The sequence below is a fragment of the Microbacterium sp. PF5 genome (assembly GCF_004794315.1).
In the GTDB taxonomy this organism is placed as follows: domain Bacteria; phylum Actinomycetota; class Actinomycetes; order Actinomycetales; family Microbacteriaceae; genus Microbacterium; species Microbacterium sufflavum.
This window is the reverse complement of the sequence record NZ_SSDQ01000158.1, coordinates 1-53,601: the sequence shown is the minus strand read 5'-3', so window position 1 is coordinate 53,601 and position 53,601 is coordinate 1. Positions and strand designations below refer to the sequence as shown.

At 72.5% G+C, this 53,601-nt stretch carries 60 protein-coding genes (1 of these 60 only partly in view); 31 read left to right on the top strand and 29 right to left on the bottom strand.

Annotated elements, in window-relative coordinates:
* Both DW297_RS15835 and DW297_RS15830 read left to right on the top strand, forming a co-directional pair.
* Window positions 1–364, top strand: the 3' portion of a protein-coding gene (locus tag DW297_RS15835; protein ID WP_136034163.1) for an MFS transporter. Its footprint begins 971 nt before the window's first position; only the last 364 of its 1,335 coding nucleotides appear in the window; the start codon falls outside the window, past its left edge; the stop codon is at window positions 362–364.
* Window positions 365–424: 60 nt separating this feature from the next.
* On the top strand, window positions 425–703 hold the full coding sequence (locus DW297_RS15830) for a hypothetical protein (protein ID WP_136034150.1): 279 nt from the start codon (window positions 425–427) through the stop codon (window positions 701–703).
* A gap of 81 nt (window positions 704–784) precedes the next feature.
* Here the strand turns inward: DW297_RS15830 and rocD are convergent, their stop codons facing one another.
* The 6 genes from rocD to DW297_RS15800 form a co-directional block, all read right to left on the bottom strand.
* Entirely contained in the window at window positions 785–2,008 is a 1,224-nt protein-coding gene (gene rocD / locus DW297_RS15825; RefSeq protein WP_240744654.1) for an ornithine--oxo-acid transaminase, read from the bottom strand.
* Window positions 2,005–2,883 (bottom strand): dimethylargininase, encoded by an 879-nt coding sequence (ddaH, locus tag DW297_RS15820; protein WP_136034148.1) that lies wholly within the window; start codon window positions 2,881–2,883, stop codon window positions 2,005–2,007. Before ddaH ends, rocD begins: the two co-directional genes overlap by 4 nt.
* Window positions 2,884–3,049: 166 nt before the next feature.
* On the bottom strand, window positions 3,050–4,042 hold the full coding sequence (locus DW297_RS15815) for an NAD(P)-dependent alcohol dehydrogenase (protein ID WP_136034146.1): 993 nt from the start codon (window positions 4,040–4,042) through the stop codon (window positions 3,050–3,052).
* Window positions 4,039–4,269: a helix-turn-helix transcriptional regulator gene (locus DW297_RS15810; protein WP_136034144.1), complete on the bottom strand. Its 231-nt coding sequence runs from the start codon at window positions 4,267–4,269 to the stop codon at window positions 4,039–4,041. Before DW297_RS15810 ends, DW297_RS15815 begins: the two co-directional genes overlap by 4 nt.
* A complete protein-coding gene (locus DW297_RS15805) occupies window positions 4,269–4,703 on the bottom strand; it encodes a hypothetical protein (RefSeq protein WP_136034142.1) in 435 nt (144 codons plus the stop codon). Before DW297_RS15805 ends, DW297_RS15810 begins: the two co-directional genes overlap by 1 nt.
* 168 nt (window positions 4,704–4,871) lie before the next feature.
* Window positions 4,872–8,525 carry a proline dehydrogenase family protein gene (locus DW297_RS15800; RefSeq protein WP_136034141.1) on the bottom strand — a complete coding sequence of 1,218 codons (3,654 nt, stop codon included), beginning with the start codon at window positions 8,523–8,525 and terminating at the stop codon, window positions 4,872–4,874.
* Window positions 8,526–8,599: 74 nt separating this feature from the next.
* Here DW297_RS15800 and DW297_RS15795 point away from each other — a divergent pair, with 74 nt between their 5' ends.
* From DW297_RS15795 to DW297_RS15785, 3 genes are read left to right on the top strand one after another with little or no spacing between them, the layout of a single operon-like run.
* Window positions 8,600–9,280, top strand: a complete 681-nt coding sequence (locus DW297_RS15795; protein ID WP_168442887.1) for a hypothetical protein — start codon at window positions 8,600–8,602, stop codon at window positions 9,278–9,280.
* Window positions 9,277–9,840: a DUF4352 domain-containing protein gene (locus tag DW297_RS19120; RefSeq protein ID WP_136034136.1), complete on the top strand. Its 564-nt coding sequence runs from the start codon at window positions 9,277–9,279 to the stop codon at window positions 9,838–9,840. The genes DW297_RS15795 and DW297_RS19120 overlap by 4 nt, the downstream gene beginning before the upstream one ends.
* The gene (locus DW297_RS15785) at window positions 9,837–10,427 is read left to right on the top strand and encodes a hypothetical protein (protein ID WP_136034134.1); all 591 of its coding nucleotides are present in this window, start codon (window positions 9,837–9,839) and stop codon (window positions 10,425–10,427) included. Before DW297_RS19120 ends, DW297_RS15785 begins: the two co-directional genes overlap by 4 nt.
* On the opposite strand, the gene DW297_RS15780 is transcribed toward DW297_RS15785, so the two are convergent.
* Window positions 10,382–11,782 (bottom strand): hypothetical protein, encoded by a 1,401-nt coding sequence (locus DW297_RS15780; RefSeq protein WP_136034132.1) that lies wholly within the window; start codon window positions 11,780–11,782, stop codon window positions 10,382–10,384. The two genes, DW297_RS15785 and DW297_RS15780, sit on opposite strands and share 46 nt — an antisense overlap.
* 39 nt (window positions 11,783–11,821) lie before the next feature.
* Complete coding sequence (locus tag DW297_RS15775) at window positions 11,822–12,382, bottom strand: acyl-CoA thioesterase (protein WP_136034130.1); 561 nt, start codon at window positions 12,380–12,382, stop codon at window positions 11,822–11,824.
* Between the two features lie 130 nt (window positions 12,383–12,512).
* Here DW297_RS15775 and DW297_RS15770 point away from each other — a divergent pair, with 130 nt between their 5' ends.
* The gene (locus DW297_RS15770; RefSeq protein WP_136034128.1) at window positions 12,513–13,022 is read left to right on the top strand and encodes a GNAT family N-acetyltransferase; all 510 of its coding nucleotides are present in this window, start codon (window positions 12,513–12,515) and stop codon (window positions 13,020–13,022) included.
* A 24-nt stretch (window positions 13,023–13,046) separates the two neighbouring features.
* Complete coding sequence (coaE, locus tag DW297_RS15765) at window positions 13,047–13,679, top strand: dephospho-CoA kinase (RefSeq protein ID WP_240744653.1); 633 nt, start codon at window positions 13,047–13,049, stop codon at window positions 13,677–13,679.
* On the opposite strand, the gene DW297_RS15760 is transcribed toward coaE, so the two are convergent.
* Genes DW297_RS15760 through DW297_RS15750 form a run of 3 tightly spaced genes read right to left on the bottom strand, consistent with a single transcriptional unit; the run spans window position 13,654 to window position 16,246 of the window.
* Window positions 13,654–14,568 carry an NAD-dependent epimerase/dehydratase family protein gene (locus tag DW297_RS15760; RefSeq protein ID WP_136034126.1) on the bottom strand — a complete coding sequence of 305 codons (915 nt, stop codon included), beginning with the start codon at window positions 14,566–14,568 and terminating at the stop codon, window positions 13,654–13,656. The genes coaE and DW297_RS15760 overlap by 26 nt on opposite strands.
* A complete protein-coding gene (locus DW297_RS15755) occupies window positions 14,565–15,347 on the bottom strand; it encodes a MaoC/PaaZ C-terminal domain-containing protein (protein WP_136034123.1) in 783 nt (260 codons plus the stop codon). The genes DW297_RS15760 and DW297_RS15755 overlap by 4 nt, the downstream gene beginning before the upstream one ends.
* Complete coding sequence (locus DW297_RS15750; protein ID WP_136034121.1) at window positions 15,344–16,246, bottom strand: SDR family oxidoreductase; 903 nt, start codon at window positions 16,244–16,246, stop codon at window positions 15,344–15,346. The genes DW297_RS15755 and DW297_RS15750 overlap by 4 nt, the downstream gene beginning before the upstream one ends.
* Before the next feature lie 153 nt (window positions 16,247–16,399).
* On the opposite strand from DW297_RS15750, the gene DW297_RS15745 reads away from it, so the two are divergent.
* Genes DW297_RS15745 through DW297_RS15730 form a run of 4 tightly spaced genes read left to right on the top strand, consistent with a single transcriptional unit; the run spans window position 16,400 to window position 19,816 of the window.
* Window positions 16,400–17,158 (top strand): enoyl-CoA hydratase family protein, encoded by a 759-nt coding sequence (locus tag DW297_RS15745; RefSeq protein WP_136034119.1) that lies wholly within the window; start codon window positions 16,400–16,402, stop codon window positions 17,156–17,158.
* The gene (locus DW297_RS15740; RefSeq protein WP_136034117.1) at window positions 17,155–18,000 is read left to right on the top strand and encodes a CoA transferase subunit A; all 846 of its coding nucleotides are present in this window, start codon (window positions 17,155–17,157) and stop codon (window positions 17,998–18,000) included. Before DW297_RS15745 ends, DW297_RS15740 begins: the two co-directional genes overlap by 4 nt.
* Complete coding sequence (locus DW297_RS15735; protein ID WP_136034115.1) at window positions 17,997–18,746, top strand: CoA-transferase; 750 nt, start codon at window positions 17,997–17,999, stop codon at window positions 18,744–18,746. Before DW297_RS15740 ends, DW297_RS15735 begins: the two co-directional genes overlap by 4 nt.
* A complete protein-coding gene (locus DW297_RS15730) occupies window positions 18,743–19,816 on the top strand; it encodes an NAD(P)H-dependent flavin oxidoreductase (protein WP_136034114.1) in 1,074 nt (357 codons plus the stop codon). Before DW297_RS15735 ends, DW297_RS15730 begins: the two co-directional genes overlap by 4 nt.
* 79 nt (window positions 19,817–19,895) lie before the next feature.
* Here the strand turns inward: DW297_RS15730 and DW297_RS15725 are convergent, their stop codons facing one another.
* The 3 genes from DW297_RS15725 to DW297_RS15715 are packed head-to-tail and all read right to left on the bottom strand — an operon-like array spanning window position 19,896 to window position 23,019.
* Window positions 19,896–21,047, bottom strand: coding sequence for an acetyl-CoA C-acetyltransferase (locus DW297_RS15725; protein ID WP_136034111.1), 1,152 nt, complete (start codon window positions 21,045–21,047; stop codon window positions 19,896–19,898).
* 20 nt (window positions 21,048–21,067) lie between these two features.
* Window positions 21,068–21,856 carry an SDR family oxidoreductase gene (locus DW297_RS15720; protein WP_136034109.1) on the bottom strand — a complete coding sequence of 263 codons (789 nt, stop codon included), beginning with the start codon at window positions 21,854–21,856 and terminating at the stop codon, window positions 21,068–21,070.
* On the bottom strand, window positions 21,853–23,019 hold the full coding sequence (locus tag DW297_RS15715) for an acyl-CoA dehydrogenase family protein (RefSeq protein WP_136034106.1): 1,167 nt from the start codon (window positions 23,017–23,019) through the stop codon (window positions 21,853–21,855). Before DW297_RS15715 ends, DW297_RS15720 begins: the two co-directional genes overlap by 4 nt.
* 109 nt (window positions 23,020–23,128) lie before the next feature.
* Here DW297_RS15715 and DW297_RS15710 point away from each other — a divergent pair, with 109 nt between their 5' ends.
* From DW297_RS15710 to DW297_RS15695, 4 genes are read left to right on the top strand one after another with little or no spacing between them, the layout of a single operon-like run.
* On the top strand, window positions 23,129–23,992 hold the full coding sequence (locus tag DW297_RS15710; RefSeq protein WP_136034104.1) for an enoyl-CoA hydratase: 864 nt from the start codon (window positions 23,129–23,131) through the stop codon (window positions 23,990–23,992).
* Entirely contained in the window at window positions 23,989–25,158 is a 1,170-nt protein-coding gene (locus DW297_RS15705; RefSeq protein ID WP_136034102.1) for an acyl-CoA dehydrogenase family protein, read from the top strand. The genes DW297_RS15710 and DW297_RS15705 overlap by 4 nt, the downstream gene beginning before the upstream one ends.
* Entirely contained in the window at window positions 25,158–26,123 is a 966-nt protein-coding gene (locus DW297_RS15700; protein WP_136034100.1) for an acyl-CoA dehydrogenase family protein, read from the top strand. The genes DW297_RS15705 and DW297_RS15700 overlap by 1 nt, the downstream gene beginning before the upstream one ends.
* Window positions 26,123–27,235, top strand: a complete 1,113-nt coding sequence (locus tag DW297_RS15695; RefSeq protein WP_136034098.1) for an acyl-CoA dehydrogenase family protein — start codon at window positions 26,123–26,125, stop codon at window positions 27,233–27,235. Before DW297_RS15700 ends, DW297_RS15695 begins: the two co-directional genes overlap by 1 nt.
* 20 nt (window positions 27,236–27,255) lie before the next feature.
* On the opposite strand, the gene DW297_RS15690 is transcribed toward DW297_RS15695, so the two are convergent.
* The 3 genes from DW297_RS15690 to DW297_RS15680 are packed head-to-tail and all read right to left on the bottom strand — an operon-like array spanning window position 27,256 to window position 29,053.
* Window positions 27,256–27,699, bottom strand: coding sequence for a nuclear transport factor 2 family protein (locus DW297_RS15690; protein WP_168442886.1), 444 nt, complete (start codon window positions 27,697–27,699; stop codon window positions 27,256–27,258).
* Window positions 27,696–28,313: a gamma carbonic anhydrase family protein gene (locus DW297_RS15685; RefSeq protein ID WP_136034094.1), complete on the bottom strand. Its 618-nt coding sequence runs from the start codon at window positions 28,311–28,313 to the stop codon at window positions 27,696–27,698. Before DW297_RS15685 ends, DW297_RS15690 begins: the two co-directional genes overlap by 4 nt.
* Window positions 28,313–29,053, bottom strand: coding sequence for an SDR family NAD(P)-dependent oxidoreductase (locus DW297_RS15680; protein WP_136034092.1), 741 nt, complete (start codon window positions 29,051–29,053; stop codon window positions 28,313–28,315). Before DW297_RS15680 ends, DW297_RS15685 begins: the two co-directional genes overlap by 1 nt.
* A gap of 56 nt (window positions 29,054–29,109) precedes the next feature.
* Between DW297_RS15680 and DW297_RS15675 the strand changes: the two genes are divergently transcribed.
* On the top strand, window positions 29,110–29,559 hold the full coding sequence (locus DW297_RS15675) for a VOC family protein (RefSeq protein ID WP_168442885.1): 450 nt from the start codon (window positions 29,110–29,112) through the stop codon (window positions 29,557–29,559).
* Here the strand turns inward: DW297_RS15675 and DW297_RS15670 are convergent.
* Window positions 29,541–30,419 (bottom strand): aldo/keto reductase, encoded by an 879-nt coding sequence (locus tag DW297_RS15670; protein WP_308194334.1) that lies wholly within the window; start codon window positions 30,417–30,419, stop codon window positions 29,541–29,543. The genes DW297_RS15675 and DW297_RS15670 overlap by 19 nt on opposite strands.
* Window positions 30,416–31,150: an SDR family NAD(P)-dependent oxidoreductase gene (locus DW297_RS15665; protein ID WP_205812726.1), complete on the bottom strand. Its 735-nt coding sequence runs from the start codon at window positions 31,148–31,150 to the stop codon at window positions 30,416–30,418. The genes DW297_RS15670 and DW297_RS15665 overlap by 4 nt, the downstream gene beginning before the upstream one ends.
* A gap of 90 nt (window positions 31,151–31,240) precedes the next feature.
* Between DW297_RS15665 and DW297_RS15660 the strand changes: the two genes are divergently transcribed.
* Together DW297_RS15660 and DW297_RS15655 are read left to right on the top strand one after the other, a co-directional pair.
* Window positions 31,241–32,107: a CoA transferase subunit A gene (locus DW297_RS15660; RefSeq protein WP_136034088.1), complete on the top strand. Its 867-nt coding sequence runs from the start codon at window positions 31,241–31,243 to the stop codon at window positions 32,105–32,107.
* Window positions 32,104–32,877, top strand: a complete 774-nt coding sequence (locus tag DW297_RS15655) for a CoA-transferase subunit beta (protein ID WP_136034087.1) — start codon at window positions 32,104–32,106, stop codon at window positions 32,875–32,877. The genes DW297_RS15660 and DW297_RS15655 overlap by 4 nt, the downstream gene beginning before the upstream one ends.
* Before the next feature lie 12 nt (window positions 32,878–32,889).
* On the opposite strand, the gene DW297_RS15650 is transcribed toward DW297_RS15655, so the two are convergent.
* A complete protein-coding gene (locus DW297_RS15650) occupies window positions 32,890–33,501 on the bottom strand; it encodes a TetR/AcrR family transcriptional regulator (RefSeq protein WP_136034085.1) in 612 nt (203 codons plus the stop codon).
* A 110-nt stretch (window positions 33,502–33,611) separates the two neighbouring features.
* Here DW297_RS15650 and DW297_RS15645 point away from each other — a divergent pair, with 110 nt between their 5' ends.
* Together DW297_RS15645 and DW297_RS15640 are read left to right on the top strand one after the other, a co-directional pair.
* On the top strand, window positions 33,612–35,213 hold the full coding sequence (locus DW297_RS15645) for an AMP-binding protein (protein ID WP_136034083.1): 1,602 nt from the start codon (window positions 33,612–33,614) through the stop codon (window positions 35,211–35,213).
* Window positions 35,214–35,285: 72 nt separating this feature from the next.
* On the top strand, window positions 35,286–35,717 hold the full coding sequence (locus tag DW297_RS15640; protein WP_136034081.1) for a hypothetical protein: 432 nt from the start codon (window positions 35,286–35,288) through the stop codon (window positions 35,715–35,717).
* Between the two features lie 15 nt (window positions 35,718–35,732).
* Here the strand turns inward: DW297_RS15640 and DW297_RS15635 are convergent, their stop codons facing one another.
* Together DW297_RS15635 and DW297_RS15630 are read right to left on the bottom strand one after the other, a co-directional pair.
* A complete protein-coding gene (locus DW297_RS15635; RefSeq protein ID WP_136034079.1) occupies window positions 35,733–36,953 on the bottom strand; it encodes an acetyl-CoA C-acetyltransferase in 1,221 nt (406 codons plus the stop codon).
* Complete coding sequence (locus DW297_RS15630; protein WP_136034077.1) at window positions 36,950–37,768, bottom strand: SDR family oxidoreductase; 819 nt, start codon at window positions 37,766–37,768, stop codon at window positions 36,950–36,952. Before DW297_RS15630 ends, DW297_RS15635 begins: the two co-directional genes overlap by 4 nt.
* Before the next feature lie 72 nt (window positions 37,769–37,840).
* Here DW297_RS15630 and DW297_RS15625 point away from each other — a divergent pair, with 72 nt between their 5' ends.
* From DW297_RS15625 to DW297_RS15615, 3 genes are read left to right on the top strand one after another with little or no spacing between them, the layout of a single operon-like run.
* On the top strand, window positions 37,841–38,674 hold the full coding sequence (locus DW297_RS15625) for an SDR family NAD(P)-dependent oxidoreductase (protein WP_136034075.1): 834 nt from the start codon (window positions 37,841–37,843) through the stop codon (window positions 38,672–38,674).
* Window positions 38,671–39,204: a nuclear transport factor 2 family protein gene (locus tag DW297_RS15620; protein ID WP_136034072.1), complete on the top strand. Its 534-nt coding sequence runs from the start codon at window positions 38,671–38,673 to the stop codon at window positions 39,202–39,204. Before DW297_RS15625 ends, DW297_RS15620 begins: the two co-directional genes overlap by 4 nt.
* Window positions 39,201–39,683, top strand: coding sequence for a nuclear transport factor 2 family protein (locus tag DW297_RS15615; protein WP_136034070.1), 483 nt, complete (start codon window positions 39,201–39,203; stop codon window positions 39,681–39,683). The genes DW297_RS15620 and DW297_RS15615 overlap by 4 nt, the downstream gene beginning before the upstream one ends.
* A 44-nt stretch (window positions 39,684–39,727) precedes the next feature.
* Here the strand turns inward: DW297_RS15615 and DW297_RS15610 are convergent, their stop codons facing one another.
* From DW297_RS15610 to DW297_RS15590, 5 genes are all read right to left on the bottom strand, one after another.
* On the bottom strand, window positions 39,728–40,189 hold the full coding sequence (locus DW297_RS15610) for an ASCH domain-containing protein (protein WP_136034068.1): 462 nt from the start codon (window positions 40,187–40,189) through the stop codon (window positions 39,728–39,730).
* 41 nt (window positions 40,190–40,230) lie between these two features.
* Complete coding sequence (locus DW297_RS15605; RefSeq protein ID WP_136034066.1) at window positions 40,231–40,950, bottom strand: ABC transporter ATP-binding protein; 720 nt, start codon at window positions 40,948–40,950, stop codon at window positions 40,231–40,233.
* Window positions 40,943–42,760, bottom strand: coding sequence for a branched-chain amino acid ABC transporter ATP-binding protein/permease (locus DW297_RS15600; protein ID WP_136034064.1), 1,818 nt, complete (start codon window positions 42,758–42,760; stop codon window positions 40,943–40,945). The genes DW297_RS15605 and DW297_RS15600 overlap by 8 nt, the downstream gene beginning before the upstream one ends.
* Before the next feature lie 2 nt (window positions 42,761–42,762).
* Window positions 42,763–43,620 carry a branched-chain amino acid ABC transporter permease gene (locus tag DW297_RS15595; RefSeq protein ID WP_136034062.1) on the bottom strand — a complete coding sequence of 286 codons (858 nt, stop codon included), beginning with the start codon at window positions 43,618–43,620 and terminating at the stop codon, window positions 42,763–42,765.
* Between the two features lie 110 nt (window positions 43,621–43,730).
* Window positions 43,731–44,957: an ABC transporter substrate-binding protein gene (locus DW297_RS15590; RefSeq protein WP_136034060.1), complete on the bottom strand. Its 1,227-nt coding sequence runs from the start codon at window positions 44,955–44,957 to the stop codon at window positions 43,731–43,733.
* A gap of 132 nt (window positions 44,958–45,089) precedes the next feature.
* Here DW297_RS15590 and DW297_RS15585 point away from each other — a divergent pair, with 132 nt between their 5' ends.
* A complete protein-coding gene (locus tag DW297_RS15585; protein ID WP_136034058.1) occupies window positions 45,090–45,869 on the top strand; it encodes an SDR family NAD(P)-dependent oxidoreductase in 780 nt (259 codons plus the stop codon).
* A 30-nt stretch (window positions 45,870–45,899) separates the two neighbouring features.
* Here the strand turns inward: DW297_RS15585 and DW297_RS15580 are convergent, their stop codons facing one another.
* Window positions 45,900–46,472 (bottom strand): PadR family transcriptional regulator, encoded by a 573-nt coding sequence (locus DW297_RS15580; RefSeq protein ID WP_136034057.1) that lies wholly within the window; start codon window positions 46,470–46,472, stop codon window positions 45,900–45,902.
* An 81-nt stretch (window positions 46,473–46,553) separates the two neighbouring features.
* Between DW297_RS15580 and DW297_RS15575 the strand changes: the two genes are divergently transcribed.
* The 5 genes from DW297_RS15575 (at window position 46,554) to DW297_RS15555 (ending at window position 50,764) form a co-directional block, all read left to right on the top strand.
* Complete coding sequence (locus DW297_RS15575; RefSeq protein WP_136034055.1) at window positions 46,554–47,477, top strand: alpha/beta hydrolase; 924 nt, start codon at window positions 46,554–46,556, stop codon at window positions 47,475–47,477.
* Window positions 47,474–49,072 (top strand): flavin-containing monooxygenase, encoded by a 1,599-nt coding sequence (locus DW297_RS15570; RefSeq protein ID WP_136034053.1) that lies wholly within the window; start codon window positions 47,474–47,476, stop codon window positions 49,070–49,072. The genes DW297_RS15575 and DW297_RS15570 overlap by 4 nt, the downstream gene beginning before the upstream one ends.
* A gap of 77 nt (window positions 49,073–49,149) precedes the next feature.
* A complete protein-coding gene (locus DW297_RS15565; protein ID WP_136034051.1) occupies window positions 49,150–49,893 on the top strand; it encodes an SDR family NAD(P)-dependent oxidoreductase in 744 nt (247 codons plus the stop codon).
* The gene (locus DW297_RS19020) at window positions 49,890–50,333 is read left to right on the top strand and encodes an acyl-CoA thioesterase (RefSeq protein WP_168442884.1); all 444 of its coding nucleotides are present in this window, start codon (window positions 49,890–49,892) and stop codon (window positions 50,331–50,333) included. The genes DW297_RS15565 and DW297_RS19020 overlap by 4 nt, the downstream gene beginning before the upstream one ends.
* Window positions 50,330–50,764: a nuclear transport factor 2 family protein gene (locus tag DW297_RS15555; protein ID WP_136034047.1), complete on the top strand. Its 435-nt coding sequence runs from the start codon at window positions 50,330–50,332 to the stop codon at window positions 50,762–50,764. Before DW297_RS19020 ends, DW297_RS15555 begins: the two co-directional genes overlap by 4 nt.
* Here the strand turns inward: DW297_RS15555 and DW297_RS15550 are convergent.
* Complete coding sequence (locus DW297_RS15550) at window positions 50,751–51,785, bottom strand: MBL fold metallo-hydrolase (protein WP_136034045.1); 1,035 nt, start codon at window positions 51,783–51,785, stop codon at window positions 50,751–50,753. The genes DW297_RS15555 and DW297_RS15550 overlap by 14 nt on opposite strands.
* 120 nt (window positions 51,786–51,905) lie before the next feature.
* Between DW297_RS15550 and DW297_RS15545 the strand changes: the two genes are divergently transcribed.
* Together DW297_RS15545 and DW297_RS15540 are read left to right on the top strand one after the other, a co-directional pair.
* Complete coding sequence (locus DW297_RS15545) at window positions 51,906–53,270, top strand: MFS transporter (RefSeq protein WP_136034043.1); 1,365 nt, start codon at window positions 51,906–51,908, stop codon at window positions 53,268–53,270.
* Window positions 53,267–53,601: oxidoreductase (locus DW297_RS15540; RefSeq protein WP_446724381.1), on the top strand; the 335-nt coding region annotated here is incomplete at its 3' end. The genes DW297_RS15545 and DW297_RS15540, both read left to right, overlap by 4 nt.

The following is a 53,601-nucleotide window of genomic DNA, read 5'->3' as shown; positions in this document are numbered from 1 at the left end:
GAACGGGTACGTGCAGATCACGACCGACCCGGCGCTGCGCGGACGCGTGCTGGCGCTGTACATGGCCGTGATCATGGGTTCGACCCCGGTCGGCGCGCCGATCGCCGGGTGGGTCGCCGACACGTTCGGCCCGCGCGCCGCGATCATGCTGGGCGGCACGGCGGGCTTCGTCGCGTGCGCGATCGGCGTGCTGTGGGTGCTCACCTCCGGGCGCCTGCACCGGCACGAGACCAGCCGCTTCCTGCTCACCCTCGACGAGACGCGGCCGCTGCGGGTCGTGCAGCCCGTCGAACCGGTCGACTTCACCGAGAAGGCGACCGTGACCACGCCGATCCGCACGGTGCGCCGCGACGACGGCGAGTGACGACCGCGGCGTTTTGTCAACGCCCTCCGCGTCATCCGCCCCGCGCCGTACGGTCGGGCCATGGACGACAACATGAGCACCCCCCACCCCCAGGACCCGGCCGAGGGCGCGCCCGACGTCGACGTGCCCCAGGAGGATGGCCAGGGCGACGGCACCGGCGGCGCGATCCAGGGCGACAGCTCCCGCGGCGAGTCGACCGGCGGCGCGATCCAGGGCAGCTCCGGCCCCGGTCACGCCCCGCTCGGCGGCTCGGAGAACACGGAGGACGGCCTCGACGCGGACAACCCCGCCGAGGAGGACACCCTGAAGACGCTCGACCCGGACAACCCGCCGGCCTGAGCGCTCCCGCAGACGGAACCGCGGACGGGACGACCGGAGACCGGTGCCCGTCCGCGGATCCTTCGCGTGCGTGTGAGGGGCTCAGCCCGCCAGCACGAGCTTGAGCTGCTCGACCGCCCAGTCGAGCTCGGTCGCGCGGATCACGAGCGGCGGGGCGATGCGGATGGTCTGGCCGTGCGTGTCCTTCACGAGCACACCCCGCTCGGACAGCTTCTCCGCGACCGCCCGGCCCGTCCCGATCGCCGGGTCGATGTCGACGCCGGCCCACAGCCCCGCGATGCGCACCGCAGTCACGCCGTGGCCGATGAGCGGCTGCAGCGCGGCCTCCAGGTGCGCACCCAGAGCCCGTGCGCGCTCCTGGAACTCGCCCGTCTGCATCATCTCCACCACGCGCAGCCCGACCGCCGCCGCGAGCGGGTTTCCGCCGAACGTCGACCCGTGCTCGCCCGGGCGGATCACGCCCAGCACGTCGCGGTCGCCCACCACGGCCGACACCGGGAGGATGCCGCCGCCGAGCGCCTTGCCGAGCAGGTACAGGTCGGGCACGACGCCCTCGCGGTCGCACGCGAACGTCTCGCCCACCCGGCCCAGTCCCGCCTGGATCTCGTCGGCGATGAACAGCACGTTCTTCGCGTCGCAGATCTCGCGGATGCGGCGCAGGTAGCCCTCCGGCGGGATCACGACCCCGGCCTCGCCCTGGATCGGCTCGACCAGCACGGCCGCGGTGTTCTCCGTGATCGCGGCCTCGATGGCGTCGGCGTCGGCGAACGGCACCCGGTCGAAGCCCGGCGTGTAGGGGCCGAAGTCGTCGTGCGCGGTCTCGTCGTCGCTGAAGCTCACGATGGTGGTCGTGCGCCCGTGGAAGTTGCCGTTGGCCACCACGATGCGCGCCTCGCCCTCGGGGATGCCCTTCACGCGGTAGCCCCACGCGCGGGCGACCTTGATGCCGGTCTCCACGGCCTCGGCGCCGGTGTTCATCGGGAGCACGAGCTCCTTGCCACACAGCTCGGCGAGCGCCGCGGCGAAGGGCTCGAGCGTGTCGCTCTGGAACGCCCGGCTCACCAGGGTCACGCGGCCGAGCTGCTCCGTGAGGGCGGCGACCAGGGCGGGGTGGCGGTGACCGAAGTTCACGGCCGAGTAGGCGGCGAGCAGGTCGAGGTAGCGCTTGCCCTCCACGTCGGTGACCCACGCGCCCTCGCCCCGCGCGATCATGACCGGCAGCGGGTGGTAGTTGTGCGCGACGTGCGGCTCCGCGTGCGCCGTGGCCTCAGCGGCCGCCGCGGTCACCGGCTCGACCGCGGTCACTTCGCACCGCGCAGTTCGAGCGTGCAGCACTTGATGCCGCCGCCGCCGAGCAGCAGCTCGGACAGGTCGACCGTGATCGGGTTGTACCCGCGCTCGCGCAGCTGCTGCTCGAAGCCCTTCGCGCGCGGCGAGATGATCACGTTGTAGCCGTCGCTGGACGAGTTGAGGCCGAACACCGCGCCGTCCTCGTCGGACACCAGGATCGCGTCCGGGAAGCGCCGCTCGAGCTCGGCCCGGCTGGCGTCGTCGAAGGCACCGGGCAGGTAGGCGATGTTGGCGCGCTCCGGGCCGCCGTTCTCCACGCCCTGCACCGGGTCGAGCACCGCGATGGCGGTGTCGAGGTGGTAGAAGCGCGGGTCGACGAGGTTGAGCGACACGACCTCGCGGCCGAACACCTCACCCACCTCGCGGTGGCTGTCGCCCGTGGAGCGGAAACCGGTGCCGGCGAGGATCACGTCACCCACCAGCAGGAAGTCGCCCTCACCCTCGTTGACCTCTTCGGGCAGCACCGTGTCGTAGCCGTTGGCGCGGAACCAGTCGGCGAACGCCGGGGCCTCGCCCTGACGCTCGACGAAGCGGAACTCGGGCACGTACGCGCGGCCGTCGATCAGGAAGCCGCCGTTGGCCGTGTAGACCATGTCGGGGTATCCGGCGAGCGGCTCGATCAGCTCGACCTCGTGGCCCAGCTCGACGTACAGGTCGTACAGCTTCTGCCACTGCTCGACCGCACGGGCCGTGTCGGTCGGCTTGGCCGGCTCCATCCACGGGTTGATCGAGTAGTTCACCGTGAAGTGCTCTGGACGGCACATCAGGTAGTGGCGGCGGTGCGCGGTGCGCGCAGGGGCGGTGGTGACGGCGGTCTCCGGCGTCGACATGGATGCTCCTCGTGTGAACGGGCGCGGCGGACGCTGTCCAGGGGCCCGGCGGTCCTTCGACCCGTCGCTCGCGCGGGAGCGGGTGCGGGGAAGATGCGACTCGGGCACGCCGGTGACCATTGTGCCACCCGCGCCTGACCGCCCGCCAGATCCCGCGCCGCCGCGCTCAGGTGCCGCGCACGACCAGCTTTCCGACCACGTGCCCCTCCTGCAGCCGGGCGAGCGCGGCCCCGGCCTCGGCGAAGTCGTAGGTCTCGGCGATCACCGGCACGAGGCTGCCATCCGCCACGAGCTCGAGCAGCCGGGCGAGCACCTCGGGCCGGGGCGTCGCCGCGAGCGGGCGGATGCGCCGCGATCCGAGCGACAGCACGACCGCCCTCAGCATGCGCGGGATCGGACCCAGCACGGGCCCGCCGTCGCCGGTGACCAGCACCACGCGACCGCCGGGCACCACCAGTCGCTGCAGCTGCCGCAGCGGGATGCCGCCCGCGACGTCGATGATCGCGTCGAAGTGCCCCGCGGGCAGCTCGCGCAGGGGCGTGACCCGGTGGTCGAACGTGCGCACGGCCCCGAGGCGTTCGATCAGCGGCTGGTTGCGGTCGCGGCACGACGCCCACACCTCGGCCCCGCGCAGCGCGGCGAGCTGCACCGCGAACGTGCCGACCCCGCCCGACGCCCCGATCACCAGCACCCGCGGGGTGCCGCCGTGCAGTCCGACCCCGCCGAGGTCGAGCGCCTGCCACGCCGTGCCCCCGGCGACCGGGAGCGTGGCGGCGACCTCGGGCTCCACGCCCGGCGGCAGCGGCACGAGCCGGGCGGCCGGCACCCGCACGTACTCCGCGAGACCTCCGCCGCCCACGAGCTCGCCGACCACGTGCTCGTCGAGCTCGGCGCCCACCACGTCGGGCCCGACGCCCACGACCGTGCCGACGACCTCCATGCCGCGCACGGGATGCTTCGGCCGGGTGAGCCCGAACGCCGGTCGCACGAGCAGCGGATCGCCGAGCAGCAGCCGCACGTCGCCCGCATTGAGCGCGGTGGCCCGCACGCGGAGCAGCACCTCGCCGTGGTGCGGCTGCGGCAGGGGGAGGCGTTCGAGCGCGACTCCGTCGGCGGGGCCGTAGGTCTCGCGACGCCAGGCGGCCATGCGGGCGGTCATGCGGCACCTCCGGGGGCGCTCGGATAGGAGAACAGCTCGTCGAGCCCGACGCCGAAGGCGCGAGCGATCTGGAACGCGAGCTCGAGCGTGGGCGAGTATTTCTGCTGCTCGATCGCGATGAGCGTCTGGCGCGTCACGCCGACGGTCTTGGCGAGCTCGGCCTGGGTGAGCCCTGCCCGCTCGCGGTGGGCGCGGATGCTGTTGGAGACGAGGGTGGGCTTGACCATCACACGAGCCCCCGCCGGTAGGCGATCACCCGGGCGATGCCGCCGACCACCGCGGCCACGAAGAACCCGAGGAACATCGTGTTCGCGATCCAGAAGACGTCGGCTCCGATCCCGCACAGCACGATCACGCCGAGTCCGGCGATCGCCACGAACGCCTGCTCCACGCGGGCGCCCATGCGGCCGATGTCGCGGTCGCGGATGTCGGAGCGGCCGACGCCGTCGGGGTCGCGCATCCCGGCGAGGATGCCCCAGGCGACGCTGAGCAGGATGGTGCCGACGATGCCGCCGCCGATGCTCCAGAGCATGAGCGGGAACCAGTCGACCGCGGTGAGCGGCCCGCCCGCCGCCTGCTGCAGCACGAGCACCACGTAGGCGACGAGCACGATCGGGCTGATGATGAGCCCCGCCCAGACATTGCGTTCCTCGTAGACCATGACGCCCTCCGAATGTAAAGGATCCTTGACATGAGGCTATGCGCGGCGGATGCTCGTGTCAAGAATCTTTTACACGCCCGGCGGTGCCGGATCGAAGACGCGCCGGACACGCCCGCGGAACGCACCTTTTCGACCCCGCGCCGGTGGGCGCGGCGGGCGGGGGCGGGGTCAGATGACGGGAGCACTCCAGGGGTCGAGGTTGCCGTAGCGGTGCGCCGTGATGGAGATCGACTGCTCGTGCACGAACGGGAGCAGCTCGATGCGGGCGGCCGCGGTCACCTCCGCGTCGTACACCGCCAGGTCGGGGTCGCCCGCGGTCGCCGCCGCCAGCGACGCCCGCAGCGTCGCGACCGCCTCCCGGCCGCCCACCAGACGCACCCGGTCGTACCGCGCGCCCGCGCTCGCGCCCTCCGCCGGCTCCTCCTCCGCGGGCAGCAGGCGCTGCATCCACTCCTCGTCCGACTCCAGGAAGACCACCGCGTCGAGGTCGCCCAGCGCGTGCCGCACCCCGGCCGGGAGCCCCACCGGGGTGGAGAGTACGAAGCCCGCCCCCGCGCGGACCCCCGCGATCACGACCCGCAGCACGTCCTGCAGGCGTGCGTCCTCGGTCGCCCTGATCTCCACGTGCCCCGGGCGGTAGCGGAACAGGTTGCGCTCCACCTCCAGCCGCGACACGTCGCGCACCCGCCCGAACTCACGGTCCCAGGCCAGGGCATCCGACAGGGCCGCGCGCCGCAGCCACTCGAAGGCCTCGTACGCCAGCGACGGCTGCGCCGACTCGATGAGCGCCGTGATGCGCGAGTCGAGTCCCCGCAGGTGCAGGGTGCTCGATGCCGCGCCCCCGGGCTGCGAGCGCCACGTGCCGAGGCCGATCAGGTGGTTCGGGCCGCCCGGCTTCGCACCGGGTCCGACCGACGACCGCTTCCAGCCGCCGAAGGGCTGCCGCTGCACGATCGCCCCCGTGGTGCCGCGGTTGACGTAGAGGTTGCCCGCCTGCACCCGGTCGAGCCAGAGCGACAGGTCGTCGGGGTCCTGCGTGTGGAGCCCGGCCGTGAGGCCGTACGCGACCGCGTTCTGCAGTTCGATCGCGCGCGCGAGCGTGGGCGCGTGCATGATGCCGAGCACCGGGCCGAAGAACTCCTCGAGGTGGAAGCGCGACCCCGGCTGCACGCCCACGCGCACGCCGGGCCGCCACAGCCGTCCGCTCTCGTCGCCGTCCACGGGGGCGGGCTCGATCAGCCACCGCTCGTCGCCCTCCAGCTCGCTGAGCGCCCAGGCGAGCTTGCCCTGCGGCTGCTCGATCACGGGGCCCACCTCGGCCGACGGATCCGCCGGCCAGCCCACCCGCAGGGAGCGGACCGCGTCGGCGAGCTGCCGGGCGAAGCGCTGCGAACGGCCGACCGGGCCGACGAGGATCGCGAGGGAGGCGGCGGAGCACTTCTGCCCCGCGTGCCCGAAGGCGCTCTTGACCAGGTCGGCGACGGCCAGATCGAGGTCGGCGGACGGCGTGATGATCATGGCGTTCTTGCCGCTGGTCTCGGCGAGCAGCGGCAGGTCGGGGCGCCACGAGCGGAAGAGCGCCGCCGTCTCCCACGAGCCGGTGAGGATCACGCGGTCCACGGCCTCGTCGGTGATCAGCGCCCGTCCGAGCTCGCCCTCCTCGATGTCGACCAGGGCGAGCACCTCGCGCGGCACGCCGCCCTCCCACAGGGCCTCGGCGAGCGCGGCGGCGCAGCGTCGCGCCTGCGGGGCGGGCTTGAGCACGACCCCCGAGCCGGCGGCGAGCGCGGCGAGCACTCCTCCGGCCGGGATCGCCAGCGGGAAGTTCCAGGGCGGCGCGACCACGGTCACGCGCGCCGGCTCGAACACGGCACCGGAGATCGCGTCGAGCTCGCGGCACGTGGAGGCGTAGTAGCGGGCGAAGTCGACGGCCTCGCTGACCTCCACGTCGGCCTCGGCGAACACCTTTCCGGTCTCCGCCGCGGCCACCTCGATCAGCTCCCCACGCCGACCGTCGAGCGCGGCGGCGGCCCGCAGCAGCACCTCCGCGCGCTCCGCCGCCGGACGCGAGCCCCACGACGCGGCAGCGGATCGCACGCCCCGCACGAGGCGCCCGAGCTCGTCGGCGTCGTCGACCCTGGCGGCGGCGAGCACGGCCTCCCCCACGGTCGAATCGGCCAGGCGACCGCGGATCCCGTCGGCCCACTCCCGGTTGGCGGGCAGCGCGAGGTCGGTGTCCTGCGTGTTGGTGAAGCCCGGAGCGCCGCCCGTGTCCTCCCCGCGCTCGCGGGCCGCGTACACCGCCGTCTCCAGGAAGGCCCCGGTGTCCGCGCCGTCGGTGCCGCGGGCGATGCCCAGCACCGCCTGCGTCAGGTCGGCCTCGGGGATCGGGGGCGCGGCGGTCGGGCGGACCGACTCGTGCACGGGTGCGAGCCGGTCCTGCGTGCGGCGCGGTCCGCGGAGCAGGGTCGCGTCCGTGGAACGGTCGAGGGCGTCGAGGAACCGGTCGCGCTCCCGGGCGAACAGCCCCTCGTCCTCGTGGAGCCGGAAGGCCGCGGACAGGAAGTTGTCGGACGACGCGTTCTCCTCCAGCCGCCGCACCAGGTAGCTGATGGCCACGTCGAACTCGGCCGGGGCGACCACGGGCACGTACAGCAGCACCGGCCCGACCTCGCGCGACACGGCCCGCACCTGGCCCTGCGCCATCCCGAGCAGCATCTCGAACTCGATCGCATCGCGCACGCCGCGCTCGCCCGCGAGCAGCCAGGCGTAGGCGATGCCGAACAGGTTGTGCCCGGCGATCCCCAGCTTCACGGCGGAGGTGTGCGCGGGCGTGAGCGCCCAGTCCAGGCAGCGGAGGTAGTTCGCGTCGGTGTCGAGCTTGGTGTCGTAGGTCGCGGGGGTCCAGCCGTGCAGCCGCGCCTCGACGTGCTCCATGGCGAGGTTCGCGCCCTTCACGAGCCGCACCTTGATGCGGGCGCCCCCGTGGGCCACGCGGTCCTGCGCCCACGCGGTCAGCTCCTGCAGCGCGGGCAGCGCGTCGGGCAGGTAGGCCTGCAGCACGATGCCGGCCTCCAGCCGCGCCAGCCGCGGATCCTCCAGCAGCCGCGTGAACACCGCGATCGTGAGGTCAAGGTCGCGGTACTCCTCCATGTCGAGGTTGATGAAGGTGCCGTCGTCCGCCGCGGTCAGGTACAGCGGCAGCAGACGCTGCACCACGCGGTCGACGACGGCGTCGAACCCCCACATCGAGATGCGGCTCATGATGGCCGACACCTTGACCGACACGTAGTCCACGTCGGCGCGGCGGATGAGCTCGTGGATGCCGTCGAGCCGGCGCTGCGCCTCGGCCTCGCCCAGCACCGCCTCGCCCAGCAGGTTGAGGTTGAGCCGCGAGCCCGAGGCACGCAGCCGCTCGATCGCGGGGCCGAGCTTGGCGGGACGCGCGTCGACCACGAGGTGCCCGACCATGTCGCGCAGCGCCCGCCGCGCGATCGGCACGACCGGGGTCGGCAGCACGGGCGCGACACCCCCGCCCAGACGCACGGCCGAGCGCAGGTACCAGGGCAGGAACTCGGGCACGATCGGCGCGATGCGGTGCAGGCGGGCGGCGGCCGCGGTCAGGCTCTCCGGGCGCATCACCCCGTCGACGAAGCCGAGCGTGAAGGGCAGGCCGTTCGCGTCGCGCAGCACCCCGGCCAGGCGTGCGGCCGCGGGGTCGACGTCGGCCGCCGCGGCCTCGATCACCCAGCGGCGCGCGAGGTCGATCGCACGGTCGGAGAGGGGGGCGGACGACGCGGCATCCGGCGGGAGCTCGGCCATGATCCTCAGCCTATGACCGGGCCCCTGTTTCGGCGGGAGCCCGGGCCGCACGACCTCGCCCCTATGCTGTTGCCGTGACCACGACACCGCCGGAGGGGACGGCGCCGCAGGGCCGCAGCGACGCGTCCGCCGCCCGGGCCAGGGTGCTGGGGTGGGCGCGGCGCAGCATCGACCTGATCCCGACCCCGTGGCTGCTCACCGGCGCGGGGGCGCTGCTCCTCGCCGGCACCGCGGTGTTCGGCGGGCTGGAGGCGGCCGCGGTCGACCCGATCCCCGAGGTCGCGGTGGGTGAGACGTACGCGGGGTCCGACCTGGAGCTGACGGTCGTGGCGGTGGAGCTGCGCGACGATCGCGGGCAGACGTGGGTGTTCCCCGAGGAGGAGAAGGGCGAGCGCGTGCTGGTGGTCACGGTCGACGCGGTGAACACCTTCCACGCCCCGCGCGGCTCGACCTCGGGCGTCCCCGAGTCGGCGGTGGTCGACGGCATCCGCATCGAGGGCCTCGACGAGAAGGGGCAGGTGTCGCGGGCCGACGACGGACGCGGGGCCCCGACGCTGCAGCCCGACGTCCCCGCACGACTGCTGCTCGCCTGGCTCGTGGGGCCGGACGACTACCGGGAGGGCGAGGAGCTCACGCTCACCCTGCCGGACTCCACGCACGCGGTCGGCTCGCGGGTGATCCGCGGGGACTACTGGACCGACGTGCGGGTCGGCGCGACCCTCACGGCGCGGATCGGGGAGGAGACGGCACCGTGAAGAAGCACGTCCTCGTGTGGCTGCTCACCGCGGCGCTGCTCGCCGGCGCGTGGGTGGTGTCGAAGGTCACGCTTCCGGACGACGCCGCGACGGCCGCGTTCCCCCGGGTCACGCGGATCGGCGAGGAGGCCGCCGTGCGCAACCTCGTCGTGACGATCACCGACGTGCGCCTGGCCGACCGGGTCGAAGACGCGGACGGCTGGTCGGCCGACGGCACCTGGCTGGTGGTCGACCTGGAGGCCGCGTCCGCCGTGACGCAGGACCTCAGCACCCTCTCGCTCGCGCAGCTCACCATCGGCGACCGCACGTTCAGCGCCACCGATCGCGGGACGACGTTCGCGCAGCAGCGGCTGGTGACCGGCGTCCCCCGCGCGGGGAGTCTGGCGTTCGAGCTGCCAGACGACGTCACGGACGACCGCGCCACCCTGCGCCTCGGGGTCGCGGGCGCCGGCATCGGCGAGGTCCTGCTCGACGGGGTCGTCGACCTGCCGCTCGACCTCGCCGACCTCCCGGTCGAGGCCGCCATCCTCCTCGACGAGAACGGGTGGGCCCGCGGATGACGATCCCGCCTCCGCCGCTCCCGCCCGCGCCCACGGTCGAGCCCGCACCGGTGCCGCGTCGGCCGTCGTGGTGGCGTCGCAACGCCGTCGCGCTCGTCGCCCTCGCGGTGCTCGCCCCGGTCACCGCTGCGGCCGTCGGCTGGCAGGAGTGGTATCAGTACTTCGGGTTCGGGGCCAGGGCGGTCACCGCGATCACGGTCGACGAAGACGCCTCGGCCGACCTCGCCGGAGCCGAGTGGGGTCCGGTGCGCGGGGGCGAGATCGACGACGTGAGCGGCCTCGACGTCCCCGACGGCACGCGGCTGATCGCCGTGGCGGTGCCGGTCGACGCGAGCACCGCGGGCATCGGCTGCGAGACCCCGAAGCTGGTGGAGCGGGCGACGGGCCGCGAGTGGCGCCCCGTGCGTCTGGAGATCGGGCTGCTGTCCGACCCGGACGAGCCGGAGACGTGCCTGAGCGCAGAGGCCGGGGAGTACGAGCTGGTCGTGCCGTTCGTGGTGCCGGACGACGCGGAGGGCCCGTTCTGGGTGGACGTGCGACCCTACGACGCGGGCGGCTCGTTCCTCAGGTTCGCGTTCGAACTCTGACCCCCCACGGCATCGCGCGGCGGGGCGGCGACGACGGCCGCGGCGACCGCGTCGACCGAGGAGGGCAGCAGCCCCGCGGCATCGGCGACGGCGCGCATCTCCGCCTCGGCCGCGGAACCGGTGGTGGTGTCGGAGCGCTCCTGCTGCTTGCGTCGCAGTCGCCCGAGCGTGGCGTCGTACGCGCCGCTGATCACGGCGATGCGCACGGGCTCGATCAGCAGCATCGGGACGAGGGACACGAGGGGCGTCGCGACCGCCCAGAAGACGAAGTCGTGCGGACCGATCAGGCGGGTGAGACCGAAGGCCAGGTACGACTCGAGCGCCTTCACCACCACGTACAGCAGGGCGTAGGACGCGACCAGGAGCGGGCCGGCCCGCCACATCAGCAGCAGCGCGCGACCGATCGGGCGGAACCGGGCGCCGAGTTCGTCGCCGAGGTCTCTGAGCCGGCGCACGAGCGGGTTGGGGATGGCCTCGGCGTGCTGACGGAACCGCGACAGGAACCGGCTCTCGACGCGCAGCTTCTCGGCCACGATCGCCTGCCCGAACACGACGCCGGCGATCGTGAGCCACGCCAGCGGCGCCAGCAGCACCGGACCGGCCTCCGACAGCACCCAGCCGACCCCGTCCCACAGCCACCGCAGCGGCGCGACCGCGTCCAGCAGTCCCTCGCGCACGTCTTCCAGGACCGCCATCGCGGCTCGGCTGTCGACCCAGGCCTTGATCGCGTCGAACACGTCGCCGAGCACCATGACCGAGAAGAACACCCAGACGACCTCGAAGTACACCGCCACGGGCGAGAGCCAGGCGGCGAGTTTCGGCGACCACTTCGACCACGCCCATCGCCCGGCGAACGCGACGACGATGATCGCGATCGTCCAGACGTTGAGGGGCAGGTTGAGCACCGTGTCCTCGGAGCCGACGGCCGGTTCGCCGTTGACGCTCGCCGTCCAGATGATCCCGGAGCGCACCTCGAGGGCACGGGCCGAGTAGGTGCGCACGTCCTCGCCGAGCAGGCCCTGCGCCCAGTACACGGCGAAGAAGGGGAGGATCCCGGCGAGCAGCGCGGTGAGGAACGTCCGGCGCCGGTCGGCGGCGGACTCCGGGAGCGGGGCGACCTCCTGCAGGTTGCGCAGCCCGTCGCGCAGCACCAGGAACATGGCCACCAGGCTGACGAGCCGGGCGAGGATCGCGATGGGCAGCACCAAGAAGCCCAGCGTGGCCGAGGTGGCACCCACGAAACCGGCGATCTCGGTGATCACGTAGTGCACGAGGACCCCGGCCAGGTACCACGCCATGAGCGCGGGCCAGTGCCGCAGCAGCACGCGCCCGGCGGTCGTCAGGATGGCCAGCACAGCGTCAATATATCGGCAGTGCGCCCGCCGCGCGCCTGATCAGTTCCAGACGCTGGGGGCGGGCGTGCGCACGGGCGGGAGGGCGGACGCCGCCGCCCAGTCGTGCACCCAGGCGTCGATCTCCGGCACGCCCTCCGGCTTGCCGACCGCGGCGAACAGCTCCTCGTTGCTCACGGTGCCGCCCGTGCGCCGCAGCACGCGCGCCCGCACGATGGCCCTGGCGTACACCTCGCCGTCGACCACGGCCCGGTGCTCCAGGAACAGCGCCCTGTCGTCGTGGCCGATGAACCGCGACTGCACCTCGAAGCGCTGCCACAGCTGCAGCGACTTGCGGAACGTGATGGTCTCGCTCGAGACGACCGCGTACCAGCCGCGCTGCTTCATCACGTCGAACAGCCCGGTGCGGATCAGGTGATCCCAGCGGCCGAGGTCGAACAGCGACAGATAGCGGCCGTTGTTCATGTGCCGGAGGATGTCGAGGTCGGTGGGGAGGGTCGTGACGGTGACGCTGCTCACCGCGGTCGGGTCGAGGGTCTTCCCCTGCCGCACGCGACGCCGCGCGCCGAGGATCACGAGGAGGGTCCGCCAGATCACGTTCACGAGGGACGATCGTAGCCAGCGGCGCACGAACCGTGAATATCGTTGTGCGGTTCCTCCAGGCCGTTCACCCGCGCGTCACCCCGCTCCGCGCCGATTTCGAGTTTTCACGGGCCGCGCGTAGAGTCACCGCATGAGCGCCGAAGCCCAGCCCGAAGTCATCGTCCGTCCGGTCCGTGATGTGGATGCCGAAGCCCTCGGTCGCGTGCACGCGCAGTGCTGGCACGAGACCTACGATCACCTGATCAGCAAGGCCGCGCTGGAGAAGGTCTCGCCCCGCCGCATGGCCGAGCTGTGGACGCACTGGGCCGCCCAGGGCCCCGACTTCAAGATGAACGCGGCCCTCGTCGACGGCGAGATCGTCGGCTTCGTCGGCTCCGGCCCCGCCCGCGACAAGGACGCCCCCGCCTTCCGGGAGCTCTACTTCATCTACCTGCTCGACGCGTACCACTCCACCGGCATCGGCCAGAAGCTGTTCGACGCCGCGGTCGAGAAGGACGAGCCGCTCTACCTGTGGGTCGCGGAGGACAACCCCCGCGCGCACCGCTTCTACACGCGCAACGGCTTCCACCTCGACGGCGCCTCGCACACCGAGCCCTTCCTCGGCGAGACGCTCACCGAGGTCCGCTTCGTCCGTCCCTGACGCGTCGCGACCGGGAGAACCCTCGTGACGGCGGCGATCCTGGTCGGACTCACGGGCGGGATCGCCGCGGGGAAGAGCACGGTCGCGCGCGCCCTGGCCGCGCACGGTGCCCGCATCGTGGACGGTGACGCGGCCGCCCGTGCCATCGTCGATCCCGGCACCACGGACGGCGCGGCGCTGCTCGACCGGATCACGGCGCTGCTCGGGGCCGAGGTCCGCACGGCGGACGGGTCTCTCGACCGGGCGGCGGTCGCGGCACGCGTGTTCGACGATCCCGCCCTCCTCTCCCGCTACAACGCCCTGCTGCGCCCGGCTCTGCTGGCCGAGGTGGCTGCGCGCATCGCCGAGGCCCGCCGCGAACCGGGTGTCGTGGTGCACGAGATCCCGCTGCTCAGCCGCACCACCGCCCCCCTGCCCTGGACGTACGACCGGGTCGTGACGGTCGAGGCCGCCGAGGCCATGCGCCTGCGACGGTTGCGGGAGGAGCGGGGGCACGATGCGGCCGAGGCCGAGCGGCGGCTCCGCGCACAGGGCGCCGAGGCCGACCGGATCGCGATCGCCAACGAGGTGCTGCGCACGGACGGCACCCTCGCCGACACTCTCGCCGCGACGGCCGTGCTGTGGGAGCGGCTCAGCGCTGCGCGTCCGCCGCGGTGACGATCTCCGCCAGCGCGCGCTCGACATCGCCCCGGTCGTAGCCGAGCAGGGCGGTCTCCGCGGGGTCCGGCTCGTACGCGATCACCGCGCCGCGGCCCTGCACGATGAAGCGGTCGGGCTGGAACGGATGCTCCTCGTCGCGCTCCTCGATCGTGTGCGCGCTGCCGGCGGCGTCGGCGAGCAGCTGGAAGTAGTCGCGATACGTGAGGTTCGCGTCGCCCACCAGGTAGGCCCGCCCGCCTTCGCCCGCATCGAGCGCGCCCTGCACGGCCTGCGAGAGCGAGCGCACCGACAGGTAGTTGGTGCCGCCGGGCGGGGCGAACAGCGCGGGTTCGTCGAGCTCGCCGCGCGTCCACGCGATCATGCGGGCGAACCGCCGCAGGCCGCGCTCATCGGCGCCGACGATCGACGGCGGGTTCAGGGTGATCGCCGCGAAACCGTCGTCGCTCAGGGCGCGGGTGCGCTCGTCGGCGTCGCGCCGCGCCGCCACGTAGGGGATCCGCTCCGCCCACTCCGGGTGCAGCTGGTGGTAGTAGCTGCCGATCTGCACGAACCGGCCGACGCCCGCGGTCTTCGCGAGCGCGGCGAAGCGCGGCACCCCGACGCTCTGCGTGCGCTCCCAGAACGCGTCGTCCTCCTGCGCGGCGGGCACGTGGCGGATGTCGTTGCCCGCCGCGAACACGACCGCGTCGAAACCGTCGAGCAGCGCGGCGGACCCGGCGTCGGTGTAGTCGCCCCGGAGGCGCGGCATCCCGGCGATGGCCCGGGGGTCGCGCTCGGACGGCTCGCGCCGCGCCATCACGGTCACCGCGTCACCGCGCGCGGCGAGGTCGGCGGCGACGTGACTGCCGATCATCCCGGTCGCGCCGACCACCAGCACCCGGCTCATGCGAACACCGCCCGGCCGTCGGAGATCACGGGCGTCCCGTCGCGCCGCAACTCGAAGTCGCCGCCGTGCCACGACTCGACCTCGAGCACATCGCCCGGGATGACCGGACCGCTGAACCGGCCCCGTAGCGAGCGGAGGTCGGCCGGATGCGCGCCCTGCTCGGAAGCGAGGACGAGGGTGGTGGCGGCGAGCGTGCACAGCCCCTGGAGGATCGGCACGGTCTGCCCGATCCGCGCGGACGCCGCGGGATCGATGTGGATGTGGTGGCGGTCGCCGGTCAGCCGGTACAGGGCGGCCTGCGTCGGGAACGTCGTCACGGCGGCCGTCGCACCCACCGGTCGCTCGTCGGTGGCAGCCCGCGCCGGGCCCCGTCCCCCACCGAACCCGCCCGCACCGGGCGCGAACAGTGACCAGGTCGCGGTGAACTCGGCGCACTCCACGATCACGTCGAACACGGCCGCGGAACCCTTGTCCCACACGTCGCCAACGCGGGCGGACAGCCGCAGCTCGCCCGAGCGCGGCAGCGGCCGGTGCACCTCCAGCGTCTGCGAGCCGTGCACGGCGCGGTCGTCGAACGCCCCCGCCTCGGCGAGCACGTCGGGCGCCCACTGCGCGAGCGTCAGCCCGAACGACGGGAGCACGCGCAGACGGTCCTCGAACACGAGATCGAGGTCGGTCGCGGCGGCCCCGACCGACAGCGCGTAGAGGATCGCGTCGCGCTCGTCGTAGCCGACTGTCCGCTCGCCGAGGTCGCGCCCGGCCCAGTCGCCCGCGCTCATGCGCCGTACACCGGCTCGGGGGCAGCAGCTTCGGCGACCAGGGCCCGCACCGCCTCGCCGACCTCGGCCGCGTCCCACCGCCGATCCCGGTCACGCCGGGGCCCGTGCCGCCATCCCTCTTCCAGGCAGAGGCGGCCGCCCTCGATCTCCAGCACGCGGCCGGTGACGTCGCAGTCCGCGCTGGCGAGCCAGGCGACCACGGGCGAGACGTTCGCCGGGTCCATGCGATCGAAGCCGTCCGCGGGCGCGGCCATCGCGTCGGCGAAGGGCCCCTCGGTCATGCGCGTGCGGGCGGATGGGGCGATCGCGTTGACGTGCACGCCGTACCGCTGCAGCTCGGCGGCGGCCACGAGGGTGAGGGAGGCGATGCCGCCCTTCGCGGCGGAGTAGGCCGCCTGCCCGATGCTGCCCTGGAGCCCGGCGCCGGACGAGGTGTTCACGACGCGGGCGACCGGCTGCCGCCCGGCCTTGGCCTCGGCACGCCAGTGCGCGCTCGCGTGGCGCAGCGGCGCGAAGTGCCCCTTGAGGTGCACGCGGATCACCGCGTCCCACTCGTCCTCGCCGGCGTTGACCAGCATGCGGTCGCGCACGAACCCGGCGTTGTTCACGAGGATGTCCAGTCGTCCGAACGCCGTGAGCGCCTGCTCGACGAGGGCCCCGGCCTGCGCGAAGTCGGCGATGTCGGCGCCGTTCGCGATCGCCTCTCCCCCGGCGGCCTCGATGAGCTCGACGACCTCCTGCGCCGGACCGACCGAGACGCCGTCACCGTCGAGGGTCGTGCCGAGGTCATTCACGACCACCTTCGCCCCCTGGCGCGCGAGCTCCAGCGCGTGCTCTCGGCCGAGGCCGCGACCAGCACCGGTGACGATGGCCACGCGGCCTTCGAGTATTCCTGCCATGGTCGACTCTCCTTCGAGCGGCGTCGGCGGACGCGGGTGGGATGCGCCCGAGCATACCAACCAAGCAATTGCTAGGGCAAATGCACGGTGAGGGTTCCGTCGATAACCAAGCAACTGCTAGGGTGCTTGAGCAAACGTTAGGTTAGGTGTCCGATGACGATCACTTCCGCCCTGCACCCTCGCGGCGTCCGCACCGTCACGATGGACTACCCGCCGGTGAACGCACTCCCCGTCGCCGGGTGGTTCGACGTGGCCGCCGCGATGCGCGAGGCCACGGCCGACGCCGAGACCCGCGTCGTCATCCTCCGCGCCGAGGGCCGCGGGTTCAACGCGGGCGTCGACATCAAGGAGATGCAGCGCATCGAGGGCTTCTCCGGCATCCTCGGCGCCAACCGCGGCTGTTACGAGGCGTTCAAGGCCATCTACGAGTGCGCCGTTCCGGTCATCGCCGCCGTCAACGGTTTCTGCCTGGGCGGCGGGATCGGCCTCGTCGGCAACAGCGACGTGATCGTCGCCTCCGACGACGCGACCTTCGGCGTGCCCGAAGTGGACCGCGGCGCGCTCGGCGCCGCCACCCACCTGGCCCGCCTCGTGCCGCAGCATCTGCTGCGCTCGCTGTACTTCACGAGCCGCACGGTGACGGCGCAGCGTCTCGCGGAGTTCGGATCCGTCGACGCGGTGGTGCCACGCGCCGACCTCGACGCGACCGCGCTCGCGCTCGCGGAGGAGATCGCCGCGAAGGACCCGCGCGTCATCCGCGCCGCCAAGGAGGCGCTGAACGGCATCGACCCGATCGACGTCAACCGCAGCTACCGGTTCGAGCAGGGCTTCACGTTCGAGCTCAACCTCGCCGGCGTCGCCGACCAGCACCGCGACGCGTTCGTCGCGACCGGCGAGAACCTGACGACATGACCACCGCCGGATCCGCCGCCGATCTCGCGCCGCTGATCCGCGACGGCATGACGATCGGCGTCGGCGGCTGGGGTTCACGGCGTAAGCCGATGGCCCTCGTGCGGCAGATCGTGCTCTCCGGGGCGCGCGACCTGCGCATCGTCAGCTTCGGCGGACCGGACGTGGGCCTGCTCTGCGCCACTGGCCAGGCGTCCGAGATCGTGCACGGGTTCGTCTCGCTCGACAGCATCGCGATCGACCCTTACTTCGCGGACGCCCGGCAGTCCGGCGCGGTGCGCAGCGTGGAGTACGACGAGGCGATGCTGGTCGCCGGACTCCGCGCCGCCGCCCGGCGCCTGCCCTTCGAGGCCACCCGGGCGGGGGCGGGCTCGGACGCCGTCAGCCGCAACCCCCAGATCCGCACGATCACATCGCCCTACGCCGACGCCGAGGTGCTGGTGGCGATGCCCGCCGTGCCCCTCGACCTCGCCCTGCTCCACCTCGACCGGGCCGACGCCGCCGGCACCGCCGTGTGCCTCGGGCCGGACCTGTTCTTCGACGACCTGTTCGCGGGCGCGGCGGCGCACACCGTGGTGAGCGTGGAGGAGGTGGTGGACACCGCCGCGCTGTGGACGGGGCTCGGCCCCACGGCGCGCTTCCTCGACCGCACGCTCACCGACCGGATCGTGCATGCCCCGGGCGGAGCCGGGTTCACGGCGCATCCGCCCCATCACGACCGCGACGAGGAGGGGCAGCGCGCCTACGCCGCCGCGGCCGCCTCGCCCGCGGACCGTGAGGCGTATCTGACCCGGTTCCGGGCGGGCGAGCTCGCCCCGCGGACGAGTGAGGCGGCGACACAATGACGGCCACGCGCGCCGAGGTCGCGATCGCCGCGTGCAGCGACCTCTTCCGCGGCGCGGGCACGATCCTCGCGAGCCCCGTCGGCATCGTGCCCACCGTCGGGGTGCGGCTCGCGCGGCTCACGCACGCGCCCGGCCTGCTGCTCAGCGACGGCGAAGCCACCCTGTACGCCGACACCCCCGCCGTCGACGAGCCGTTCCGCGAGCCGGAGGCGCCGCTCCCCTACGCGCAGCTGTTCGAGCTGATCGCCCGCGGTCGCCGCCACGTGATCATGGGGGCCGCACAGCTCGACCGCCACGGCGACCAGAACCTGTCCGCGATCGGCGACCGCGACCGTCCCACCCGGCAGCTGCTCGGCGCCAGGGCCGCCGCCACGAACACCGTCAACCACGCGACCAGCTACTGGGTCGCCCGCCACAGCCCGCGCGTGTTCGTGGACCGGGTGGACGTGGTCACGGGCGTCGGGCCGGCCAGGGCGCGCACGGCCGGGGCCCACCGCTTCCACGACGTGCGCCGCATCGTCACCGACCTCGCGGTGCTCGACCTGACCGGCCCCGGCGCCACGGTCGCCCTCGTCAGCCTGCACCCCGGCGTGACCCTCGACCGGGTGGTCGCGGCCACCGGCTTCCCGCTGCACATCCCCGCCGTCGTCCCCGAGACCCGGCAGCCCACCGCCGAGGAGCTGCGCCTGGTGCGCGAGCGTCTCGACCCCCGCGGACTCCGCGACCGAGAGGTGATCGCATCATGACCACGCCCCCGCAGCTCTCCACGCCGCTCACGCGCCTGACCGGCGTCGACCATCCGATCGTGCAGACCGGCATGGGCTGGGTCGCCGGCGCCCGCCTGGTCACCGCCACCGCGCAGGCCGGAGCGCTGGGCATCCTCGCCTCCGCCACCATGACCATCGACGAGCTCGAACGGCAGATCATCGAGGTGACCGAGCGCACCGACCGGCCCTTCGGCGTGAACCTGCGCGCCGACGCCGGGGATGCCACCGAGCGCGTCGAACTGCTCATCCGGCACGGCGTGAAGGTCGCCAGCTTCGCTCTCGCCCCACGACGCGAGCTGATCGAGCGACTCAAGGACCACGGCGTGGTCGTGATCCCCTCGATCGGGGCCGTGCGGCACGCCGAGAAGGTCGCGGCGTGGGGTGCGGACGCCGTGATGGTGCAGGGCGGTGAGGGCGGCGGTCACACCGGTGCCGTGCCCACCTCGATCCTGCTGCCCTCGGTGGTCGCGGCCGTCGACATCCCCGTGATCGCGGCCGGCGGCTTCCACGACGGACGGGGTCTCGCCGCCGCGCTCGCGTACGGCGCCGCGGGGGTCGGGATGGGCACGCGGTTCCTGCTCACGAGCGACAGTTCGGTGCCCGAGGCCGTGAAGCGGCGATACCTCGACTTCGGGCTGGACGGCACGGTCGTCACCACGAAGGCCGACGGCATGCCCCACCGCCTGCTGCGCACCGAGTTCGTGGAGGGACTGGAGGGCGGAAGCGGGGTGTCCCGCCTGCTGCCGACGCTGCGCCGGTCGTGGGAGTTCAAGAAGCTGAGCGGCCTGAGCTGGCCGCAGCTGGTGCGGGATGCGGTGTCGATGAAGAAGGCGACCGGGCGCTCCTGGACGCAGATGACCCTCGCCGCGAACACTCCGATGCTGCTGAAGGCCGGGCTCGTCGACGGCGACACCTCCGCGGGCATGCTCGCCGCCGGCCAGGTGGTGGGGCTGATCGACGACCTCCCCAGCTGCGAGGAGCTCGTCGACCGCGTGGTGCGCGACGCCGTGGCCCACCTCCGCGCCGCCGCCTCCTGCGTCCTCGCCTGAGCCCCGGGGAGCCGCGCCCCCCGGGGCCCGGACGCACGCCATCCGCGGGTCGTCCGTCGTCAGGCCCGGATGCGCAGCCTCAGAGGCGCTCGATGATGGTGACGTTGGCGAGACCGCCGCCCTCGCACATGGTCTGCAGACCGTAGCGACCGCCGGTGCGTTCGAGCTCGTTCAGCAGCGTCGTCATGAGACGGGTGCCCGTCGCGCCGATCGGGTGACCGAGGGCGATGCCGCCCCCGTTCACGTTCACCTTCTCGTGCGGCACCCCGGTCTCGCGCATCCAGGCGAGAACGACCGACGCGAAGGCCTCGTTCACCTCGAACAGGTCGATGTCGTCGAGGCTCATGCCCGTGCGCTCCATCGCGTACCGCGTGGCGGGGATCGGCGCGGTGAGCATGAACACCGGGCTGTCGCCGCGCACCGACAGGTGGTGGATGCGCGCGCGGGGCGTGAGCCCGTGGTCCTTCACCGCCTGCGCGCTCGCGACGAGCACCGCGCTGGAGGCGTCGCTGATCTGCGAGGCCACGGCAGCCGTGAGCCGTCCGCCGGGGGTGAGCGTCTGCAGGCCCGCCATACGCTCGAGCGAGGTGTCGCGGCGCACGCCCTCGTCGCGGTCGAGCCCGTTCAGCGGGGCGATCTCGCCGTCGAACCGACCCTCGTCCTGCGCTCTGGCCGCCCGCTGATGGCTCTCCAGCGCGAACCGCTCCATCTCCTCGCGCGTGATGTCCCACTTCTCGGCGATCATCTCCGCGCCGACGAACTGCGAGATCTCCTGCCCGGGGTAGCGCTCCTGCCAGCCCGGCGACTCGGCGAACGGCGTGGTGAAGCCGTATGCCTCTCCGGCCACCATGGCCGAGGAGATCGGCAGCTGCGACATGTTCTGCAGACCGCCGGCAATCACCAGGTCGCTGGTCCCGCTCATCACGGCCTGCGCGGCGAAGTGCACGGCCTGCTGGCTCGAACCGCACTGCCGGTCGATCGTGACGCCGGGCACGTGCTCGGGGAAGCCAGCGACGAGCACGGCGGAGCGGCCCACGTTGCCCGCCTGTCCTCCGATCGTGTCGGTCGCGCCGATGATCACGTCGTCGAGCGCGCCAGGGTCGATGCCCGTCCGCTCCACGAGCGCCTTCAGGCTGTGCGCGCCGAGGTCGGCCGGGTGGATGCCGGACAGCGAGCCGCCCCGCTTCCCGACGGGCGAGCGGACCGCGTCGACGATGTATGCCTCTGCCATGGTGTTCCTTCTCTCCGGGTTCACGCGTGCTGACTGCTGACGGCGACGACCTCGCCGGTCATATAAGAGGAGTATGCGCTGGCGAGGAACACCATGACGTTGGCGACCTCCCAGGGTTCCGCGGCCCGGCCGAACGCCTCGCGCGCTTTCAGCTGCTCCAGCAGCTCGGGCGAGGTGACCTTCTCCAGGAACGGGTGCATCGCGAGGCTCGGTGACACGGCGTTCACGCGGATGCCGTGCGGCGCGAAATCCATCGCCGCGCTGCGGGTGAGCGCCATCACGCCGGCCTTCGCGGCGGCGTAGTGGGCCTGCTCCACCTGCGCGCGCCAGCCGATCACGGACGCGTTGTTGACGATGACGCCGGCCGTGCCCGCCGCGACCATGCGGCGGCCGACCGCGCGCAGGCACCGGAACGTGCCGGTGAGGGTCACGTCGATCACCCTGTCCCACTGCTCGTCGGTCATGTCGAGGATCGACACCGACCCGCCGAGCCCGGCGTTGTTGATCATCACGTCGATCGCGCCGCCGTCCTCCGCGAGGTCGAGGAGGGCGGCGACCTGGTCCTCGACGGTCACGTCGCACACGGCGGTGCGCACGCGGTCGGCGCCGAAACGGTCACCCAGCTCGCTCTGCGTCTCGGCGAGGCGGCCGGCGTGCGTGTCGCCGAGCACCACGAGCGCCGCGCCCTCCTCCAGGCAGCGGACCGCGGCGGCCTGACCGATGCCGGCTCCGGCGGCGGCCGTGATGACGACGCGCTTCCCGTCGAGCAGGCCGTGACCGGGGACGTAGGCGGGGGCGGAAGAGCTCATGGGCGGGCCTCTCGGGGTAGGCCGAGCACGCGCTCGGCGATGACGGTGCGCTGGATCTCGTCGGAACCGCCGTAGATCGTGTCGGCGCGGCTGAACAGGAACAGCGTCTGCAGGTCGTCAAGCGCGTAGTCCGCGCCGACCCGCAGGGCCTCGGGTCCGGCGACCTCCATCGCGAGCTCGCCGAGCGCGCGGTGCCAGTTCGACCACAGCAGCTTCGCGACGGAGGCGCCGTCGCCCTGGGCACCGCCGAGCGTGCGGAGGGCGTGCTGGCGGATCACCTCCAGGTCCATGCGGGCGCGCACGAGGCGGTCGCGGATCACGGCATCGTCGATCGCGCCGGTGCGCTGCGCCGTCTCGATCACGGCGTCGAGCTCGCGACGGAACGCGATCTGCTGCGCGAGGGTGGAGACGCCGCGCTCGAAGCCGAGGGTCGCCATCGCGACGCGGAAGCCGTTCCCCTCGCCGCCTACGACGAGGTCGGCATCGGTGCGGGCGTCGTCGAAGAACACCTCGTTGAACTCGCTGGTCGCGGTGAGCTGCAGGATCGGGCGCACCTCGACGCCGGGCTGGTCCATCGGCACGAGCAGATACGACAGACCCTGGTGGCGGCTCGATCCCGGTTCGGTGCGGGCGATCACGAAGCACCAGTCGGCGTGCTGCGCGAGGGACGTCCACACCTTCTGCCCCGTGACGGACCACTCGTCGCCCGTGCGCTGAGCCTTGGTCGCCACCGCGGCGAGGTCGGATCCGGCGCCCGGCTCCGAGTAGCCCTGGCACCACAGCTCCTCGACCGCGACGATGCGCGGCAGGAAGCGGGCCTGCTGCGCGGGCGTGCCATGCGCGATGAGGGTGGGGCCGAGCAGCTCCTCCCCCAGATGGTTCACGCGGGCGGGGGCGTCGGCGCGGGCGTACTCCTCGTGGAAGATGACCTGCTGCGCGATGCTGAGTCCGCGGCCGCCGTGCTCGACCGGCCAGCCCACGCACGTCCACCCCGCAGCGGCCAGGTGCCGGTTCCACTCCAGGCGCGCCTCGAAGTCCTCGTGCTCGCGACCGGAGCCGCCGCGGCCGCGCAGCGCGGCGAAGCGACCGGTGAGGTTCTCTTCCAGCCAGCCGCGGATCTCGGCGCGGAATCGCTCGTCCGCGTCGTGCTGCGTCGCGTCCATCTGTGCTCCTCATCGAGTCGTGGTCTTCGGCGGACCGTTCCCGTATAGTATCAAACTAAACCAAGCGATTGTTTGGTTTCGCTCCCGGGAGTTCAGAGAGGAACCCGCCATGACCGACGACTCGGACGCCGTGGTCACCTACGAGGTGCGCGGCGCGACCGCGATCATCCGGCTGAACCGCCCCCAGTATCGCAACGCCCAGAACTCGAAGGTCACCTACGCCCTCGACGCCGCGTTCACCCGCGCCGTGGACGACGACGCCGTGAAGGTCATCGTGCTCGGCGGGAACGGGAAGCACTTCTGCGCCGGGCACGACATCGGCACCCCCGAGCGCGACATCGACCAGAGCTTCGAGCGCAGGGCCGTCATCTGGTGGGACCACGTCGGAGCCCAGGGCGTCGACTCCCGCTTCGCCCGCGAGTCCGAGGTCTACCTGGGGATGTGCCGCCGCTGGCGCGAGATCCCCAAGCCCGTGATCGCGATGGTGCAGGGTGCCTGCATCGCCGGAGGGCTCATGCTCGCCTGGTCGTGCGACTTCATCGTCGCCTCCGACGACGCGTTCTTCCAGGACCCGGTCGTCGCGATGGGCATCCCCGGCGTCGAGTACTTCGCACACCCCTGGGTGACCAACCCCCGCGCGGCCAAGGAGATGCTGTACACCGGCGACCGGATGCCCGCCGCCCGCGCGCACGAACTCGGCATGGTCAACCACGTCGTCCCGTCGTCCGAGCTGGAGCAGCGCACGCTCGAGCTCGCCGAGCGCATCGGCCGCATGCCCCGACTCGGGCTCGCCCTCGCGAAGAAGGCCGTGAACCAGGCGGAGGATCTGCAGGGCCTGCGCCCCGGCATGGACTCCGTGTTCGGGCTGCACCACGCCGCCCACGCGCACAACGCCGAGGTGGGCGGCGACTCCCTCGGCGGCGTGGACGTGCGCACCATCAAGGCCGACACCGCGGACGGAGCATCCCGATGAACCTCGACCTCACCCCCGCGCAGGAGGCCTTCGCCGCGGAGGCGCGCGCCTGGCTCACCGAGCACGTGCCGTCCACACCGCTGCCCTCGATGGACACGGCCGAGGGCTTCGCGGCGCACCGCGCGTGGGAGGCCGAGCTGGCGGAGGGCCGCTGGTCCGTCGTCTCCTGGCCCGAGCAGTACGGCGGCCGCGACGCCGGAATCACGGAGTGGGTGCTGTTCGAGGAGGAGTACTACCGCGCGGGCGCCCCGACCCGGGTGGCGCAGAACGGCATCTCCCTGCTCGCGCCGATCCTGTTCGAGCACGGCACCCCGGATCAGCACGAGCGGTACCTGCGCGCCATGACCGACGGCTCGCTGATCTGGGCGCAGGCGTGGTCGGAGCCCGGAGCGGGCAGCGACCTCGCCGCGATCCGCAGCACCGCCCGCCGCGACGACGACCGCGGCGGATGGGTGCTCAACGGCCAGAAGATCTGGAGCTCGCGCGCGGTGTGGGCCGACCGCGGGTTCGGCCTGTTCCGGTCCGACCCCGAAGCGCAGCGGCACCGCGGCCTGACGTACTTCCTGTTCCCGATGGACGCCGAGGGCATCACGGTGCGGGCGATCGCCCAGCTCGACGGCACGACCGGGTTCGCCGAGATCTTCTTCGACGACGTGTTCGTGCCCGATGAGGACGTGCTGGGCGCTCCCGGCGACGGATGGCGCGTGGCCATGAGCACCGCGGGCAACGAGCGCGGACTGTCGCTGCGGGCGCCGGGACGGTTCCTCGCCGCGACCGACCGCCTGATCGCACTGCAGTCCGAGCGGGGCGCGACCGGCGAGGATGACGCCGTGGTGGACGCCTGGATCGGCGCGGAGGCCTACCGGCTGTTCACGTGGCAGACCGTGAGCACCCTGCTCGACGGTGGTGCGGTCGGCGCGGAGGGCAGCATCAACAAGGTGTTCTGGTCGGAGCTCGACGTGCACATCCACGAGACCGCGCTGCGCATCCTGGGACCGGAGTCCGAGCTGCGCGGGGAGTCGGCGGTCGACGGCGGGCGCTGGGTCGACGACTACCAGTTCGCGCTCGCCGGTCCCATCTACGCGGGCACCAACGAGGTGCAGCGGAACATCATCGCGGAGCGGATCCTCGGACTCCCCCGCGGCGGAGACGGAAGGCGCGCCTGATGCGGTTCCTGCCCACGGAAGAACAGACCGCGTTCGCGGAGGCCATCGACGAGATCGTGGAGGGCGCGGGCGGCGCCGACGTCGCACGTGCCTGGGCCGACGGCGACACCGCCCCCGGGCTCGCCCTGTGGGCGCAGTTCGCCGAGCTCGGGCTGCTGGGGCTGCGGGTGAGCGAGGAGGCGGGCGGCTTCGGCGGCACCCTCGGCGACCTGGTGGTGGTGTTCGAGCGGCTCGGCTACCACGGCGTGCCCGGCCCCTACCTGGAGACGGTCGCGCTGCTGCCCTCCCTGGTGGACGACGGGACGCGGCAGGCCCTCGCCGCGGGAGCCATCGCCACCGCGGCGGTCGACGGTGTCGCTCCCGCCGCCGTGGACGCCGCCGTGGCCACGCACCGCTACCTCGTCCGCGGTGACGCGCTGAACGAGGGCGAGCCGGGCGCAGAGCTGACCTCGGTCGCGCCCACCCGGCGTCTCGCCCGGCTCTCCCCCACGGGAGCCTCGACCCCGCTCGTGCCCGGCGCCCTCGACGCGGCCCTGAACGAAGCAGCCCTCGCCGCCGCCGCGCTGCTCGTGGGCGCGGGAGAGCGGCTGCTCGCGGAGGCCGTGTCGTACGCGAAGGTGCGCGAACAGTTCGGCCGTCCGATCGGGGAGTTCCAGGCGCTCAAGCACCAGCTGGCGGATGTGCGGATCGCGCTGAGCTTCGCGCGGCCGCTCGTGTGGAACGCGGCACTGCGCGCCGACGAGCCCGACGAGGACCGGGCGGTGTCGGCCGCCAAGGTCGCCGCGGGCGACGCCGCGCTGCGCGCCGCGCGCACCTCGCTGCAGGTGCACGGCGCGATCGGCTACACGGCCGAGCACACGCTGCGGATCTGGCTGGGCCTCGCGCCCGCGCTGTCCGCGGCGTGGGGCACGCCGGATTTCCATCGGGCGCGCATCGCCCGCGACATCCTTCCGAAGGAGCGGTGATGTCTTTCGAACCCGATGAGGATCAGCAGGAGCTCGTCGCCCTCGTGCGCGGGATCCTGAGCCAACGCGCCGACAGTGCGGCGACGCGTCGGGCCCTGGAGTCGGACCAACGGTTCGACGCCGACCTGTGGCGTCTGCTCTGCGAGGAGATCGGCATCGCCGGCATGGCCGTCCCCGAGGAGCACGGCGGCGCCGGCTTCACACTGCGGGAGGCGCAGCTGGCGCTGGAGGAGATCGGCTACGCGCTGGCGCCGTCGCCGTACCTCGGCTCGGTCGCGATCGCGGCGCAGGCGATCCTGGCCGCGGGCGATGCGGAGGCGTCCGCCCGACTGTTGCCCGGCATCGCGGAGGGATCGTCGGCGGCGGCGCTCGTGTGGGCCGACCCGTCCGGACGCTTCGCCCCCGACCACATCGACGTGCACGCCGAGGCCGACGGGGAGGCGTGGACGCTCACCGGCACGGCGGGCTTCGTGCTGGACGGGCTGCCCGCCGACGTGCTGGTCGCGGTGGCCCGCACCGCCGACGGCCCGCGCCTGTTCGAGGTGCTCGACGCCGCGGCGGTCGCGCGCGAGGACGACCCGACGATGGACCAGACCCTGCGGCTCGCCACCCTCCGGTTCGACGGGGTCCCTGCCCGTCCGCTCGGCGACGGCGATCCCGCCGTGCTCGACGACGTGCGGGCGCTCGCGCTCGCGGCGGTCGCGGCGGTGCAGGCGGGCACAGCGGCGCGGGCCCTCGACGACACCGTGGCCTACGCGCAGCAGCGGGTGCAGTTCGGGCGACCCATCGGCTCGTTCCAGGCGCTCAAGCACCGCATGGCCGACCTGCACGTGCGGGTGGAGGTGGCGCGCACCGCGTCCCGCGCGGCCGCCGACGCCCTCGCGTCCGGCGCCCCCGACCGCGCGGAGCTGGCCACGATCGCGAAGGCCGTGTGCTCGGAAGCGCTCACCCGGGTCGCGGGAGAGATGATCCAGCTGCACGGCGGGATCGCGATCACGTGGGAGCACGACGCGCACCTGGTGTTCAAGCGCGCGCACGCCCTCGGCACCCTATTCGGCACCCCGCGCGAGCTCCGCGCCGCCGCCGAGCCCTGGGCCCTCGCACGCCTCTGACCGCAGCCCTGGCGGCGGCCTCAGCGGCGGAGCGGGGTGGTCTCCGCCCAGTCGGTGTACTTGCGGCGCTCGCGGAACAGCCAGCGGCCGTCCACCCGCACGAGGTCGTCGTCGTAGCGGTCGGCGAGGGTGAAGCGGATGCGTCCCTCCGAGGTCTCGCGGATGTGGTGCGACAGGCAGGCCGTATGCACCCGGGCGGTGTCGCCTCGCACCTCCACATCGCTCGGAGACAGCGCGTGACTGGTCGCCACGAAGGCCGTGAGGGCCTCGAACGCCGCGACCAGCTCCGCCGTCCCCCGCGGCGTCTCGGCCGGGTGATCGGCACGCGGCCGATACAGGAGCATCCGCCCGTCCGGCACGAACAACGACGCCATGTCGGCGAACCTCCGCTGATCGGCGTAGCGCCCGTACCGCAGGATCGTGCGGGTGATGTCGAGCCAGTCCGCGAACTCGGCCGTGCTCACCGGGGTCCCTCCGCGCGTCGACGGTGCAGCGGTGTCGCGGCGTCCGCGGCCCAGGTGGTGCGTCGGCGGTCGGGCTCCGCAGCCGGCAGCGGCTCCACCGCCACCAGGGTCTCACGGCTGCGCCGGGCGAGCTCCTGGTAGATGCGCACGCCGTTCCGCTTCCACTCCTGCGCGTCGTCGTCGAGGAGCCCGACCACCCGCGCCGGGGCTCCAAGCGCCTTCGACCCGGGCGGGATCACGGTGCCCGCGGTGACCACGGCACCTGCGCCCAGCAGCGCGTCCGCCCCGATCTCGGCGCCGTCGAGCACGGTGGCCCCGATGCCGATCAGCGCGAACGACCCGATGCGGCAGCCGTGCAGCACCGCACCGTGGCCGACGTGGCTGTGCGGGTCGAGCACCGCGTCCGCACCGGGGAACGCGTGGATGACGCACGAGTCCTGCACGTTCGACCCCTCCCCCACGACGATGCGACCGAAGTCTCCGCGCAGGCTCGCGAAGGGTCCGATGTAGCAGCCGCGACCGATCACGACGTCACCGATCAGGCTCGCGGTCTCGTGCACGAACGCGGTCGGGTCGACCACCGGCACCACGCCGTCGAACGCGTACGACGGCATCAGGCGACCTGACCGCCGTCGATGACGAAGTCCTGTCCGGTGCAGTAGCTGCTGGCCGGGCTCGCGAGGTAGGCGACGAGTGCCGAGATCTCCTCGGGCCGGCCCGCGCGCGGGATGGGGATGCGTGAGATGAACCCGACCCCCGCCCGGGTGTCCTCGGTGATCATGGGCGTGTCGACGGCGCCGGGACACACGGTGTTCACGCGGATGCCGCTGCCCGCCAGCTCGCGGGCCAGCGCGTGGGAGACCCCCCGCAGCCCCCATTTCGACGCCGAGTAGGGCACGCGGTTGGCGTAGCCGGCGACCCCGGCCGTCGAGGCGATGTTGATGATCGAGCCGCCGTCGCCCAGGAGCGGGAGCAGCGCCTGCACGCCGAGCATGGGGCCGATGAGGTTCACGTCGAGCGTGAGACGGATGACGCGCTCGGCCGTTTCCGCGAGCGGTCCTTCGGGGCAGAACCCGGCGTTGTTCACCAGCACGTCCACGTGGCCGAACCGCTCGCGCGCAGCCTCGGCGACCGCGCCCCACGCGTCGGCGGAGGAGACGTCGTGCGCGAGGCCGATCGCGCGATCGCCGTACCCGGCCGCGACCTCCTGCACGGCCGCCCCGTCGAGGTCGGTCAGCACCAGGTCGGCGCCGAGCTCGTGGAACAGAGCGGCGTGCGAGCGGCCCTGCCCTCCGGCGGCGCCGGTGATGACGGCGACGCGTCCGGTCAGGTCGATGACGGGTGTTGCACTCATGGGGTTCCTCCGCGATAGTGATCGAACAAACGTTTGCTTGAGAGATGGGAGACGGCATGCCGCGCCTGCACCACATGGGCATCACCGTGAGCGACACGGCGGCGGCCGCCGCGTTCTACGCCGCCGCGACGGGCGGCACGGTGACCGGCCCCCTGGTCAAGAGCGGCCCCGCGGTCGAGGCCGCGACCGGACGCCCCGGTGCCGAGATCCTGCTCACGTTCGTGCGGCTCGACGACGGCGTCTTCCTGGAGCTCGCGGAGTACCGCGGGGTCGACGCTGCGCGCATCGACCCGCACAACGGCCACATCGGCGCTGCCCACCCCGCGATCACGGTGCCCGACATCGCGCAGAGCCTCGCGCGGCTGGCGGAGCTCGGCCACCACCCGCTCTCGGCGGTCATGACCGCGACGGCCGGACCGCTCGACGGCTTCCGCTACGTGTACGTGCTCGGGCCCGACGACGTGCGGGTCGAGCTGCTGCAGGAGCCTCATCCCGGCACCGCCTGACCGGCGCCGTCGAGCAGCCGCAGGTCGGCGGGGTCCAGCGTCAGCTCGACCGCCGCGACGGAATCCCGCACGCTCTCCGGCCGGCTCGCACCGGGGATCGGGATCAGCACGGGCGATCGTGCGAGCAGCCACGCCAGCACCACGCGCTGCGGGCTGACGCCGGAGCGCGCCGCCACCTCGGCCACGGGCGCCGCCGCCCCGCCGAGCGCCTTCGCCTGGCGCATGCCGCCGAGCGGACCCCACGCGAGGAACGCCAGGCCGTGCTCCTCGCAGCGCCGCAGCACGGGCTCGCTCGACCGCTCCAGGAAGCTGTACTCGTTCTGCACGCTCACGAGCGCGTCGCCGAGGACGCCCCGGGCGAGGTCGAGCTGCGCAACGTCGACGTTCGACACCCCGACCCGCACCACGACCCCGTCGTCCACCAGCTGCCGCAGGGCCCCCATCGAGTCCGCATAGGGCACGCGCACGTCGGGCCGGTGGTGCTGGTAGAGCGGGAGCGCGTCGAGTCCGAGACGCCGCGCCGAGGCACGCGCGGCGGCGGCGAGATGCGCGGGGGTGCCGTCCACCCACCACGTCGCGGCGGGCCCGCGCGTGTGGCCGCCCTTCGTGGCGACGACCACGCGGTCCCTCGCGTCGGGGTGCCGGCGCAGGGCCGCGGCGAGGGCGCGCTCGTTCACGCCCATCTCGCTCGACGGTCCGTACGAGTCGGCGGTGTCGAACAGCGTGATGCCGGCATCGACCGCGGCGTGCACGGCGCGGACGCCCCGCTCGACATCCGACTCCGGGGTCTGCGTGAGCGTCATCGCGCCCATCCCGAGCGCCGAGACCCGCAGGTCGCCGAGCGCGCGCTGCGGCATCATCGGCCCACGACCGTCCAGCCACCATCCACCGGCAGGCACTGGCCGATCACGTGCGTGGCATCGCGCAGCAGCCAGATGATCGCGGCGGCGATCTCCTCGGGATCGGCGAGACGGCCGCGCGGCGTGCGGCGCTCGACCGCGGCGAGGTCGTAGCCGCCGGCCACCAGCTCCTGCACCATCGGGGTGAGCGTGTGGCCGGGGGCGACCGCGTTCACGCGCACGCCGAGCGGCGCCCACTCGACCGCGAGGTTCTCCATCAGCTGCCGCTCCGCCGCCTTCGCCGGACCGTAGTCGGCCTGGTTCGCCCAGCCGCGATAGGCCGTGGTCGACGACACCATCACGATCGACCCTGGTTCTCCATCGAGACGCCGCACGAGGGCCCGCGACACGGCGAGCGCCCCGACGACGTGCACGTCGTACAGCAGCCGCAGCCGGTCGAGGCCGATCTCCAGCGCGGGCATGTACGCCCCACGGATTCCGTGGCACACGACCACGCCGCCCACGGGCGCGCGTTGCCAGGCGCGTTCCATCGCGGCCTCGACCGCCGCCTCGTCACGCAGGTCGACCGCCTCGGAGCTCACGTCGTCGTGGGCGCTCGGGCTCAGGTCGAACACCGTCACGGTGAGTCCGCGCTCGCGGAGCAGCCGCACCACCGCGTCGCCGATCCCGCTCGCTCCCCCGGTGACCACGACGTGGTCGGCGGGTCGATCCTGCGCCTGCTCCGGCATCATCCAGCTCCCTCGCTGCTCGCCCTCCCGGGCATGCTACTGTGATTCCCAAACAAGCGCTAGGTTTAGCGTCGGTCGCGCGAAGGAGCGGGAATGGCGGACAAGCAGGTCAGCATCGAGGAGGCGATCGGCACCCTCGAGAGCGGGATGACGGTCGGCATCGGCGGGTGGGGGTCGCGGCGCAAGCCCATGGCCCTGGTGCGCGAGATCCTGCGCCGCGACATCACCGACCTCACCGTGGTGGCCTTCGGCGGCCCCGACGTGGGGTTGCTTGCCGAGGCCGGGCGCATCCGTCGCCTCGTCTACGGCTTCGTGTCGCTCGACAGCATCCCGCTCGATCCGCTGTTCACGCGGGCGCGCGAGCGCGGGGCGATCGAGGTCGAGGAGTACGACGAGGGGATGTTCGTCGCGGGGCTGCGTGCCGCGAACGCCCGCCTCGACTTCCTCCCGATCCGCGCGGGCCTCGGCTCCGACGTGCTCCCGGCGAACCCTCGGCTGCGCACCGTCCGCTCCCCCTACTCCGACGCCGAGTACGTCGCGATGCCGGCGCTCCCCCTCGATGTCGCCCTCGTGCACGTGAACCGCGCCGACCCGCAGGGCAACGCGCAGTACCTCGGCCCCGACCCGTACTTCGACGACCTGTTCGCGATGGCCGCGCAGCGCACGATCGTCTCGGCCGAGAAGGTCGTGCCGACCGCCGCACTGCTCGACGAGGGCTCGTTCCACACGCTGCTGTTCAGCCGCCTCTACGCCTCCGCCGTGGTCGAGGCACCACGCGGGGCGCACTTCACCACGTGCGCGCCCGACTACGACCGCGACGAGGCGTTCCAGAAGCACTACGCCGCATCCGCCAAGGACCCCGACGCGTGGGCGGAGTTCGCGCGCACGTACCTGCACACCGACGAGGCGGGGTACCACGCCGCCGTCGCCCGCTTCCACGCCGACCGAGGAGAGTCATGACCACCGTCGCCCCCACGCCCGCGACCGTCGCCACCACCGCCGAGGTCTGCGTCGCGGCCTGCGCCGACACCTACCGCGACTCCGGCGAGGTGCTCGCCCACGCCGTCGGGATCATCCCGTCCCTCGGCGCCCGTCTGGCCAAGCTCACCACGGCGCCCGACCTGGTGCTCAGCGACGGCGAGGCCTTCTTCCTCAGCGGTCCGCCGATGCCCGGCGACACCGCAGCCCCCGCACCGACGATCGAGGGGTGGGCGCCGTTCCGCCGCATCTTCGACATCCTCGCGACCGGCCGACGCCAGAGCATGATGGGCGCCAGCCAGATCGACCGGCACGGCAACCAGAACATCTCGCTCATCGGCGACTGGGACCGCCCCACCAAGCAGCTGATCGGCGTGCGCGGGGCTCCGGGCAACACGGCCAACCACCGTGTGGACTACTGGGTGGCCCGGCACAGCCCCCGCGTGTTCGTGGAGTCGGTGGACATGGTGTCGGGTGTCGGCACCGACCGTGCGGCCGAAGCCGGGCTGGAGCACCACCGCCTCGGCGTGATCGTCACCAACCTCGCCGTGCTCGGCTTCGACGCGGACGGCATCGTGACGGTGCTCTCGGTGCACCCCGGCGTCGACCCGCAGCTCGTGGCGGACAGCACCGGCTTCGCGCTGGATGCGAGCGCCGCACCCCTCACGCGCACGCCCGACGCGGAGGAGCTGCGGCTGATCCGCGACGTGCTCGACCCGCGCGGCACCCGCAGCCGCGAGGTCGCAGACTGACGCGGGCTCCGCTCAGTCGGAGAGGAGGCCCTTGTGCAGCAGGTCGAGGAAGTTGTCGGTCAGGCTGGCGGCAGTGTGCCCGCGGCCGGGCCGGTACCACGCGACCGTGGACCACACGGCGTCGCGGATGAAGCGGTAGGCGATGGGCGCGTCGATGGAGTCGCGGAACACGCCGACCTTCTGCCCTTCACGGATCTGCGACAGCCACAGCTCCTCGATGCGCTCGCTGTTCTCGCGCAGGAACTCGAAGCCGGGCTGGCGGCCGAGGAACGACAGCTCGTTCTGGTAGAGGCCGACCGCGTCGGGCTGGCTCTCGATCGTCGTGAAGGCGTGCGCGATGAGCTTGTCGAGGATGTCGCGGGGGCTGCCGCCCTCGGCCACGATCTCCTCGAACCGATCGAGCAGCCCGGTCATGAAGCTGCCCAGGATCTCCTGGAGGATCGCCTCCTTGGAGGAGAAGTGATGGTAGAGGCTTCCGGAGAGGATGCCAGCCTCGTCGGCGATGTCGCGGACCGTGGTCGCGGAGTACCCGCGCTTGGCGATCAGGCGCGCGGCGATCGAGAGGATCTGATCGCGCCGCTCGGAGCTCTGCTCCTGGCGGCCTCCGCTTTTGGTCGTTGCCATTGCTGCTCCTTCACAGAAAATCTCACAAGCGCTTGCTCAAGTGTGCCGCATGCGAGCGGTTTCCCGAAACATCCCTTCGGAGTGTACGCATGATCTGGGAAAGGACGTCCATGACAGTCTCGGAAGCCACCACGGTCCCCGCCCTCCTCACGGAGATGGCGGCGCTCGGCGATCACCCCGCCATCGTCGACGGCGACGTGACGATCGGCTACGCCGAGCTGCGGGACCGCGTGGAGGACGTCGCCCGCGCCTACGTGGCGCAGGGCGTGGCGCCCGGCGACCGCATCGGTCTCTGGGCGCCCAACCGGTACGAGTTCATCCTCGCGATGCTCGGCGCCCAGCTGGTCGGGATCGCGGTCGTGCCGTTGAACACCCGCTTCACGGGTCACGAAGCCGCCGAGATCCTCGCCCGCTCCCGCGCCACCGCGCTCGTGCTGGCGGACGGCTTCCTCGGCAAGTCCTACAGCGAGATGCTGCGCGATGCAGCGGCCGAGCGCGGCGGGGACGGACCCGTGTTCCCCGGGCTCCCGCACCTCCGCACAGTGGTCTGCCTGGACGGCGACGGTGCCGGCGGGCTGCTGTCGTGGGACGCCTTCCTCGCCGGCGGTGGAGCCGTGGCACCGTCACGGGTGGCCGAAGCTGCCGCGGCGGTCGGTCCGGACGACATCATGGACGTGCTGTTCACCTCGGGCACCACGGGCGTGCCCAAGGGCGTGCTCAGCGCGCACCGGCAGACCCTGTCGGTCGCGCGCGCCTGGGGCCTCGGAGCCCGCCTCACGCCGGAGGACCGCTACGCCGTCGTGAACCCCTTCTTCCACGGCTTCGGCTACAAGGCGGGCATGATCACGTCGCTCATGGCCGGCACCACGATCTACCCCCTGGCCGTGTTCGACGCCGACCGCCTGCTCGACCTCGTGCAGTCCGCCCGCATCAGCGTGCTGCCCGGCGTGCCCACCATCTTCACATCGCTGCTCGACCACCCCCGCCTCAGCGAGTACGACCTGTCGTCGCTGCGGTTCGCGATCGCCGGGGCCACGGCCGCCCCCGCGACGCTCTTCCACGACATGGTGAACGTGCTCGGCTTCGAGACCGTGGCCCAGGCGTACGGCCTCACCGAGTGCGTCGTCGCCACCCTCTCCCGCCCCGGCGAGTCGCTGGAGCACACGGCCCAGACCACCGGACCCGCGGTCGAGGGCGTGGAGATCCGGGTCGTGGACGAGGAGGGGAACGACGCGGGGGTCGACGTGGACGGCGAGATCCTGCTGCGCGGCCCCAATGTGATGCTCGGCTACTTCGAGGACCCGGCCGCGACCGACGCCGTGCTCGACGCGGACGGCTGGTTCCACACCGGCGACGTCGGCCGTCTCGACGAGCACGGCTGCCTCAAGATCACCGACCGCCTGAAGGACATGTTCATCGTCGGCGGCTTCAACGTGTACCCCGCCGAGGTCGAGAACGCGCTGCGCAAGCACCCGGCGGTGAACGAGTCGGCCGTGATCGGTGTGGACGACGACCGGCTCGGCACCGTCGGCCGCGCCTACGTGCTGCTGCTGCACAACGCGGAACCGCGCCCCGACGCCGCCGAACTCGAGACCTTCTGCCGCCGGCACCTGGCGAACTTCAAAGTGCCGCGCGAGTTCGTGCTCGTGGAGGACTTCCCCCGCAACGCCACCGGCAAGATCCTCAAGTCCGAGCTCCGCGACCGCGCCTGACCCGCCGCGGTCGATTGGCCCGCGCGACCCCCGGCCGGTAGCCTTCGAGGTCGGCCACGGGGAAGGACGGGGATGCGGGGACACGACCGATCGGCGGGGATCACGCGACGCACGGCGATGCGGGCGGCGGTGTGGACGGTACCGGTGGTGGCGGTGACCTGCGCGGCGCCACTGGCGGCGGCGTCCACCGCGCGCCCGGCGGTGCAGATGCTGCCCGTCACCATCGACCGCGCGACCTTCACCTGGCCGGGAGCGGTGGTCGGCAACCCTGGGACGACGCCGATCACCGTGACGTGGTCGGTCGCGGTGTCACCCGAGCTGGACTGGATGACCGGGCCCACCACGGGCTCGACGACGGTCCCGCCCGGCTCGTCCGCCACCATCGCGGCGGGGGTGCAGGGATTCCCGGTCGCCGCGGCGTGGCCCACCACGCTCACCCTCACGCTGCTGCGCGACGGCGGCAGCGAGGATCACAGCCTCGTGTTCCAGGCCGAAGAGGCCTGACCGGGATCCGGGGCGTCAGCTCAGGCGCTCGAGCACCATCGCCATGCCCTGGCCACCGGCGGTGCACATGGTCTCGACCGCGAACTGCTCGTCTCGCTCCCGCAGCGCGTTGATCGCCGTGGTCGTGATGCGCGCACCCGTCATGCCGTAGGGGTGGCCGAGGGCGATCGCGCCGCCGTTGACGTTCACGCGCTCCGGATCGATGCCGATGTCCGCGATGGACGGCACGACCTGGGCCGCGAACGCCTCGTTGATCTCCAGGAGGTCGATGTCGCCGATGCTCATGCGGGCGTGGGCGAGCGCCCGCTCGACGGCCTGCACGGGACCGAGCCCCATGATCTCGGCCGACAGCGCCGACACCCCGGTCGACACGATGCGGGCGAGCGGGGTCAGCCCCAGCTCGGCGGCTCGGGTGTCGCTCATGACCACGAGCGCCGCCGCCCCATCGTTCAGCGCGCAGCAGTTCGCGGCCGTCACGGTGCCGTGCGGGCGGAACACGGGCTGCATCCCGCTGATGCCGTCCAGGGTCACCCCCGCGCGGGGGCCGTCGTCGGCCGAGACCAGCGTGCCGTCGGTCAGACGCACGGGAGTGATGTCCTTCTGCCAGAAGCCGCGGGCGGCCGCGGCCTCGGCACGGTTCTGGCTGAGCACGGCCCACTCGTCCTGCTCGCGCCGGGAGACGCCGCGGAACGTGGCCACGTTCTCGGCGGTCTCGCCCATCGCGATGTAGATGTCGGCGAGCTCGCCGCGCGCGCGCGGGTCGGACCACACGAACTCCGGGTCCTGCGCGTCCCGCGCGGTGCGGGCAGCGGCGTCGGCCCACCGCGGGTTCTTGGTGTCGGGCATGCCGTCGGCCTTGCCGGACCCGAACTGCGACACCGCCTCGACCCCGGCCGACACGAACACGTCGCCCTCGCCCGCCTTGATCGCGTGGAAGGCCATGCGAGTGGTCTGCAGCGAGGACGCGCAGTAGCGGTTGACGGTGGTGCCGGGCACGCCGTCCCACCCGAGCTGCAGCGCGACCATGCGGCCGATGTTGTACCCCTGCTGACCGGCCGGCTGCGCACACCCCATCATCAGGTCGTCGATCTCGGCGGGGTCGAGTCCCGGCACGGCTTCCACGGCGGCGCGCACCATCTGCGTCGCGAGGTCGTCGCCGCGCATGTCCTTCAGGCTGCCCTTGAACGCGCGGCCGATGGGCGAGCGCACGGCGGAGACGATGACGGCTTCGGTCATGAGGGGGTTCCTCCAGAGTCGGGCAGGCGGTCGGCCTGCCGCACGATGTCGGCGTTCGGGGTGTGGGCGAGGAAGGCCGGCCATTCGCCGCCGCCGTCGACCGGGATCACGGCACCGGTGAGGTGCGCGGAGAGGGGGGAGGCGAGCACGACGCACACGGCCCCGAGTTCGGCGGGGTCGGCGAGACGTCCGCGCGGGATGGTGCGCGCGATCTCGGCGTATTGCTCGGGCGTGCCGTAGTGATCGGCGGCGCTCTCGGTGTGCACGAGCCCGCTGCTGACCGCGTTGACGCGGATCTCGGGGGCCCACTCGACGGCGAGGCTGCGGGTCAGGCTCTCCAGTGCCGCCTTGGCCGCCCCGTAGACGGCGGTGCCCGGACTCGGACGGCGCGCACTGATCGAGGTGATGTTGACGACACTGCCCTTCGCTGCGCGCAGAGGCTCGAACGCGGCGCGCGTGGCGACGGCGGCCGAGAGGAAGTTGATCTCGGTGATCGCCTGGAAGTAGCGGGGCGAGCCCGCCTCGAACCGGCCGAAGGGGGAGCCGCCGACGTTGTTGACGAGTACGTCGAGCCGTCCGTGGCGCTCGGCCACGTCGCGGATCCACGCCTCGTTCTGCGCCGCGTCGCGCACGTCGACGGGGCGGAAGGAAGCGCGGCGCCCGTCGCGCTCGGGAACCCCGTCGGGCTCGGAGCGCCCGCAGAACTCGACCTCGGCCCCGGCGTCCAGGAACGCGTCGACCACGCCCCGGCCGACACCGCGACCGCCGCCGGTGACCGCGACGACCTTCCCCGCGAAATCGATGACCAGACTCACTGCGCACTCCTCCGTACCGCGCTCCGGTGCGACGGCCTGTCCATGCTACCAACCAAATGCTAGGTTTGTTGCATGGGTCACGAAGACGTACCTCCCCGCTCTCCGCGCACGATCGTCGTCACCGGCGGTGCGCTCGGCATCGGTGGCGGCATCAGCCGCCGCTTCGCCGCTGAGGGCGACCACGTGGTGCTGGTCGACATCGACGCCGACGCCGCTGAGGCGACAGCGTCGGAGATCGAGGAAGACGGCGGGAGCTGCACCGCGCTCGTCGGCGACATCACCCGGGACGACACGGTCGCCCGCCTGGCGGCCCACGTTCAGGAGCAGCACGGTCATGCGGAGGTGCTCGTCAACAACGTCGGCGACTTCCGCCCCGCGAAGTCATTCTTCGCCAAGAGCCCACCGGAGCAGTGGCAGCGGTTGCACGAGCTGAACCTCTGGCACGTGTTCGCGGTGACGCACGCCCTGCTGCCCGGAATGATCGCGGCCGGCCGCGGCAGCATCGTGAACGTGTCCACCGTGGAGGCCTTCCGCGGCATCCCCGGCAACGCGGTGTACTCCGCCTACAACGCCGGCGTGTCCGCCTTCACCAAGAGCCTGGCGGTCGAGCTCGGCCCCTCCGGCATCCGCGTCAACGCGATCGCCCCCGACCTCGCCGACACCCCTCAGACACCGGCCGAGCTGATGCTCGCCGGACGCGACCCCGCTCTGCTGCGCTCCTGGCTCCCTGCCGGGCGCTTCGGTCGACCGGAGGACTTCGCGGGCGTGGTGGCGTTCCTCGCCTCCGACGACGCCGCCTTCGTGACCGGACACACCATTCCGGTCGACGGCGGCACGCTCGCCGCCTCCGGCTGGTACGGCCGCGCGGAGGGCCGCGGCTGGACCAACCTGCCGGATCGAGCATGAACCTCGCGGAGCTGGTCGATCGTCAGGAGATCCACGCCCTCGTGCTCCGCTACTGTGCTGGGGTCGACCGGGCGGATTGGGGCGCGGTGCGTGCGGTGTATGCCACGGACGGCGTCGACCACCACACCGGTTTCTCCGGTGACGCCGACGCCTACGTGGCCTGGTTGCGCGAACGGACCGCGGTCTTCGACGGCACTGCGCACCTCACCGCCAACCACACGGTCGAGCTGCTCGGCGACCACGCGTACGCGGAGACCTCCGGCACCGCTGTGCACTGGGGATCCCCGGCCGACGACGAGACCCGCAACTTCACGAGCGGCTTCCGCTACCTCGACCACCTGCGCCGCGACCCGGACGGCTGGCGGATCGTCGAGCGCCTCGCGGTGCGCGACTGGACCCGGTCCGACGCCGGGCGCCTGCGCGATCCCGAGGGCGACGGCCCACGCGGACGGCGAGGACCGGACGACCCCTCCACCGCGTTCCGGGAGCGGGTGCGGACGACAGCCGAGAGCGCGAGGAGGATGACATGACCGCGGACATCGAACGGCGGCTGCGGCTGCTGGAGGACCGCCTGGAGCTCATCGACCTGGAGGCGACGTACGCGCGCTCGTTCGACGAACGCGACGGCGCCGTGTGGAGCGCGCTCTTCACGGACGACGGGGTGTACCAGTCCCGGCCCGTAGGCGACGCGCCGCCCGTCACGTTCGTACAGGGTCGTGTTGCGCTGGAGGCGTTCTGCCGCGACGCCCCGTTCTCGGGCATCCACTTCCTGCACCTGCCGCAGCTGCGGTTCGACGGCGACCGGGCGACCGCCCGCGTGCACCTCGAGTTCCACGGCGACCACCCTGCGGACCCGGGCGCACCCCGCGTGGCGATGCGCGGGTACTACGACGTGGCGTATCGCCGGGTGGACGGTCGCTGGCGCATCGCCCACCGCGTCACCACGGCGTTCGGACGCGAACAGACAACGGTGCTCGGCTATCCGCCCGCGGCCGTGCTGCCGGACTGATCCGAGCGGAGGTCGGGCGAGGTCACGGTCAGGCGCGGCCCCGGTCAGACGGGGAGGACGAGCCGGAACCGCTCGCAGAGCACGGGCATGTCCGGGGCGTAGCCGCGCGGGCTCTCGGAGTGGGTGCGCCAGTAGCGCTCGTGCACCTCGCGCCAGTGCTCCAGCGTGCGGTCACCCTCCCCCTCGGCGAAGGCGTGCACGGCATCGACCCGGTCGAACGGCACGACCTCGAGCGCGGTCGTCTCGATCACGGCGCGCGGCTCCCCGCGTCCGTCGAGGATGATGCTGAGCTCACCCACCTCGGGCAGCGGGTCGCCGGTCGCCTCGTAGTCCCACAGCGACGACGCGGTGCCGACCTTCACACCGGCGAGCACCAGCGCGAGCAGCTCGTCGGCGTGCGCCGGGGTGGCACCGAACGCCCATGCCTCCGGCACCGCTTCGGGAAGGTGCGGCAGCGCCGCCCTCGCGTCGCGCCAGTACTGCTCGATCCCCGCACCGTCATCCACCCGCCCAGACTAGCGGCGGACACCCCCGGGACCGCCTGCCGTCACGCGACCGCGCCGAAGTACGCCCGCTGCAGATCCTCCAGGGACACGTCGGCCGCGGCGCCCGCGAGCGTCGTGCGGCCCATCTCGATCACGGCCACCTCGTCGGCGATCGCGACGGACTCCTGCACCGCCTGTTCGACGAGGAGGATGCCGATGCCGGTCGCCTTCAGCTCGTGCACCCGCTCCATGACCTCCTTGACGATCACGGGGGCCAGGCCCTGGCTCGGCTCATCGAGGATCAGCAGTTTCGGCTTCGCCATGAGCGCCTGCCCGATCGCGAGCATCTGCTGCTGTCCGCCCGACATGCTCGCAGCCGGGAGGGCCCGCTTGCTGCCGAGGATCGGGAACAGCTGGTAGATCTCGTCGACCGAGGAGGCGAGGCCGCGCTTGCCGAGGCGTCGCGAGAAGCCGCCGAGGATCAGGTTCTGCTCGATCGTCAGCTCACGGAAGACCTTCTTGCCCTCCTGCACGTAGGAGATCCCGCGCGCGACCCGCTTGTGCGGCGCGTCGGCGAGGGGCGCCCCCAGGTAGGAGACGGACCCGCCCGTGACCCGGTTCAATCCGGTGATGGCACGCAGCGTGGTGGTCTTGCCGGCGCCGTTGCGACCGAGCAGCACCGTGATCTCTCCCGACCGCACCGTGAGCGACACGTCGCGCACCACGGTCAGGTCGCCGTAGCCGGTCTGCAGCGCCGACACCTCCAGCAGCACGTCACTCATGGTCGCCGCCTCCCGCCGCGTTGGTCTCCGCCGTGACGCCGAGGTACTCCTCCATCACGCGCGGGTTGCTCTCGATCTGCTCCGGGGTGCCGTGCGCCATGACCGCGCCCTGGGCGAGCACGTAGATGTCGTCGGCGAGACGCAGCACCAGCTGGAAGTTGTGCTCCACGAGAATCACGGTCATCCCGGCGTCGCGCAGCCGGCGCACCAGGCTCTCCAGCACCTCCAGCTCGTCCTCGTCGAGGCCGGAGGCGACCTCGTCGAGCAGCACGACCTGGGGCGAGGCCGCGAGGCTGCGGGCGACCTCCAGCAGGCGGCGGTTGCCGAGCGGGAGGGAGTCGGCCGGCTCGTCGCGCTGCGCGCTCAGCCCGACCAGTGCCAGGGCACGTTCGGCCGCCGCGCGGTTCTCCCGACGCGCCCGCCAGAACGACGGCAGGCGCAGCACCGACGCGAACACGCTGGCGCGCTCGGTCGCGTAGCACCCGGCCTGCACGGCTTCGAACACGGTGAGCTTCTCGGGGATGTTGGGGGTCTGGAACGTGCGCGACACTCCGGCCCGCGCGACCCGATACGACGAGAGCCCCTGGATGGGCCGCCCGTCGAGCTCGATCGTGCCGGCGTCGGTGCGGTAGAACCCCGAGATCATGTTCAGCAGCGTGGTCTTGCCCGAGCCGTTGGGCCCGATGATCGCGGTGACCGCGCCCGGCGCCGCCTCGATCGAGACCTTCGAGAGCGCCTGGTTGCCACCGAACGCCTTCGAGACACCGTCGGTGCGCAGCAGGGCGCCGTCGAGCCTCTCGACGTCGGCCGGGGCTGCGGGCACGGGCTCGATGCCGACCCTGCGCTTCGCAGCGATGTCGGCCTTGCGCACGAGGCTGCGCACGAGCCCGGAGAGACCGCCGGTGAATGCGACCCCTCCGATGAGCAGGAACGCACCGGAGATGATGAGGCCGAACTTGCTGAAGTTCGTCGACTGGTTCATGCCGAACTGCAGCACGGCCGCGCCGATGAGCGCCCCGTAGATGCTTGCGGATCCGCCGAAGATCGACGCCGCGAGCACCGTCATCGCGAAGGAGAACGCGAACGCCTCCGGCGAGATGAACAGGTCGAGGTTGGCGAACAGCACGCCCGCGATGCCGGCCGGCACCGCGCCGATCGCGTACGCGGTGAGCTTGGCGCGGAAGACCGAGATGCCCATGGACGACGCCAGCACGGGGCTCTGCTTGAGCACGCGCAGGGCGGTGCCGTGGTCGGACACGACGAGGTTGCGGATGAGGGCGAACACGACGATCGCGATCGCGACGATCAGCACGTAGTACGTCCGCCCGTCGATCATCTGCCCGAAGGAGGTCGCGGGCATGATGCCGGCCAGGCCGTTGCGACCGCCGGTCTCCTCCTTGAAGATCGACAGCACGTCGGGGACGATCAGGATCAGGAAGAACGAGGTCATCGCGAGCGACCAGCTGCCGAGCCGGAGCCCGGGGATGCCGGAGATCAGGCCGACGATCAGGGCGGCCCCTCCGCCGATCAGCAGTTGCAGCCAGATGTCGGTCACGCCGGCCTTGTTGGCGAGACCCGCCGCGTAGGCACCGGCGGCGTACATGGCGACCTGACCCATCGCGAGCTCGCCGGCGTAGCCGAGCGAGAGGTTCAGGCCGAGCACGATGAGGGCGAGGATGAGCGTGAGCTCGATCTGCCGGGTCGCGCCGTAGTTGAGCCCCAGGAAGGGCAGCACGAGCAGCACCGCGCCGATGGCGAGCGGCCAGAGCCACCCGGGGACGGCACGCAGTTTCAGCCAGAGAGCGGCCATGGTCACACCGTCCGTTCCACGCGACGGGTGAAGAGCCCCGTCGGTTTGACCATCAGGATCACGATCAGGATGAAGAACACCGTCAGCCCCGCGTAGTCCGCGCCGATGTAGCGCGTGGCGAGGGCCTCGGCGAGTCCGACGATCAGCCCCCCGACCAGCACGCCGCCCAGCGACCCGAAGCCGCCGATGGCGAGCACCACGAAGCCCTTGAGCGCGAGCGAGGCGCCGAGGGTCGCGACCGCGTAGGTCTTGGGCCCGACGAAGACGCCGAGGAACCCGGCGAGCACCCCCGTGAAGATGAAGGCCAGCAGGGCGAAGCGCCGCACGTTCACGCCGCGCAGCTGGGCCGCCTCCCGGTTCTCGCTCATGCCGAGCAGGGCGATGCCGGTCATGCTCCGCTTCGCGAACTGGGTGAGCACCACCACGAGCACGATCACGAGCACGATCAGGGCGATCTCGACGGGGTACACGCGGCCGCCGAGGAACTCGAGCACCTGGTCGCCCATGAAGAAGGGGACACGCTTGGGCTCACCGCCCCAGATCACCTGTGCGACGCCTTCCATGATGATCGACGCGCCGAGCGTGGTGACGAGCAGGTTGTGCGGGTCTTTCACCGGTCGGATGGCGACGCGCTCCTCCAGCGCGGCGATCCCGCCGACGATCACGGCCGCGCCGATCGCGACGAGCCACCAGGGCAGACCCCAGACGACGATGCCGACGTACGCGAGGAACGCACCGAGCATCATGAGCGCCGCCTGGGCGAAGTTGAAGGTCTTCTGGGAGAGGAAGACGATGTTGTAGCCGATCGCCACCAGTGCGTAGATCGCACCGAGCGCGAGGCCGGACCAGATGATGGTCATTGCGGTCGGGTCCTTCCATCATTGTGGCTTCGAGGCGGCGGGCTCCGTGTGCCGACGGCTCGGATCCGCGGGGGATCCGAGCCGCCGGCCGTGGTCGCTCGCCGGCCGGGTCAGGGCTGGAACTGACCGTTGACGAGCTCGCCCGGCGGGATGAACGCGAACTGGTCCGGGCTCACGTGCGGGCTGTGCGCGTCCTTCTCGAACGCGTAGTTGGCGAGGATCGCCGTCTCGGCCGCCTTCTGCACCTCGGGGTCGATGAGCGCCTCGACCAGGGCGTCGGGGTCGTCGATGCCACCGGCCTTCTCCGCGGCGGCCTTGAACAGCAGCGCCGAGTCGTAGTTGTACGCGAGGATCAGCGACGACTTGATGTCGCCCGCGGCGAGCATGCGCTCCACGGCGTCGTTGACCTTGGTGTCGTCGGGGTTGTACTGGGTGCTGGAGTACACCTGCATGGTGAGGTTCTTCACCTGATCGGTGCCGAGCACGCCGTCGGGGGCGGGCGTGGCGATCAGACCGGTCGCGGCGACGGAGGAGTTGCCCATCACCGGCACGTCCCAGCCGAGCTTCTCGAGGCTCTGCAGCACGTAGCCGAGCGGGGCGCCGTAGGCGTCGAGAACGAGCACGTCGGGGTCGCCCTGCTGGAGCGCCGACAGCTGCGGGGTCATGTCGAGCGCGGCGTTGTCGAAGCCCTCGTTGCCGGTGACGGTGAAGCCCGCGTCGGCGAAGGTGGTCTCACCGAGCTGTCCGAACAGCTCGCCGTAGGCGCTGGAGCCGTGCAGGATGGCCACGTCCTCGTAGCCGCGATCCTCCATCTCGGCGACGAACGAGCCGAGGTAGTCGGGCACGGACGCGCTCAGGTCGAAGCTGTAGGGGTTGACCGAGGGGTCGCCGGAGCCGGTGGTCGGGCCGATGTTGAACGACACGATCTGGTTCTGCGTGAGGATCGGCAGCATCGCCTCGGTGATGGTGGAAGGGCCGGAGTTCATCACGAGGGCGGGCTTGCCCTCGGTGGCGATGTACTCGCGCAGCTTGGTGACGGCGACGGTCGGGTCGGCGTTGTCCTCCAGATGCGTGATCTCGACCTCGCGGTCGAGGATGCCGCCCATGTCGTTGACGGCGTCGACGGAGGCGAGGGCTGCCGTGACGGCGGTGGTGGCGTTGTCCGCCAGGATGCCCTCCGCGCCCATGCCGCCCAGCACCACGATCTTGATCGGATCGCCCCCGGCGTCCCCGCCGCCGCTGTTGTCGGCGTCCGCATCGCCGCCGGAGCAGCCGGCGAGCGCCATGGACGACACCACGATCCCTGCGGCGACTGCCGCGAGCCTCTTGAATCGCATTTCCGAACCTCTCTCATCGTTGAGTTAGAGCGACCAAACGCTTGCTTAGTAAATCACACTCGGATCACCCGGACAATGCCCAACCGGTCAATTGCTTGGTTGATGACGGAACTGCTGTTAGATTCGCCGCTCATGGACACTCAGCAGAGCATCGACGCCCGCCAGCCCTCCCCCCTCGACGGCGTCGCCGTGGTGACGGGAGGCACCGGAGGGATCGGCTCGGCGATCGCGCGCAGCCTGGCCGCGGCGGGCATGCGCGTGGTCGTCACCCACCGCTCCGTGCCCGCCCCCGAGGTGCGCACGGCCCTGGGTGCCGACATCGAGCTGCACCGCCTGGACGTGCGCGACGAGGAGGCCGCCCGCGCCCTCGCGGACGACCTCGTGGCGCGCCACGGTGCGATCCACACGGTGGTGCACGCCGCCGGTCCCCACGTGCCGATGGTGCACCTGTCGAAGGTCCCCGTAGCGCAGTTCGCCCGCCAGGTGGACGACGACCTCGTGGGCTTCTTCACGATCGCTTCGGCATTCCTGCCCGCCCTGCGCCAGGCGTCCGGCTCGCTCACGGTCGTGACCAGCGCCGGCACCCGCCGATACCCCGTCCGCGACGGGCTCTCGGTGGCCCCGAAGGGCGGGGTGGAAGCACTGGCGCGCGGGCTCGCCGCGGAGGAGGGCCGCTTCGGCGTGCGCGTGAACGCCGTGGGCCCCGGGATGCTGTGGGACGGCATGTCGGCCCGCCTCATGGCCTCGGGCGACCTCGACCAGCGGGCGCTCGACGTGGCCATGGCCAACATCCCGATGCGCCGCTTCGGCACCGCGGACGACATCGCCGCGGCGGTCTCTTTCCTCGCGTCGCCCGCGGCCGGGTTCATCACGGGGCAGAAGCTCGACGTCGACGGGGGCTTCGGGCTCTGAGCCCCGGGGACGGTCACGCGCGGCCCGGCGTCATCGCATGCCCTGCAGGCGCTCGAGCAGCCAGTCGATGCGGGCGGCCTCGTCGCGGTTGAACCGCTCCGCCCACTCCAGGGCGACCCCGGAGAACCGCCACGCCTCTTCGCGCTCGGCTCCCCTGGCGTGCGCCCCCGCGTCCTCAGCGGTCCGCAGTGCCTCGTCGCGGTAGGCGGTGAGCGCGGCGCGCAGGCGGTCGAGATCGCCGTTGTGCGCGGCCCACAGGCGCAGGATCTGCGGGTGCTTGAGCACCACCGGCTCGGGCGGCACGTCGTCGGTCCAGCGCCGCATGTGGTCGCGTCCGAGCGGGGTGATCGCGTACAGGCGCCGGCTCTTCGCGGCGTGCGTCTGCTCCACCCGGGAGACCGCGAGGCCGAGGTCCTCCAGCCGGCGCAGCTCGGTGTAGATCTGGCTCTGCGACGGAGCCCAGTAGAAGAACGCGAGGCTCTGGTCGGCCCACTGCTTGACGTCGTAGCCCGACAGCTCGGTGTCGAACGACAGGATGCCCAGGACGGCCCAGCTCGTGGCGGGCAGCTCCGGCAGCTGCGGGGTGTTCTCGTGATCGGTCACTTGACCTCCTCGTCGTTGAGTGAGATATTCCTGATCGTACTATGACTAACAGTCATACCGACGCCGATCGAAGGAGATCAGGTGGACGAGACGACCCGGATGCTGGACCTGCTCAACGCGACGTTCCCGCCGATCTGGACGATGGACCCGCTGGCGGGACGCGCCGCCGTGGATGCGCGCATCCGCCCCGCCGCGAACCTCGACGACGCCGACGCGGAGGACGCGGTGGTCGCGCGCGGCACGCACCCGATCCCGATCCGCGTGTACCGCCCCGCGACGATCCGCGATGGCGCGCCCGCCACCGTGTACGCGCACGGCGGCGGCTTTCTGCACGGCTCGATCGCCGGACACGACGGCTTCTGCCGACGCTGGGCGCGGGAGACGGAGTCGATCGTCGTGTCGGTCGACTACCGGCTCGCGCCGGAGGCGGGACCCGGCGCCGCCCGGGACGACCTCGTGGCCGCCGCGGACTGGGCGATCGCGGCGGGCCTCGCGCCGCACGGGCTGCTCCTCGCAGGGGACAGCTCGGGGGGCAACATCGCCGCCGGCGCCGCGATCGCCCTCCGCGACTGCGGCCACAGCCCCGTCGTCGGCCAGGTGCTGCTGTACCCGTTCCTGGACCCGGCCATGGCCACGGAGAGCCATCGCACGCGAGCCGCGGGGTACTTCGTGACCGCCGAGCTGCTCGCCCACTACTGGCGCACCTTCCTCGGTGACACCGCCGACCGGGTCCACCCCGACGTCACGCCGCTCGCGGTCGACGACCTGGGCGATCTGCCGCCCGCCGTCGTCGTGACCGCCGGGCTCGACCCGCTGTGCGACGAGGGGGCGCTGTACGCCCGGCGTCTCCGCGCCGCCGGGGTGCCCGTGGTCGAGCGACACCATCCCGACCAGTTCCACGGATTCCTCACGATCCCCGGCTACGGCCCCGCCGCGTCCGCCGCGGCCCTCCTCTGGAGCGACGTGCGCGCGCTCACCCCCACCCCTGCGAAGGAGCAGACATGACCACCCAGCACGACCTCCTCGTCGTCGGCGCCGGCCTCGCCGGGCTGTACACCACGATCCACGCCGAACGGGCCGGGCTCGACGTGCTCGGGCTGGAGGCCGGCGACGACGTGGGAGGCACCTGGTACTGGAACCGCTACCCCGGTGCGCGGTGCGACGTGGAGAGCATCGACTACTCGTTCTCGTTCGACGACGAGCTGCAGCGCGAATGGCGATGGACCGAGCGCTATGCGACACAGCCCGAGATCCTGCGCTACCTGAACCACGTGGCCGACCGCTTCGACGTGCGCCGCCACTACCGGTTCGGGCAGCGCCTGTCCGCCGCGACCTGGGACGAGGGGCTGCAGCACTGGGAGGTGCGCACGGAGACCGGGCTGACGGCGACCGCGCGGTGGCTGGTGATGGCGACGGGCGGGCTCTCGAAGCCGCAGCTGCCCGATCTCCCCGGGCGCGACACCTTCGCCGGCACCGTGCTGCAGACCTCCGCCTGGCCCGAGGGCCCGGTCGACCTGCGGGGGCGGCGCGTGGCCGTGATCGGCACGGGGTCGTCCGGTGTGCAGGCCATCCCGCTGCTCGCGGAGCAGGCGTCCGAGCTCACGGTGTATCAGCGCAGCGCCAACTACAGCGTGCCCGCGTTCAACCGTCCGATCGACGACGAGGAGTGGGCACAGCAGCAGCGGGCCCTACCGCGACGGCGCGAGCTGTCGTGGAACGGTGCCGCGGGCTCGCCGTGGACGAGTCATCCCGTGCCCTTCGCGGAGACCGGCGAGGAGGAGCGGCGGGCGGTGTTCGAGGAGAGCTGGACCCGCGGCGGCGTGCTGTTCGCGAAGGCGTTTCAGGGCCTCACGGTCGACCCGGTGATCAACGACGCCGCGCGGTTGTTCTTCGAGGAGAAGCTCGCCGAGCGGGTGCATGATCCCGAGGTGCGCGCGACGCTGACCCCGCGCGATCACCCCGTGGGCACCAAGCGCATCTGCACGGACTCGGGCTACTACGAGACGTTCAACGCCCCGCACGTGACGCTCGTGGATCTGCGCACGGAGCCTCTCGCCGAGGTCACCCCCACCGGCATCCGCACGGCCGCCCGGCACCGCGAGCACGACGTGATCGTGTGCGCCACGGGCTTCGACGCCATGACCGGGGCCCTGACGGCGATCGACATCCGGGGCCGCGAGGGCCGCTCGCTGCGCGAGGACTGGAGCGGCTTTCCCTCCACCTACCTCGGTATCGGACTGCCCGGGTACCCGAACCTGCTGGTGCTGAACGGCCCGGGCAGCCCCAGCGTGCTGTCGAACATGGCGCTGACGTCGGAGCAGCAGGGCGACCTGGCGCTGCGGATGATCGCGCACTGCCGTGACCGCGGGTTCACGTCGATCGAGGCGCGCGCGGATGCGGCGGAGGCGTGGACGGCGCACTCCCTCGAGCTCGCCGACCGCACGCTGTTCGGCTCCGCACCCTCGTGGTACACCGGCGCCAACATCGCGGGGAAGGCTCGCGGCTTCCTGCCGTACATCGGCGGCTTCAAGGCCTACATCGACCGGTGCGAGGAGGTCGCCGCCGCCGGGTTCCGCGGTTTCGTGCTGTCGTCGCGCTGATCGCGGAGTCGGGCTGGCCTTCGGACGACCTCGCCGCTAGAGTCAAACAAGCAAATGCTTGGGCAAAGGAGCGCGGGATGAGTGCCATCGACCTCGGATTCACCACGGGAGACGCGGTGCTCATCACCGGCGCGGGCAGCGGCATCGGCCGGGCGACCGCCGTGCGCGCGGCCGAGCTCGGGCTGGCCCTGAGCCTGTGGGATCTGAACCCCGAGGGACTCGAGGAGACCGCGACGCAGGTGCGCGCGGTCGCCCCCGCGGTGCACACCTGGGTGGCCGACGTGTCGGACGATGCCGCCGTGTCCGCGGGTTTCGCCGACGCCGCCGCCACCCTCGGCCCGGTGCGCTACCTGCACAACAACGCCGGCCCCGCGTCTGCTTCCACACTCCCCTTCGACCGTGCCCTGGAGATCTGCGTGGGCAGCGTGCGCCGTGTGACCGACGCCTGGGCGGCGGCCGGTCCCGGCACCGGCGCCGCGATGGTCGCCACCACCTCGGTCGCCGGCAACCTCGTGGGCACCGACAGCGCGTGGTACTCCGCCGCGAAGGCCGCCATCATGGGCTACGTCCGCCACCTCGCCGCCCACCGCGCCCACGAGTTCCGCTCCAACGGCGTCGCGCCCGGGATGACCGACACCCCGCGGCTCGCCGGGTTCGCGAGCAGCGAGACCGGACAGCGTGTCCTCACGCGCATTCCGCTGAAGCGCATGGCCACGCCCGACGACATCGCCTGGGCCACACTGTTCCTGCTCTCGCCGCTCGCGGGCTACGTCAACGGCGTCTTCCTCCCGGTCGACGGGGGCTGGACGGTCACCCAGTGAGCGCGGAGCCCGAGCGCCCGGTGCTGCACTCCCACACGACCCGCCTCAGCTACGCCGACACCGACCCCGCGGGGATCCTCTACTACGCCGCCTGGTTCCCGAAGATGGAGGCGCTGCAGTCGGAGTTCCTCTATCTGCAGGGGCTACGGCAGGACACGCTGGTCGAGCGCTTCGGGTGGTGGACGGTGTCACGCGCCACGACGTGCGAGTACCTGGCCGCAGCCCGCCTGTTCGACGAGGTGCGCATCGACCTGCGTCTGGGACGCATCGGCGCCTCGTCGTTCCGCTTCGCGTTCCGCATGACCCGACTCGACGACGACGTGCCGGTCGCGCGCGCCGAGAACACGGTCGTGACGGTCTCCCCCGCGCAGGAGCCCGTGCGCATCCCCGCCGACCTGCGCGCGCACCTGGAGCGCTGGGCGGGAGGAGGTCCCGCATGAGCGTCGACCTGCGCACGATCGGCGACCGTCAGGAGATCGCGATGCTGCTCGCCCGCATCGCCCACCTGGCCGACGCGGGAGACCCCGCGGAGTACGTGCGGTGCTTCACCCCGGACGCGGTCTGGGACCTCACCGACGCGACCGACCTGCCGATGGACGTGCAGACGATCTCCGGGAGGGCGGCGCTGCTCGCGGGCGTGCACGAGCGCCGTGCGGCCGGCATCCAGGGCCCGGGCACCCACACGCGGCACGACGTGTCGAGCATCGCGGTCGAGGTGGACGGCGATCGGGCGCGGTCGCGCGCCTACTTCCGCTACTACCGCGGCACCGACGGGGCGCCCGTGCTCGCGGCGATGGGGGTGTACGCCGACGAGTTCGTGCGCGACGGCGACCGCTGGCTGCTGCGGCGACGCGTGATCAGCCGGGGCTGAGCCACGCGCGGGCCCGGCCGCTGCGTACGAGCTCGCGGTGCATCTCGGTCTGCCGCAGCGCGGAGTGCAGCCAGAATCCGTCGAGCCCCTGCCATCCCGCGGTCCACGTGAGGCGCTGCGCGTACTCCCACACCGGGCTGTCGCCGAGCTCGTCGACCAGCGCTGCCACCTCGGCCGTGCGACGCAGATGGTGGGCCGCGATCCGAGCCCGCCGTTCCCTCAGCCCGGTGAACCGGAACTCGTGGCCGGGCAGCACCGTGAAGGCGTCGAACGGCGCCAGGCGGTCGAGCGAGTCGAGCAGGTCGCCCAGGGGCTCATCGCCCGGCAGCACGCCGATGCCGACACCGGAGTAGATGCGCGGCAGCACGTGGTCGCCCGTGAACAGCAGTCGCGCGTCTCGGTCGGCGAGGCAGACGTGACCGCCCGTGTGCCCCGGGGTCGCGACGACCTCGAGGCGCCGCCCGCCGAGGTCGAGCACGTCGCCGTGGGCGAGCAGCACGTCGGGCTCCACGTCGCCGGTGAGGGACGGACGCGTGAACGACGCCAGGAGCTCGGCGTGGCGATCGCGGGGGACGCCCCAGCGCTCGACCGTATGGCGGTAGGCCGCGGGGTCGGTGGCTGCGGGATCGACCACGACACCCAGCACCCGACGCTCGGCGGACGACATCGCGATGCGGGCTCCGGTGCGGTCGCGGAGCCGTGCGGCGAGCCCGAGGTGGTCGGGGTGGTGGTGGGTCACGACGACCGTCGCGAGCTCGGACAGCGCGCGGCCGGCGGCGGCGAGCGCTTCCTCGATGCGGGACAGGTTGCCCGGGGTGTCCCACCCCGGATCGATCAGGTGCACGCCGTCGCCGCCGAGCACGGCGTAGGCGAGCGTGCCGGGCAGCGTCCCCTCGGGGATCTCGACCGGGATGCACCACAGGCCGGGGGCGATCTCGGCGGGCGGGCGCAGTTCGCCGCGATCCCACGCCGTCCGCTCCGCCTCGTCGACGGGGACCACGTCGTCCGCTACCGCGTTCATGACACCACCCTAGCAATCGCTTGTTCATTTCACGAGATCCGGCTAGCCTGACGCCTGGGACGCGGTCCCGCGAGCGGGACGGTGACAGTGGAGTCGGGACGAGAGCGCCACGAGCGCGCAGTGGTCGCACTGCTCGCCGCATGCGGCATGCTGACCTCCCTGCAGTTCACGCTCATCGTGCCCATCCTGCCGCTCATGCCCGCCCTGCTCGGCACCACGGCCGCCGATGCGTCCTGGCTCATCACGGTCACCCTGCTCACCGGGGTGGTCGGCACACCGGTGGTGACGCGGCTCGCCGACCTGCACGGCCGCCGGCGGATGCTGCTCGTGGCCATGGCGCTGCTCGTCGCCGGATCGGTCATCGCGGCCGTCGTGCCCGGATTCCTCGCGGTGCTCATCGGCCGGGCGCTCCAGGGATTCGGCACCGCCGTGGTGCCGATCGGCATCGCCCTCCTGAGCGCCCTCGTCTCCCGCCGCCGCGCCGTGCTCGGCATCGCCCTCATGAGCGGCACGCTCGGCATGGGCTCCGCGCTGGGCCTCGTGCTCGCCGGGCCGCTGCTCGCGTGGGGCGGACTGCCGGCCGTGTTCTGGTGCTCCGCCATCGTGGGCGCCGTGTTCTGCGTGCTCATCCGGCTGCGCATCGATGAAGCCCCCACGCGACCCGTGCGGGGATTCGACGGCATCGGGGCCGTGCTGCTCGCGCTCGGGCTCACGGCCCTGCTGCTCGCCATCTCGCGGGGTCAGTACTGGGGATGGGCCAGCGTGCCGACACTCGGACTCGCGGCACTCGCGGCCGCGGCACTGCTCGCCTGGCTGCTGTGGGAGCGACGGCACCCGGCACCGCTGATCGACGTGCGCACGAGCCTGCGCGCACCGATCCTGCCGATCAACGTGGCCTCGTTCTTCGCGACGGCCGGCATGTACGCCAACCACCTGCTCACCACCCAGGAGGCCCTGGCACCCGCCGCGACCGGCTACGGCCTGGCCACCACGACCGCCGCCGCCGGGCTCTTCCTGCTGCCGTCCGCCGTGACGATGATCGCCCTCGCGCCCCTCGCCGCCCGTGTGATCAGCCGCTTCGGCGGGCAGCGCGCACTGCTGCTGGGGTCGTCGCTCATGGCCGCGGCGTTCCTGCTGCGGATGCTGTTCCACGGCGCGGCCCTGCCCGTCCTGCTCGGCTCGGCACTGGTCGGCGCGGGGGTGGCGTTCGCGTTCGCGGCGATGCCGTCGCTCATCACCGCCTCGGTCCCTCCAGACGAGGTCGCCACCGCGAACGGTGTGAACTCGGTCATCCGCACGCTGTCCGGCGCGGTCGTCGCCGCCCTCTTCGCGTTCGCGATCACCGCCCTGCCCTCGGCCGCCGATCCGTCCTTCCTGTCCGAGCAGGCGCTTCTGCTGTGCTTCGGCGCCGCAGCGCTGTGCGGTGCCGTGACCGCCGTGCTCGCCACCGTCCTCCGCCTCCCCCGTCTCCCGGAGTCGCCATGACCCTGTTCTCGCCACTGACCCTGCGCTCCGTGACGCTGCCCAACCGCATCGGCATCTCCCCCATGTGCATGTACGCGTCCCGTGAGGGCTTCGTGACCGACTTCCACGTCGCGCATCTCGGACGCTTCGCCCTGGGTGGTGCGGGGCTCGTGATCGCCGAGGCGACGGCCGTGCATCCGCGGGGCCGCATCTCGCCGTTCGACGCGGGGCTGTGGAGCGACGAGCAGGTGCCGGGGTGGGGTCGGGTCGCCGAGGTCGTGGGTGCCGCGGGCGCCGTTCCGGGGGTGCAGCTGGGCCACGCGGGGCGGCGGGCAGCGGTGCGCGAGCCGTG

What these genes read in the sequence shown, in the direction of transcription:
- DW297_RS15745 (WP_136034119.1), top strand. Translation starts at nt 16,400, where the DNA reads ATGACGATCACTTCCGCCCTGCACCCTCGCGGCGTCCGCACCGTCACG.
- DW297_RS15710 (WP_136034104.1), top strand. Translation starts at nt 23,129, where the DNA reads ATGACCGACGACTCGGACGCCGTGGTCACCTACGAGGTGCGCGGCGCG.
- DW297_RS15720 (WP_136034109.1), bottom strand. Translation starts at nt 21,856, where the DNA reads ATGAGCTCTTCCGCCCCCGCCTACGTCCCCGGTCACGGCCTGCTCGAC.
- DW297_RS15550 (WP_136034045.1), bottom strand. Translation starts at nt 51,785, where the DNA reads ATGAACGCGGTAGCGGACGACGTGGTCCCCGTCGACGAGGCGGAGCGG.
- DW297_RS15620 (WP_136034072.1), top strand. Translation starts at nt 38,671, where the DNA reads ATGAACCTCGCGGAGCTGGTCGATCGTCAGGAGATCCACGCCCTCGTG.
- DW297_RS15735 (WP_136034115.1), top strand. Translation starts at nt 17,997, where the DNA reads ATGACGGCCACGCGCGCCGAGGTCGCGATCGCCGCGTGCAGCGACCTC.
- DW297_RS15680 (WP_136034092.1), bottom strand. Translation starts at nt 29,053, where the DNA reads ATGAGTGCAACACCCGTCATCGACCTGACCGGACGCGTCGCCGTCATC.
- DW297_RS15800 (WP_136034141.1), bottom strand. Translation starts at nt 8,525, where the DNA reads ATGGCCGAGCTCCCGCCGGATGCCGCGTCGTCCGCCCCCCTCTCCGAC.
- DW297_RS15605 (WP_136034066.1), bottom strand. Translation starts at nt 40,950, where the DNA reads ATGAGTGACGTGCTGCTGGAGGTGTCGGCGCTGCAGACCGGCTACGGC.
- DW297_RS15650 (WP_136034085.1), bottom strand. Translation starts at nt 33,501, where the DNA reads ATGGCAACGACCAAAAGCGGAGGCCGCCAGGAGCAGAGCTCCGAGCGG.
- DW297_RS15615 (WP_136034070.1), top strand. Translation starts at nt 39,201, where the DNA reads ATGACCGCGGACATCGAACGGCGGCTGCGGCTGCTGGAGGACCGCCTG.
- DW297_RS15815 (WP_136034146.1), bottom strand. Translation starts at nt 4,042, where the DNA reads ATGACCGCCCGCATGGCCGCCTGGCGTCGCGAGACCTACGGCCCCGCC.
- DW297_RS15725 (WP_136034111.1), bottom strand. Translation starts at nt 21,047, where the DNA reads ATGGCAGAGGCATACATCGTCGACGCGGTCCGCTCGCCCGTCGGGAAG.
- DW297_RS15635 (WP_136034079.1), bottom strand. Translation starts at nt 36,953, where the DNA reads ATGACCGAAGCCGTCATCGTCTCCGCCGTGCGCTCGCCCATCGGCCGC.
- DW297_RS15655 (WP_136034087.1), top strand. Translation starts at nt 32,104, where the DNA reads ATGACCACCGTCGCCCCCACGCCCGCGACCGTCGCCACCACCGCCGAG.
- DW297_RS15675 (WP_168442885.1), top strand. Translation starts at nt 29,110, where the DNA reads ATGCCGCGCCTGCACCACATGGGCATCACCGTGAGCGACACGGCGGCG.
- DW297_RS15670 (WP_308194334.1), bottom strand. Translation starts at nt 30,419, where the DNA reads ATGATGCCGCAGCGCGCGCTCGGCGACCTGCGGGTCTCGGCGCTCGGG.
- DW297_RS15640 (WP_136034081.1), top strand. Translation starts at nt 35,286, where the DNA reads ATGCGGGGACACGACCGATCGGCGGGGATCACGCGACGCACGGCGATG.
- DW297_RS15760 (WP_136034126.1), bottom strand. Translation starts at nt 14,568, where the DNA reads ATGAGCCGGGTGCTGGTGGTCGGCGCGACCGGGATGATCGGCAGTCAC.
- DW297_RS15755 (WP_136034123.1), bottom strand. Translation starts at nt 15,347, where the DNA reads ATGAGCGCGGGCGACTGGGCCGGGCGCGACCTCGGCGAGCGGACAGTC.
- DW297_RS15565 (WP_136034051.1), top strand. Translation starts at nt 49,150, where the DNA reads ATGAGTGCCATCGACCTCGGATTCACCACGGGAGACGCGGTGCTCATC.
- ddaH (WP_136034148.1), bottom strand. Translation starts at nt 2,883, where the DNA reads ATGTCGACGCCGGAGACCGCCGTCACCACCGCCCCTGCGCGCACCGCG.
- DW297_RS15570 (WP_136034053.1), top strand. Translation starts at nt 47,474, where the DNA reads ATGACCACCCAGCACGACCTCCTCGTCGTCGGCGCCGGCCTCGCCGGG.
- DW297_RS15625 (WP_136034075.1), top strand. Translation starts at nt 37,841, where the DNA reads ATGGGTCACGAAGACGTACCTCCCCGCTCTCCGCGCACGATCGTCGTC.
- DW297_RS15590 (WP_136034060.1), bottom strand. Translation starts at nt 44,957, where the DNA reads ATGCGATTCAAGAGGCTCGCGGCAGTCGCCGCAGGGATCGTGGTGTCG.
- DW297_RS15595 (WP_136034062.1), bottom strand. Translation starts at nt 43,620, where the DNA reads ATGACCATCATCTGGTCCGGCCTCGCGCTCGGTGCGATCTACGCACTG.
- DW297_RS15600 (WP_136034064.1), bottom strand. Translation starts at nt 42,760, where the DNA reads ATGGCCGCTCTCTGGCTGAAACTGCGTGCCGTCCCCGGGTGGCTCTGG.
- DW297_RS15665 (WP_205812726.1), bottom strand. Translation starts at nt 31,150, where the DNA reads ATGATGCCGGAGCAGGCGCAGGATCGACCCGCCGACCACGTCGTGGTC.
- DW297_RS15555 (WP_136034047.1), top strand. Translation starts at nt 50,330, where the DNA reads ATGAGCGTCGACCTGCGCACGATCGGCGACCGTCAGGAGATCGCGATG.
- DW297_RS15740 (WP_136034117.1), top strand. Translation starts at nt 17,155, where the DNA reads ATGACCACCGCCGGATCCGCCGCCGATCTCGCGCCGCTGATCCGCGAC.
- DW297_RS15585 (WP_136034058.1), top strand. Translation starts at nt 45,090, where the DNA reads ATGGACACTCAGCAGAGCATCGACGCCCGCCAGCCCTCCCCCCTCGAC.
- DW297_RS15785 (WP_136034134.1), top strand. Translation starts at nt 9,837, where the DNA reads ATGACGATCCCGCCTCCGCCGCTCCCGCCCGCGCCCACGGTCGAGCCC.
- DW297_RS15830 (WP_136034150.1), top strand. Translation starts at nt 425, where the DNA reads ATGGACGACAACATGAGCACCCCCCACCCCCAGGACCCGGCCGAGGGC.
- DW297_RS15700 (WP_136034100.1), top strand. Translation starts at nt 25,158, where the DNA reads ATGCGGTTCCTGCCCACGGAAGAACAGACCGCGTTCGCGGAGGCCATC.
- DW297_RS15730 (WP_136034114.1), top strand. Translation starts at nt 18,743, where the DNA reads ATGACCACGCCCCCGCAGCTCTCCACGCCGCTCACGCGCCTGACCGGC.
- DW297_RS15770 (WP_136034128.1), top strand. Translation starts at nt 12,513, where the DNA reads ATGAGCGCCGAAGCCCAGCCCGAAGTCATCGTCCGTCCGGTCCGTGAT.
- DW297_RS15695 (WP_136034098.1), top strand. Translation starts at nt 26,123, where the DNA reads ATGTCTTTCGAACCCGATGAGGATCAGCAGGAGCTCGTCGCCCTCGTG.
- DW297_RS15810 (WP_136034144.1), bottom strand. Translation starts at nt 4,269, where the DNA reads ATGGTCAAGCCCACCCTCGTCTCCAACAGCATCCGCGCCCACCGCGAG.
- DW297_RS15705 (WP_136034102.1), top strand. Translation starts at nt 23,989, where the DNA reads ATGAACCTCGACCTCACCCCCGCGCAGGAGGCCTTCGCCGCGGAGGCG.
- DW297_RS15805 (WP_136034142.1), bottom strand. Translation starts at nt 4,703, where the DNA reads ATGGTCTACGAGGAACGCAATGTCTGGGCGGGGCTCATCATCAGCCCG.
- DW297_RS15660 (WP_136034088.1), top strand. Translation starts at nt 31,241, where the DNA reads ATGGCGGACAAGCAGGTCAGCATCGAGGAGGCGATCGGCACCCTCGAG.
- DW297_RS15715 (WP_136034106.1), bottom strand. Translation starts at nt 23,019, where the DNA reads ATGGACGCGACGCAGCACGACGCGGACGAGCGATTCCGCGCCGAGATC.
- DW297_RS15645 (WP_136034083.1), top strand. Translation starts at nt 33,612, where the DNA reads ATGACAGTCTCGGAAGCCACCACGGTCCCCGCCCTCCTCACGGAGATG.
- DW297_RS15750 (WP_136034121.1), bottom strand. Translation starts at nt 16,246, where the DNA reads ATGGCAGGAATACTCGAAGGCCGCGTGGCCATCGTCACCGGTGCTGGT.
- DW297_RS15685 (WP_136034094.1), bottom strand. Translation starts at nt 28,313, where the DNA reads ATGCCGTCGTACGCGTTCGACGGCGTGGTGCCGGTGGTCGACCCGACC.